69 protein-coding genes and 2 tRNA genes (1 of these 71 running past the window's edge) are annotated in these 56,056 nt (G+C 31.7%); 34 read left to right on the top strand and 37 right to left on the bottom strand.

Annotation, left to right across the window (positions count from 1 at the left end; all coding sequences use genetic code 11):
* The first annotated feature begins 343 nt into the window (after positions 1-343).
* Positions 344-748, top strand: a complete 405-nt coding sequence (locus tag C5F50_RS12970) for a hypothetical protein (protein ID WP_179371701.1) — start codon at positions 344-346, stop codon at positions 746-748.
* Here C5F50_RS12970 and C5F50_RS12965 read toward each other — a convergent pair.
* The 3 genes from C5F50_RS12965 to C5F50_RS12955 form a co-directional block, all read right to left on the bottom strand.
* Positions 738-899, bottom strand: a complete 162-nt coding sequence (locus C5F50_RS12965) for an AbrB/MazE/SpoVT family DNA-binding domain-containing protein (protein WP_048114515.1) — start codon at positions 897-899, stop codon at positions 738-740. The genes C5F50_RS12970 and C5F50_RS12965 overlap by 11 nt on opposite strands.
* 135 nt (positions 900-1,034) lie before the next feature.
* Complete coding sequence (locus C5F50_RS12960) at positions 1,035-1,637, bottom strand: winged helix DNA-binding protein (RefSeq protein ID WP_179371700.1); 603 nt, start codon at positions 1,635-1,637, stop codon at positions 1,035-1,037.
* 127 nt (positions 1,638-1,764) lie between these two features.
* The gene (locus C5F50_RS12955) at positions 1,765-2,127 is read right to left on the bottom strand and encodes a hypothetical protein (protein WP_179371699.1); all 363 of its coding nucleotides are present in this window, start codon (positions 2,125-2,127) and stop codon (positions 1,765-1,767) included.
* Between the two features lie 64 nt (positions 2,128-2,191).
* Here C5F50_RS12955 and C5F50_RS12950 point away from each other — a divergent pair, with 64 nt between their 5' ends.
* Together C5F50_RS12950 and C5F50_RS12945 are read left to right on the top strand one after the other, a co-directional pair.
* Complete coding sequence (locus C5F50_RS12950; protein WP_179371698.1) at positions 2,192-2,944, top strand: phosphoglycerol geranylgeranyltransferase; 753 nt, start codon at positions 2,192-2,194, stop codon at positions 2,942-2,944.
* A 13-nt stretch (positions 2,945-2,957) separates the two neighbouring features.
* Complete coding sequence (locus C5F50_RS12945; RefSeq protein ID WP_179371697.1) at positions 2,958-6,335, top strand: DNA polymerase II large subunit; 3,378 nt, start codon at positions 2,958-2,960, stop codon at positions 6,333-6,335.
* A 3-nt stretch (positions 6,336-6,338) separates the two neighbouring features.
* Here the strand turns inward: C5F50_RS12945 and C5F50_RS12940 are convergent, their stop codons facing one another.
* Positions 6,339-7,661, bottom strand: a complete 1,323-nt coding sequence (locus C5F50_RS12940; protein ID WP_179371696.1) for a serine hydroxymethyltransferase — start codon at positions 7,659-7,661, stop codon at positions 6,339-6,341.
* Between the two features lie 104 nt (positions 7,662-7,765).
* Between C5F50_RS12940 and thsB the strand changes: the two genes are divergently transcribed.
* Together thsB and C5F50_RS12930 are read left to right on the top strand one after the other, a co-directional pair.
* A complete protein-coding gene (gene thsB, locus C5F50_RS12935; RefSeq protein WP_179371695.1) occupies positions 7,766-9,478 on the top strand; it encodes a thermosome subunit beta in 1,713 nt (570 codons plus the stop codon).
* 55 nt (positions 9,479-9,533) lie between these two features.
* Positions 9,534-9,812: a hypothetical protein gene (locus C5F50_RS12930; RefSeq protein WP_179371694.1), complete on the top strand. Its 279-nt coding sequence runs from the start codon at positions 9,534-9,536 to the stop codon at positions 9,810-9,812.
* Here the strand turns inward: C5F50_RS12930 and glnA are convergent.
* Positions 9,809-11,269 (bottom strand): type I glutamate--ammonia ligase, encoded by a 1,461-nt coding sequence (gene glnA, locus C5F50_RS12925; RefSeq protein WP_179371693.1) that lies wholly within the window; start codon positions 11,267-11,269, stop codon positions 9,809-9,811. The two genes, C5F50_RS12930 and glnA, sit on opposite strands and share 4 nt — an antisense overlap.
* 54 nt (positions 11,270-11,323) lie before the next feature.
* On the opposite strand from glnA, the gene C5F50_RS12920 reads away from it, so the two are divergent.
* Both C5F50_RS12920 and C5F50_RS12915 read left to right on the top strand, forming a co-directional pair.
* Entirely contained in the window at positions 11,324-11,881 is a 558-nt protein-coding gene (locus C5F50_RS12920; RefSeq protein WP_179371692.1) for a DNA replication complex GINS family protein, read from the top strand.
* Positions 11,882-11,914: 33 nt separating this feature from the next.
* Positions 11,915-12,199, top strand: coding sequence for a hypothetical protein (locus C5F50_RS12915; RefSeq protein ID WP_179371691.1), 285 nt, complete (start codon positions 11,915-11,917; stop codon positions 12,197-12,199).
* A 2-nt stretch (positions 12,200-12,201) separates the two neighbouring features.
* Here the strand turns inward: C5F50_RS12915 and C5F50_RS12910 are convergent, their stop codons facing one another.
* A complete protein-coding gene (locus tag C5F50_RS12910) occupies positions 12,202-12,423 on the bottom strand; it encodes an AN1-type zinc finger domain-containing protein (protein ID WP_179371690.1) in 222 nt (73 codons plus the stop codon).
* A 108-nt stretch (positions 12,424-12,531) separates the two neighbouring features.
* Between C5F50_RS12910 and C5F50_RS12905 the strand changes: the two genes are divergently transcribed.
* Both C5F50_RS12905 and C5F50_RS12900 read left to right on the top strand, forming a co-directional pair.
* On the top strand, positions 12,532-13,272 hold the full coding sequence (locus C5F50_RS12905; protein ID WP_179371689.1) for an SDR family oxidoreductase: 741 nt from the start codon (positions 12,532-12,534) through the stop codon (positions 13,270-13,272).
* Position 13,273: 1 nt separating this feature from the next.
* Entirely contained in the window at positions 13,274-14,422 is a 1,149-nt protein-coding gene (locus C5F50_RS12900) for an NAD(P)/FAD-dependent oxidoreductase (protein WP_179371688.1), read from the top strand.
* Here the strand turns inward: C5F50_RS12900 and C5F50_RS12895 are convergent.
* A complete protein-coding gene (locus C5F50_RS12895) occupies positions 14,417-14,632 on the bottom strand; it encodes a hypothetical protein (RefSeq protein WP_179371687.1) in 216 nt (71 codons plus the stop codon). The two genes, C5F50_RS12900 and C5F50_RS12895, sit on opposite strands and share 6 nt — an antisense overlap.
* 56 nt (positions 14,633-14,688) lie before the next feature.
* On the opposite strand from C5F50_RS12895, the gene C5F50_RS12890 reads away from it, so the two are divergent.
* Positions 14,689-14,762, top strand: a tRNA-Pro gene (locus C5F50_RS12890).
* On the opposite strand, the gene C5F50_RS12885 is transcribed toward C5F50_RS12890, so the two are convergent.
* The 3 genes from C5F50_RS12885 to thpR are packed head-to-tail and all read right to left on the bottom strand — an operon-like array spanning position 14,763 to position 17,369.
* Positions 14,763-15,524: a serine/threonine protein kinase gene (locus C5F50_RS12885; protein ID WP_179371686.1), complete on the bottom strand. Its 762-nt coding sequence runs from the start codon at positions 15,522-15,524 to the stop codon at positions 14,763-14,765.
* Positions 15,499-16,830, bottom strand: coding sequence for a CCA tRNA nucleotidyltransferase (gene cca / locus C5F50_RS12880; protein WP_179371685.1), 1,332 nt, complete (start codon positions 16,828-16,830; stop codon positions 15,499-15,501). The genes C5F50_RS12885 and cca overlap by 26 nt, the downstream gene beginning before the upstream one ends.
* Positions 16,827-17,369 (bottom strand): RNA 2',3'-cyclic phosphodiesterase, encoded by a 543-nt coding sequence (gene thpR, locus C5F50_RS12875; protein ID WP_179371684.1) that lies wholly within the window; start codon positions 17,367-17,369, stop codon positions 16,827-16,829. The genes cca and thpR overlap by 4 nt, the downstream gene beginning before the upstream one ends.
* A 71-nt stretch (positions 17,370-17,440) precedes the next feature.
* On the opposite strand from thpR, the gene C5F50_RS12870 reads away from it, so the two are divergent.
* From C5F50_RS12870 to C5F50_RS12860, 3 genes are all read left to right on the top strand, one after another.
* The gene (locus C5F50_RS12870; RefSeq protein WP_179371683.1) at positions 17,441-17,989 is read left to right on the top strand and encodes an AAA family ATPase; all 549 of its coding nucleotides are present in this window, start codon (positions 17,441-17,443) and stop codon (positions 17,987-17,989) included.
* A complete protein-coding gene (locus tag C5F50_RS12865; RefSeq protein ID WP_179371682.1) occupies positions 17,986-18,384 on the top strand; it encodes an RNA-binding domain-containing protein in 399 nt (132 codons plus the stop codon). Before C5F50_RS12870 ends, C5F50_RS12865 begins: the two co-directional genes overlap by 4 nt.
* 84 nt (positions 18,385-18,468) lie before the next feature.
* Positions 18,469-19,215, top strand: a complete 747-nt coding sequence (locus tag C5F50_RS12860; RefSeq protein ID WP_179371681.1) for a hypothetical protein — start codon at positions 18,469-18,471, stop codon at positions 19,213-19,215.
* A 1-nt stretch (position 19,216) separates the two neighbouring features.
* On the opposite strand, the gene C5F50_RS12855 is transcribed toward C5F50_RS12860, so the two are convergent.
* The 5 genes from C5F50_RS12855 to C5F50_RS12835 are packed head-to-tail and all read right to left on the bottom strand — an operon-like array spanning position 19,217 to position 24,447.
* The gene (locus C5F50_RS12855; protein WP_179371680.1) at positions 19,217-19,939 is read right to left on the bottom strand and encodes an SIR2 family NAD-dependent protein deacylase; all 723 of its coding nucleotides are present in this window, start codon (positions 19,937-19,939) and stop codon (positions 19,217-19,219) included.
* A 1-nt stretch (position 19,940) separates the two neighbouring features.
* Entirely contained in the window at positions 19,941-20,840 is a 900-nt protein-coding gene (gene rnz / locus C5F50_RS12850; protein ID WP_179371679.1) for a ribonuclease Z, read from the bottom strand.
* On the bottom strand, positions 20,837-21,784 hold the full coding sequence (locus C5F50_RS12845; protein WP_179371678.1) for a TRM11 family SAM-dependent methyltransferase: 948 nt from the start codon (positions 21,782-21,784) through the stop codon (positions 20,837-20,839). Before C5F50_RS12845 ends, rnz begins: the two co-directional genes overlap by 4 nt.
* A complete protein-coding gene (locus C5F50_RS12840; protein WP_425340047.1) occupies positions 21,784-22,662 on the bottom strand; it encodes a ribose-phosphate diphosphokinase in 879 nt (292 codons plus the stop codon). The genes C5F50_RS12845 and C5F50_RS12840 overlap by 1 nt, the downstream gene beginning before the upstream one ends.
* A gap of 39 nt (positions 22,663-22,701) precedes the next feature.
* Entirely contained in the window at positions 22,702-24,447 is a 1,746-nt protein-coding gene (locus C5F50_RS12835; protein WP_179371676.1) for a mechanosensitive ion channel family protein, read from the bottom strand.
* Positions 24,448-24,599: 152 nt separating this feature from the next.
* Here C5F50_RS12835 and C5F50_RS12830 point away from each other — a divergent pair, with 152 nt between their 5' ends.
* Positions 24,600-25,964: a KamA family radical SAM protein gene (locus C5F50_RS12830; protein ID WP_179371675.1), complete on the top strand. Its 1,365-nt coding sequence runs from the start codon at positions 24,600-24,602 to the stop codon at positions 25,962-25,964.
* Between the two features lie 57 nt (positions 25,965-26,021).
* Entirely contained in the window at positions 26,022-26,660 is a 639-nt protein-coding gene (locus C5F50_RS12825; protein ID WP_179371674.1) for a hypothetical protein, read from the top strand.
* Between the two features lie 18 nt (positions 26,661-26,678).
* Here the strand turns inward: C5F50_RS12825 and C5F50_RS12820 are convergent, their stop codons facing one another.
* The 4 genes from C5F50_RS12820 to C5F50_RS12805 are packed head-to-tail and all read right to left on the bottom strand — an operon-like array spanning position 26,679 to position 30,758.
* Complete coding sequence (locus tag C5F50_RS12820) at positions 26,679-27,887, bottom strand: cation:proton antiporter (RefSeq protein ID WP_246282077.1); 1,209 nt, start codon at positions 27,885-27,887, stop codon at positions 26,679-26,681.
* Between the two features lie 44 nt (positions 27,888-27,931).
* Positions 27,932-29,236 (bottom strand): APC family permease, encoded by a 1,305-nt coding sequence (locus tag C5F50_RS12815; RefSeq protein WP_179371673.1) that lies wholly within the window; start codon positions 29,234-29,236, stop codon positions 27,932-27,934.
* An 11-nt stretch (positions 29,237-29,247) separates the two neighbouring features.
* The gene (locus C5F50_RS12810; protein WP_179371672.1) at positions 29,248-29,931 is read right to left on the bottom strand and encodes a VIT1/CCC1 transporter family protein; all 684 of its coding nucleotides are present in this window, start codon (positions 29,929-29,931) and stop codon (positions 29,248-29,250) included.
* Positions 29,928-30,758 (bottom strand): CBS domain-containing protein, encoded by an 831-nt coding sequence (locus C5F50_RS12805; protein ID WP_179371671.1) that lies wholly within the window; start codon positions 30,756-30,758, stop codon positions 29,928-29,930. The genes C5F50_RS12810 and C5F50_RS12805 overlap by 4 nt, the downstream gene beginning before the upstream one ends.
* A gap of 123 nt (positions 30,759-30,881) precedes the next feature.
* On the opposite strand from C5F50_RS12805, the gene C5F50_RS12800 reads away from it, so the two are divergent.
* Positions 30,882-31,304 carry a universal stress protein gene (locus tag C5F50_RS12800; protein ID WP_179371670.1) on the top strand — a complete coding sequence of 141 codons (423 nt, stop codon included), beginning with the start codon at positions 30,882-30,884 and terminating at the stop codon, positions 31,302-31,304.
* Positions 31,305-31,405: 101 nt separating this feature from the next.
* A complete protein-coding gene (locus C5F50_RS12795; RefSeq protein ID WP_179371669.1) occupies positions 31,406-32,557 on the top strand; it encodes a J domain-containing protein in 1,152 nt (383 codons plus the stop codon).
* Positions 32,558-32,605: 48 nt separating this feature from the next.
* Here C5F50_RS12795 and C5F50_RS12790 read toward each other — a convergent pair whose 3' ends face one another.
* Positions 32,606-34,375 carry a HAMP domain-containing protein gene (locus tag C5F50_RS12790; protein ID WP_179371668.1) on the bottom strand — a complete coding sequence of 590 codons (1,770 nt, stop codon included), beginning with the start codon at positions 34,373-34,375 and terminating at the stop codon, positions 32,606-32,608.
* A gap of 148 nt (positions 34,376-34,523) precedes the next feature.
* Here C5F50_RS12790 and C5F50_RS12785 point away from each other — a divergent pair, with 148 nt between their 5' ends.
* A complete protein-coding gene (locus C5F50_RS12785; RefSeq protein WP_179371667.1) occupies positions 34,524-35,516 on the top strand; it encodes a cupredoxin domain-containing protein in 993 nt (330 codons plus the stop codon).
* A 35-nt stretch (positions 35,517-35,551) separates the two neighbouring features.
* Here C5F50_RS12785 and C5F50_RS12780 read toward each other — a convergent pair whose 3' ends face one another.
* Positions 35,552-35,851: an ATP-binding protein gene (locus C5F50_RS12780; RefSeq protein WP_007402606.1), complete on the bottom strand. Its 300-nt coding sequence runs from the start codon at positions 35,849-35,851 to the stop codon at positions 35,552-35,554.
* A 107-nt stretch (positions 35,852-35,958) separates the two neighbouring features.
* On the bottom strand, positions 35,959-36,573 hold the full coding sequence (locus C5F50_RS12775; RefSeq protein WP_179371666.1) for a hypothetical protein: 615 nt from the start codon (positions 36,571-36,573) through the stop codon (positions 35,959-35,961).
* A 26-nt stretch (positions 36,574-36,599) separates the two neighbouring features.
* On the opposite strand from C5F50_RS12775, the gene C5F50_RS12770 reads away from it, so the two are divergent.
* The gene (locus C5F50_RS12770; RefSeq protein ID WP_179371665.1) at positions 36,600-37,751 is read left to right on the top strand and encodes an aminotransferase class V-fold PLP-dependent enzyme; all 1,152 of its coding nucleotides are present in this window, start codon (positions 36,600-36,602) and stop codon (positions 37,749-37,751) included.
* Here the strand turns inward: C5F50_RS12770 and C5F50_RS12765 are convergent.
* A complete protein-coding gene (locus tag C5F50_RS12765; protein WP_179371664.1) occupies positions 37,746-38,003 on the bottom strand; it encodes an Lrp/AsnC ligand binding domain-containing protein in 258 nt (85 codons plus the stop codon). The two genes, C5F50_RS12770 and C5F50_RS12765, sit on opposite strands and share 6 nt — an antisense overlap.
* 75 nt (positions 38,004-38,078) lie before the next feature.
* Between C5F50_RS12765 and C5F50_RS12760 the strand changes: the two genes are divergently transcribed.
* Complete coding sequence (locus tag C5F50_RS12760; protein WP_179373036.1) at positions 38,079-38,720, top strand: cyclase family protein; 642 nt, start codon at positions 38,079-38,081, stop codon at positions 38,718-38,720.
* Between the two features lie 52 nt (positions 38,721-38,772).
* A complete protein-coding gene (locus tag C5F50_RS12755) occupies positions 38,773-39,267 on the top strand; it encodes a dual specificity protein phosphatase 23 (protein ID WP_179371663.1) in 495 nt (164 codons plus the stop codon).
* A 2-nt stretch (positions 39,268-39,269) separates the two neighbouring features.
* Here C5F50_RS12755 and C5F50_RS12750 read toward each other — a convergent pair whose 3' ends face one another.
* The 3 genes from C5F50_RS12750 to C5F50_RS12740 are packed head-to-tail and all read right to left on the bottom strand — an operon-like array spanning position 39,270 to position 40,147.
* Positions 39,270-39,416, bottom strand: a complete 147-nt coding sequence (locus tag C5F50_RS12750; RefSeq protein ID WP_179371662.1) for a hypothetical protein — start codon at positions 39,414-39,416, stop codon at positions 39,270-39,272.
* A gap of 10 nt (positions 39,417-39,426) precedes the next feature.
* A complete protein-coding gene (locus C5F50_RS12745; RefSeq protein WP_008298315.1) occupies positions 39,427-39,579 on the bottom strand; it encodes a hypothetical protein in 153 nt (50 codons plus the stop codon).
* A gap of 31 nt (positions 39,580-39,610) precedes the next feature.
* On the bottom strand, positions 39,611-40,147 hold the full coding sequence (locus tag C5F50_RS12740; protein ID WP_179371661.1) for a hypothetical protein: 537 nt from the start codon (positions 40,145-40,147) through the stop codon (positions 39,611-39,613).
* Between the two features lie 51 nt (positions 40,148-40,198).
* Between C5F50_RS12740 and C5F50_RS12735 the strand changes: the two genes are divergently transcribed.
* Genes C5F50_RS12735 through cobJ form a run of 6 tightly spaced genes read left to right on the top strand, consistent with a single transcriptional unit; the run spans position 40,199 to position 45,361 of the window.
* Positions 40,199-40,477, top strand: coding sequence for an RpoL/Rpb11 RNA polymerase subunit family protein (locus C5F50_RS12735; protein WP_179371660.1), 279 nt, complete (start codon positions 40,199-40,201; stop codon positions 40,475-40,477).
* A gap of 1 nt (position 40,478) precedes the next feature.
* Positions 40,479-40,796, top strand: coding sequence for a transcription factor S (locus C5F50_RS12730; RefSeq protein WP_179371659.1), 318 nt, complete (start codon positions 40,479-40,481; stop codon positions 40,794-40,796).
* A 34-nt stretch (positions 40,797-40,830) separates the two neighbouring features.
* Entirely contained in the window at positions 40,831-41,577 is a 747-nt protein-coding gene (gene pcn, locus C5F50_RS12725; protein ID WP_048114622.1) for a proliferating cell nuclear antigen (pcna), read from the top strand.
* A 35-nt stretch (positions 41,578-41,612) separates the two neighbouring features.
* Positions 41,613-43,016 carry an aspartate kinase gene (locus tag C5F50_RS12720; RefSeq protein ID WP_179371658.1) on the top strand — a complete coding sequence of 468 codons (1,404 nt, stop codon included), beginning with the start codon at positions 41,613-41,615 and terminating at the stop codon, positions 43,014-43,016.
* 38 nt (positions 43,017-43,054) lie between these two features.
* Positions 43,055-44,518: a DUF7482 domain-containing protein gene (locus C5F50_RS12715; protein WP_179371657.1), complete on the top strand. Its 1,464-nt coding sequence runs from the start codon at positions 43,055-43,057 to the stop codon at positions 44,516-44,518.
* Between the two features lie 48 nt (positions 44,519-44,566).
* On the top strand, positions 44,567-45,361 hold the full coding sequence (gene cobJ / locus C5F50_RS12710; protein WP_179371656.1) for a precorrin-3B C(17)-methyltransferase: 795 nt from the start codon (positions 44,567-44,569) through the stop codon (positions 45,359-45,361).
* Here cobJ and C5F50_RS12705 read toward each other — a convergent pair.
* Positions 45,358-46,404, bottom strand: a complete 1,047-nt coding sequence (locus tag C5F50_RS12705) for a tyrosine--tRNA ligase (RefSeq protein WP_179371655.1) — start codon at positions 46,402-46,404, stop codon at positions 45,358-45,360. The genes cobJ and C5F50_RS12705 overlap by 4 nt on opposite strands.
* A gap of 94 nt (positions 46,405-46,498) precedes the next feature.
* Between C5F50_RS12705 and C5F50_RS12700 the strand changes: the two genes are divergently transcribed.
* Positions 46,499-46,708, top strand: coding sequence for a hypothetical protein (locus tag C5F50_RS12700; RefSeq protein WP_179371654.1), 210 nt, complete (start codon positions 46,499-46,501; stop codon positions 46,706-46,708).
* A gap of 11 nt (positions 46,709-46,719) precedes the next feature.
* On the opposite strand, the gene C5F50_RS12695 is transcribed toward C5F50_RS12700, so the two are convergent.
* Both C5F50_RS12695 and C5F50_RS12690 read right to left on the bottom strand, forming a co-directional pair.
* Complete coding sequence (locus C5F50_RS12695) at positions 46,720-46,908, bottom strand: C2H2-type zinc finger protein (protein WP_179373035.1); 189 nt, start codon at positions 46,906-46,908, stop codon at positions 46,720-46,722.
* A 57-nt stretch (positions 46,909-46,965) separates the two neighbouring features.
* Positions 46,966-47,538, bottom strand: a complete 573-nt coding sequence (locus C5F50_RS12690) for a hypothetical protein (protein WP_179371653.1) — start codon at positions 47,536-47,538, stop codon at positions 46,966-46,968.
* An 82-nt stretch (positions 47,539-47,620) separates the two neighbouring features.
* Between C5F50_RS12690 and C5F50_RS12685 the strand changes: the two genes are divergently transcribed.
* Together C5F50_RS12685 and C5F50_RS12680 are read left to right on the top strand one after the other, a co-directional pair.
* The gene (locus tag C5F50_RS12685) at positions 47,621-48,703 is read left to right on the top strand and encodes a DegT/DnrJ/EryC1/StrS family aminotransferase (protein WP_179371652.1); all 1,083 of its coding nucleotides are present in this window, start codon (positions 47,621-47,623) and stop codon (positions 48,701-48,703) included.
* Complete coding sequence (locus C5F50_RS12680) at positions 48,700-49,176, top strand: tetrahydromethanopterin S-methyltransferase subunit A (RefSeq protein ID WP_179371651.1); 477 nt, start codon at positions 48,700-48,702, stop codon at positions 49,174-49,176. Before C5F50_RS12685 ends, C5F50_RS12680 begins: the two co-directional genes overlap by 4 nt.
* Here the strand turns inward: C5F50_RS12680 and C5F50_RS12675 are convergent.
* From C5F50_RS12675 to C5F50_RS12665, 3 genes are read right to left on the bottom strand one after another with little or no spacing between them, the layout of a single operon-like run.
* Positions 49,173-49,508 carry a dUTPase gene (locus tag C5F50_RS12675; protein WP_179371650.1) on the bottom strand — a complete coding sequence of 112 codons (336 nt, stop codon included), beginning with the start codon at positions 49,506-49,508 and terminating at the stop codon, positions 49,173-49,175. The genes C5F50_RS12680 and C5F50_RS12675 overlap by 4 nt on opposite strands.
* A 51-nt stretch (positions 49,509-49,559) precedes the next feature.
* Entirely contained in the window at positions 49,560-50,453 is an 894-nt protein-coding gene (locus tag C5F50_RS12670; protein WP_179371649.1) for a PfkB family carbohydrate kinase, read from the bottom strand.
* Between the two features lie 11 nt (positions 50,454-50,464).
* Positions 50,465-50,917 (bottom strand): hypothetical protein, encoded by a 453-nt coding sequence (locus C5F50_RS12665; protein ID WP_179371648.1) that lies wholly within the window; start codon positions 50,915-50,917, stop codon positions 50,465-50,467.
* A 131-nt stretch (positions 50,918-51,048) separates the two neighbouring features.
* Here C5F50_RS12665 and C5F50_RS12660 point away from each other — a divergent pair, with 131 nt between their 5' ends.
* Together C5F50_RS12660 and C5F50_RS12655 are read left to right on the top strand one after the other, a co-directional pair.
* Positions 51,049-51,534: a hypothetical protein gene (locus tag C5F50_RS12660; RefSeq protein WP_179371647.1), complete on the top strand. Its 486-nt coding sequence runs from the start codon at positions 51,049-51,051 to the stop codon at positions 51,532-51,534.
* A 207-nt stretch (positions 51,535-51,741) separates the two neighbouring features.
* Positions 51,742-51,918 (top strand): hypothetical protein, encoded by a 177-nt coding sequence (locus C5F50_RS12655; protein ID WP_179370585.1) that lies wholly within the window; start codon positions 51,742-51,744, stop codon positions 51,916-51,918.
* Here the strand turns inward: C5F50_RS12655 and C5F50_RS12650 are convergent.
* A complete protein-coding gene (locus C5F50_RS12650; protein ID WP_179371646.1) occupies positions 51,905-52,801 on the bottom strand; it encodes a hypothetical protein in 897 nt (298 codons plus the stop codon). The genes C5F50_RS12655 and C5F50_RS12650 overlap by 14 nt on opposite strands.
* Positions 52,802-53,278, bottom strand: coding sequence for a peptidylprolyl isomerase (locus C5F50_RS12645; RefSeq protein WP_179371645.1), 477 nt, complete (start codon positions 53,276-53,278; stop codon positions 52,802-52,804).
* A 245-nt stretch (positions 53,279-53,523) separates the two neighbouring features.
* On the opposite strand from C5F50_RS12645, the gene C5F50_RS12640 reads away from it, so the two are divergent.
* Both C5F50_RS12640 and C5F50_RS12635 read left to right on the top strand, forming a co-directional pair.
* Positions 53,524-53,754 (top strand): hypothetical protein, encoded by a 231-nt coding sequence (locus C5F50_RS12640; protein WP_179371644.1) that lies wholly within the window; start codon positions 53,524-53,526, stop codon positions 53,752-53,754.
* A gap of 85 nt (positions 53,755-53,839) precedes the next feature.
* Positions 53,840-54,310 (top strand): hypothetical protein, encoded by a 471-nt coding sequence (locus C5F50_RS12635; RefSeq protein WP_179371643.1) that lies wholly within the window; start codon positions 53,840-53,842, stop codon positions 54,308-54,310.
* 616 nt (positions 54,311-54,926) lie between these two features.
* On the opposite strand, the gene C5F50_RS12630 is transcribed toward C5F50_RS12635, so the two are convergent.
* The 3 genes from C5F50_RS12630 to bluB all read right to left on the bottom strand — a co-directional run.
* Positions 54,927-55,451 carry an NADPH-dependent FMN reductase gene (locus C5F50_RS12630; protein ID WP_179371642.1) on the bottom strand — a complete coding sequence of 175 codons (525 nt, stop codon included), beginning with the start codon at positions 55,449-55,451 and terminating at the stop codon, positions 54,927-54,929.
* 53 nt (positions 55,452-55,504) lie between these two features.
* Positions 55,505-55,597 (bottom strand) — tRNA-Arg (locus tag C5F50_RS12625).
* A gap of 24 nt (positions 55,598-55,621) precedes the next feature.
* Positions 55,622-56,056, bottom strand: partial view of a 5,6-dimethylbenzimidazole synthase gene (bluB, locus tag C5F50_RS12620; protein ID WP_179371641.1) — the 3' portion only. The gene runs 276 nt beyond the window's last position; only the last 435 of its 711 coding nucleotides appear in the window; its start codon lies beyond the right edge, outside the window; its stop codon occupies positions 55,622-55,624.

Here is a 56,056-nt window from a genome sequence, read left to right as displayed (position 1 = left end):
ATAGAGTGGAAATATTGGTGTGTGGGTTAATCCTAAATAAAATAAAATTAACATTTTTGTTATTGAGATGTTAAGAAAATCCCTAAAATCCCCATTTTACCCCCTTTATTTCCACTCCAGGCGTTAAAGATGGATGTTAACACTGTGAATATCATCAAAACACCCCTTTATTTCCACTCCAGGCATGAAAATGGTCTAAAAATTGGTTGTTTTAATAGAATCAATGTTAATAACAAAATCTGGGCTAGGCGTGACCTAGGCAGTCAACGTTAACAAACTAATTAGTTAACAAAGATTCTGGGATCCATTGAACTGTTAACTACTGATCCATTAGATCTCTAAGATGACAAACAAACGTATTCGTATAGGTATGGAAGATGCAGATGGAGCCAAATATGATATTAAATTAGAAGGAAATGTAACTAGAGAAAAGATCCTCAAAATATTTGAAATGATGGATTTAATGAATATTGAAGAAGAGCAAACCGAAACCACAAATATGGATTCAGTAGGCTCAAAAATCTGGTTTATTGTAGATAAATTCTTCCCAATGGGCAAATTTACCTCTACAAACATTCTTGAAAAATATGAAGATGAATTTAACGAGCCAATTAAACTTAGTATTATTTCCACTTATTTGTCTAGATTCTCTTCAAAAGGTAGGGTGAATAGGTTAAGAACAGGTCGAGAATGGACATATCAAACAATTAAGATTGGACAAAAACAAGAATTATCATCTAAGAAATAGTGACTTTTCTTACCAATAACCTATCTTTCCCAAGAATTACTTTAACATATTCTCCTTTTTGGATATCCATATACTTTCTAAATTGTTTAGGAATGGAAATTGTTCCTGCAGAAGTAATTTTTACTAAAACTTCATTTTCTTGGACTGACATAATTTGATTATAATTTAATAATATATATAATTTATTAAAATCTATAATTAATAAATTATCATAAAATAGGCCTAATTTGGTGTATTTTGTTCTGAATTATTACAAAACAAAAAACAAAAATCTTTTTAAGTTATTTTATGCAATAGAAGGACTTGTTTGAACTTCTTCAACCTTTGCTAATCCTTTTTCAGTAATTGAATAAGTGTATGGTTTTGATTCAGTATTTCTTTCAACATAACCACCCTCAAATAATTTCTTCATTAATCTTGAAGTATGCTCTCTACTTCTCTTTAATGTGATTTGAATATCACGTGATGTCATAGCTTTGTTTGTGATTAGTTGCAACACATAATTAGTTGGATTAACATGCTCAATATTTAGAATATTAGGCACGGAAATAGGTTTCTCTTGTTTTATTTCTGGAGTAATTACCTGCTCAGTTGGTTTCTCTTCAACTTCATTCTTGGTTAATTTCTCTAAGAATTGTTTTAATTCCAAGTTTGGATCTTCTGATTTTTGTTCAATTCCCTGTATTTCTAATGCATCTAGGCGTATTTTCATATCAATTAATTGTCTTTCATAATACTCTAAGCGCTCTGATTGTGACGCATCAAACATTTCATTTTTAGTTTTAACAAAAGGACGAATTTTGTAGTATAGATACAATCCCCCTAAACCAACAACAAATGCTAAAATCACACCTAAAACCACTTCAGGTTCAGGAATCTCTACTAACATCACAACTTTAACGCCTGTATCGTGATTTATCGTGATTGAACAATATTATTTCACACTTTAGATTAACTATCTCACACACTTTATCACAAAGAACTCAAACGAACATAAACGGTTATAATCACACATATCACATATTACATGCCTGTCGAATGACCCTATCTATCACATTAATCACTTCATCTTCTCTTTCTGGAAATATATCACTCTCATTTATCACACTAATCTGCTCTGAGAGTTTAGATATCACGTCAATATCATCAGGCAAAAGTATGCCTAAACCTCGTAAAAGTATGATTGAATAGAATAACCCAATCAATTTGTCTCTAGATTGACCAACTTGCCTGTAATACGCACCTTTACTTATAGAAAAATTGGATTCAAGAAGATCCTTTTGATTTAAAATAATTTCAATTTGTCTCTCTGTAAACAGTGATTTTTTGATAATTTTACGTATAATATTGTTAAAATTAGATCCTTCCAACTCCGTCATAGCTATACAAATCTGTATATCACATTCCAATTAAACTTTAAAGAGTCATCTACAAATCCATTTTATGACTGAAAATAAAGTTGAAGAATTCCTAAAATCAGAATTAAAAAAGAAAAACGCATTGCTGTTCGTATTAATTGATTCAGAAGTATCAAATTTAGAAGCATCATCCAAACTTGCAAAAGATGTTGAAAAGATGGGTGCATCAGCAATCCTAGTTGGTGGTTCCTCAGCTACTGATCAAATTGAGATGGCTCAAGTAGTTAAAGGAATAAAACAAGGAATTAAGATTCCAATTATCTTATTTCCAGGTAATGTCACAGGTGTTGTACCTGATGCTGATGCAATTCTATTTAGCTCTTTAATGAACTCAGAAAATCCTTACTTTATCACACAAGCACAAGCTTTAGGTGCTCCAAGTGTTCTTAAATTTGGTTTAGAACCTCTCCCAACTGCTTATTTAGTAATAGGAGAAGGAACATCTGCCTGGTTTGTAGGTGCAGCTAGAGGAATTCCATTTGAAAAACCAAAGATTGCAGCTGCGTATGCATTAGCTGCGCAATTTCTTGGTATGAGATTTGTATACTTGGAAGCTGGTTCTGGAGCAAAATCCAACGTAACTCCTGAAATGATTCAAACTGTTAGACATGCATTTAATGGATTTTTAATTGTAGGAGGAGGCATTAAAGATGTTAAAACTGCAGAAAGTTTGGTTAAAGCAGGAGCTGATGCTTTAGTGATTGGAACATTCCTTGAAAAAGGAGGAAGTATCAAAAAACTCCAAGAAATAGCAAAAGCAATTCAAAGAAGCAAGTAATAGAGTACATATTATGTCTGAAAACGACGCAATTTCTCGTATTAGCGGAATTAAAATGCCAAGCTATTATCTTGACTACTACACAAATCTTTCAACTGATACATATTCAATTTTTGAGCATGCTGCAAAGGCAAAATCAAGCTTGGTGGATTCTTCAGGCATTATAGAGCCGAAAATTGCATTTGATCTGGCTGATCGAGTTGCAAAGATGCACGAAATAGATATTGCAGATCCTTTAAGAGAACTTTTAAAAATTAATGGAAAAGAACTATCTGCACTAATCCTTTCAAAAGAAATTGCTTTAGGAAAATATTCTCTTCCAGATGCATCCTTAGAAGAAAAACTTGATCTGGCGGTTCGTGTAGGTCTTGCAATAGTAACTGAAGGAGTTACTATTGCACCATTACAAGGAATTAGCGAAGTAAAAATCAAGAAAAACAAAGATGGCACAGAATATCTTTCAGTTTCAATTGCAGGACCAATGCGTTCAGCAGGAGGAACAGAATCTGCTGTAACAATATTGATTGCAGATCATGTTAGAAAAGCGGCTGGGCTATCCAAATATCAGGCTAATTCATTTGATGATGAAACAGGTAGATTTGTTGAAGAACTACGAATCTATGAAAGAGAAGCTAGCAGTTTCCAATTCCATATATTAGATGAAGATATTGAACATGTAATTTCAAATCTTCCCGTAGAATTAGATGGTGTGGATACAGATCCCTATGAGGTTGTAAATCACAAATCTATGACTCGAATCAAAACTGACAGAGTTAGAGGTGGAGCACTACGAGTTTTAAATGATGGATTAATTGGAAGATCGAAAAAACTTCTCAAAAGAATTGAATTATATAATTTAGATGGTTGGGAATGGCTCAATGATCTCAAAGGAGCAGTCCAAACTGGTGATAATCAAGAAGATGCAGCTGCTAAGAGAATGCGTGAGGTAATTACAGGCAGATCAGTATTATCAATGCCTAACAAACTAGGTGGATTTCGATTAAGATATGGCAGAGCATGCAATACCGGATTTGCAGCAGTTGGAATTCATCCTGTAATTGCTGAAATTCTTGATCATACAGTAGTTGTGGGAACACAAATCAAAATTGACATTCCTGGAAAAGGAGCCACAGTTGCTTTTGTTGATTCTATTGATACACCAACTGTTCGTCTGAACAATGGAAATGTTGTAAGAATTAGAGATGTAAAACATGCATTAGAAATAAAAAATGAAATCGAAAAAATACTACATCTAGGAGATATTCTAATTTCATTTGGAGATTTTCTTGAAAACAATGCCCAACTAATTCCATCTGCATATGTTGAGGAATTCTGGATTGAGGAACTAAAACAAAAAATCCAAAATACTGAATCTAAAACTTACTATCTAGAACAGTTCTTAAGTAAAACTCCTTCAGTTGATGAAGCAATAAAAATTTCACTTGATTTTAAAATTCCACTTCATCCTCATTATCTATACTTTTGGGATAAAATTTCATCCGAAGATCTAGCTATGCTCTTAGAGCCAATAAAAGTTAATGATACATTAATCGAATACCCAATTAAAATTAAAAAAATTCTTGAAAATCTTGGTACTCCTCATAAAATTGATAATCAAAAAATAATTTTAGAAAGTCAAGAAGCAAAAATATTCTTTAATTTATTATTTGGAAAAAAACCAACAATTAATGATTTTTCAGTTCCTATAATAATATCAAAGTCTTCAGGCATTCAAATCAAAAATAAATTTTCAACTTCAGTTGGTGTTAGAATAGGAAGACCTGAAAAAGCAGCTGCAAGACAAATGAAACCTCCAACACATGTTTTATTTCCAGTTAGTGATAAAGGAGGACCTACCAGAGATCTTCTAAAGGCATCTAGAAATGAACACTTTTTTGCAAATATCTTTAACAGAATTTGCAACAAATGCAATGAGCCTTCAATTGGAATAAAATGTTCTAACTGTGGTATAAAAACAACAATTACCTATAGATGCACCAATTGCAGGGACATTCTCAATGAACCATTTTGTGAAAAATGTAAGCGTAAAGCTCTTGCACATTCTCACAAAGAATTTCCACTAAAAACAAGATTGCTTTTAGCTCAAGAAAAAATGGGTCTTCGTGCAAAAGAGCCATTCAAAGGCGTAAAAGAACTAATTAATCAAGATAAAATTGCTGAACCTCTAGAAAAAGGACTAACACGACAAAACTTTGGATTAACAACTTTCAAAGATGGAACTGTTAGATTTGACGCAACAAATTCTCCTCTAACTCAATTCAAACCATCTTGGATTGGAACTTCAATTGAGGAACTAAAACAACTTGGTTATTATCATGATATTGACGGTAACCCTCTTGAAAACTCGGATCAAATCATTGAACTTCGTATGCAAGATGTGATAATTCCTTATGAAAGTGGAAAATATCTTATTGCAACTTGTAAATACATTGATGTGCTTTTAGAGAAATTTTATGGCACATCTGCATTTTATAATGTAAATAATTTCAAAGAATTGATTGGTCATCTAATTATTGGTTTAGCACCCCACACTTCTGTTGGAATTGTAGGACGAATAATTGGATATACTGAAACCCATGTTTGTTTTGCAACTCCAAATTGGCATTCAGCAAAAAGAAGAGATGCTGATGGTGATGCCGATTCTATAATGCTTCTAATGGACAGTTTACTTAATTTTTCAAGGCAATTTCTTTCTGATAGAATAGGAGGATTAATGGATGCGCCATTACTTGTTCAGCCTCTAGTTTTACCACATGAGTCTCAGCCACAGGCACACAATCTTGAAGTTACAAAATTATTTCCTTTAGAATTCTTTGAATCAACTTTTCATCAAATTAAAGCATCAGACATTACATCTGTAGATATTATCAAATCACGACTTGAAACTGAAAGGCAATTTTATGATTATTTCTTTACACATTCAACTTCATCACTAACTACATCAAAATCTCGTAGTGCATATTCTACACTTGGTTCTATGCTTGACAAGTTTGATATGCAAGTTAAAAATGCCGATTTAATTGATGCTGTAAATACTTCCGAAATTGTTTCAAATGTAATTTCGACACATCTAGTTCCAGATATTATGGGAAATCTTAGAGCATATGCTAGACAAAACTTTAGGTGTACTGGATGTGGTAAATCATATCGTAGAATGCCGCTTATTCAGACATGTGTTTGTGGTCATAAACTGATTGCTACAATTACTAGAGGATCTGTAGAAAAATATCTAAAACTTGCAAAAAGATTAGTTGAAAAATACGATGTAAGTGAATATCAACGAGGAAGAATACATGCACTATCAGATGAAATTGAATTAGTATTTGGTAAAAACAAAGGAGATCAATCTCTGCTTACTGATTATGCCTAAAGATTATCTGAGTTTAACGTATTCGTAAGCACCTAATTTATTGTCAAAACAAAATTTAACTTTTTGAAAATTCTTTCTAAAAGATTTAACTTTTAAAAGTATTTTCTTTGGATCCTTTTTCTCAATGACAATATTTTTGATTAAAGATGCAATCTCTTCCATTTCATTCTTCTTCATTCCAAGTCTGGTGATTTCAGAAACTCCTAGTCTAATTCCACTTGGATGGAAATAATTTCTTCCTGCCTTGATATCACCTGGAATTAGTTGTCTGTTTACAATGATGTTAGCTTTTTCTAAATCAGATTCTACTTTACCACCATCAGAATAATCTAAAACATTTACGGCAATCTGATGAGATTTTGTAAATCCTTTACTTTCTCCCAAGACTTTGAATCCCATAGCATGTAGAGCATCTGCTAACAATTTTGCATTTTTAATTACCTCGGTAGCATAATCTTTTCCAAACTCTAAAGCTTCTGCAAAAGCAACTGCCTTTCCAGCCATATGATGAATGTGATGACTACTTGTAAGACCAGGAAATGTTGCTTTTTTAATTACCTCTTCATGTTCCTCTGAACCTAAAACCAATCCTCCTTGGGGTCCAAACAATGTCTTGTGAGTACTCATAGTCATAGTATCTGCTCCTTCGCGCAAAGGATCTTGGAATTTACCCCCTGCAATTAATCCTGCAACATGTGCTGCATCATAATTAATATGAATATTGTAACTCTTTAGAAAATCCGATAATTCTTTGACAGGATGAGGAAACAAGAATAATGAACCACCAAACATTGCCATTTTTGGAAGACGATTAACTTTTTGTAAATCCTTTACCTTTTGCTTAGTCTTATCGACATCAATTGTCATTTCTTCTGCATCAAATGGATAGAATTCGATTTCCAATCCATGGACTAAACCTGCAGTTCCTGAATGCTCCTTTTTACCATGGGAGATATGTCCACCAGCAGGAATAGAAGGTGCCAACATTATGTCGCCAGGATTAGTAAAAGCAGAATAAATTGCTAGATTTGCAACAACTCCTGAAATTGGTCTTACATCAGCAAATTTTGCTTTAAATAATTTTTTAGCTAATTTCATACATTCAAACTCAACATCATCAATGTACACACAACCTGCATAGACTCTCTCCCCAGGCCATCCTTCAGCATACCTATTTCCAAAATCAGAAATTATTGCTTCACGAACAGCAGGGCTTGGAATATTTTCACTTGCAATCAATGGAATTGAATTTTCAAACCACTTGTGATGTTCCTTTAATTTTGTAAAAATTTTATCATAAGATTGTCTATTCTGAGATTTTGCCATATTTTGCAACTTTATTTTCCCAATTTAAAAACACCGATAACAATCAATTTTTTTTACATCTTGATCTGGAAGGTATAAAAGGGGAATCGGAAGTTTTTGCATCTATGGGCATGCAAGCTACTTCAAAGGGAAATATGCCGGTAGTATTGTTAAAAGAAGGCGGTTCAGAAACCAAAGGCCGGGAAGCGCAAAAGAATAACATTGCTGCATCTAAAATTATCGCCGAAATTGTTCATACCAGCTTAGGTCCCAGAGGGATGGATAAAATGTTAGTTGATTCTCTAGGTGATGTTACTATTACAAATGATGGGGCAACCATCCTTAAAGAAATTGATGTTCAACATCCAGCTGCAAAAATGCTTGTTGAAATTTCCAAAACCACAGATAATGAGGTTGGAGATGGTACAACATCTGCTGTTGTCTTAGCAGGTGCATTACTAGAGCATGCAGAATCTCTAATAGATCAAGATGTACATCCAACAATAATTGTTGATGGTTATAGAAAAGCAGCAAAGAAAGCAAAAGAATATCTTGAAAGTATAGCAGACAAAATTTCTGCAAACGACAAAACCATTTTAACTAAAATTGCAAAAACATCAATGCAAACTAAACTCGTTAGAAAAGATGCTGATCAACTTGCAGATATTATTGTAAAATCAGTACTTGCAGTAGCAGAAAAGAATGGAGAAAACTATGATGTTGATATTGATGATATTAAAGTAGAAAAGAAAGCGGGTGGATCTGTAAAAGATTCGATGATCATCCAAGGCATTGTACTTGACAAAGAAATAGTTCATGGAGGCATGCCAAGAAAGATAACTGATGCTAAAATTGCATTAATCAACACTGCATTAGAGATTAGTAAAACTGAAACTGATGCTAAAATCAATATTTCAAATCCTCAACAACTAAAATCATTTTTAGATGAAGAAAACAGGATGCTAAAAACAATGGTTGACAAAGTAATTGGTTCTGGAGCAAACGTAGTGTTGTGCCAAAAAGGACTTGATGATATGGCTCAACATTATTTTGCAAAAGCAGGAATTATTGCAGTTAGAAGAATAAAAGAAAGTGATCTTACAAAACTTGCAAAAGCAACTGGTGCAAGGATAGTTACAAACCTTGATGATCTCTTCGAAAAAGATCTAGGAAGTGCAGAAATTGTTGAAGAAAGAAAAATTGAAGAAGATAAATGGGTATTCATCGAAGGATGTAAACATCCAAAATCTGTTACATTACTTCTGCGTGGAGGTTCACAAAGAGTAGTAGATGAAGTTGAACGTTCTGTTCATGATGCCCTTATGGTTGTTAAAGATGTAATTCTAAAACCTGAAATTGTTGCAGGTGGTGGTGCCCCTGAAACATTTGCTGCAACAAAACTCAGAAGTTGGGCAAAATCCCTAGAAGGAAGAGAACAATTAGCTGCTGAAAAATTTGCTGATGCTTTAGAATCAATTCCATTAGCACTTTCTGAAAATGCTGGAATGGATCCAATTGACACACTTACACTTCTTCGTTCAAAACAACAGAAAGGTGAGAAATGGACTGGAATTGATGTAATGAAAGGAAAAGTAGGTAATATGAAATCAAGCGATATCATTGAACCACTTGTAGTAAAACTTCAGATAGTCTCAGCAGCTGCCGAAGCTGCATGCATGATTCTCAGAATTGATGATGTAATTGCCACTCAAAAATCTGCAGGAGGTCCACCTGGTGGAGAAGGAGGAATGCCACCTGGAATGGGTGGAATGCCACCTGGAATGGGTGGAATGCCACCTGGAATGGGTGGAATGCCTGACATGGGCGGAATGATGTAAATTATTTTTAAAAATTTTTCAAAAGTTTATTTGATTACCGTATTTACGAACAATATTGAATAAAACATCATCCAAAATTCTTGCAGGTTTTAAGTACATTTACCTTGTTGCATTCTTTGCATTACTTGCTGGATTTTTTCATCCATTAATTACTAACACAAGTTTTGATAGTGTAGTTATTGGAGTTTTGATATTATTTGTAGGTCTTGCTGGTGGAGTTTTACTCTATAAAGCTGCTACATCTGAAAAGAAACGAGAAATATTTCTTGGAGGAGGATTTATCTTAATGGCAATTTCACTATACTACATTATTGCACTTACTGGAAGAATCTAAACATCAAAGTATAGATAAAATTCATGTGGATGTGGCCTAATTGCTATTTCACGCTGGTCACGTCTTTCTAATTCTATGATTTTATCAATTACATCATTTGTAAAAATCGAATTGAGGAATTTTCTGTCGCTTTCTAATTCATCTAATGCTTCTCCAAGACTTTTTGGAAGAACACCTATTCCTCTTCTAGATCTATCAGATTTAGTCATCTTGAAAATATCGTCACGTACTTCATCTCCAGGATCCATTTTCTTTTTTAATCCATCCATTCCAGCCGCAGTTACAGCAGCAAATACAAGATATGGATTTGATGAAGGATCAGGAGCTCTAAACTCTAGTCTTTTTAGATGTGCATAATTTTTTCCTGTTAGATGTTTAGGAACTCTTACAATAGCAGAACGGTTTCCTGAACTCCATGCAACATATGCTGGAGCCTCATAACCTGGTACTAATCTATGATATGAGTTAGTAGTAGGATTACAAATTGCAGATAATGCTTTTGCATGATTAATGATTCCACCACAAAAATATCTTCCAGTTTGACTTAGTTCAATCTCATCATCTAGATCAAAAAATGCATTTTCTTTTCCTTTCCATAAACTAACATTAACATGCATTCCAGATCCTGAATCCATAGCAATTGGTTTTGGCATCATTGTTGCAACTTTTCCATATTTTTGTGCGACATTTCTAATTACATACTTGTATGACTGGGCAGCATCTGCAGCATTTGTCATGTAATCATATTTTATATCAATTTCACATTGCCCTGCAGTTGCAACTTCATGATGATGGTTATCACATAAGATCCCAAAATTATTTTTAAGAATATTCACACATTCATTTCTATATGGTGTAAGAGTGTCTGATGGTGTACTCGGATAGTATCCTTCTTGTAATCCCATTGGGTATCCATCTCCTTCTTGACTCCATGGAGCTTCTTTTGATTCAATTGAATATGATTGACCTTTATATGGTGTTAGAACATCCCAATGAACTTTATCAAAAACAAAAAATTCTACCTCTGGACCCCACGTACTAAAATCAAATCCCTGAGATCTGATATACTCTTCAGCTTTTTGAGAAATTCCTCTAGGATCTCGTGATAATCTTCCTCTATTTTCTCCCCAGTAAATATCACAAAGAAGTCTAGCAGTTTTGTTTTCAGTCATCCAAGGAATTATTGCAAACGTATTTGGATCTGGTTTTAAAAGCAGATCTGAATCATTAATACTGGCAAAACCAACTATAGATGAACCATCTAATTTAGGTAATCCATCTTTCATCTGTTCAGGAGTAAAAGTATCAGCTGAAATTGTAGTATGATGGAAATGACCTGTTAAACCTGTAAATTGTAAATCGATAAATTGGATACCTTCATGCTGAATTCTGGAGAAAACTTCGTCTGGTGAATATGTTACTTGTATTGCTTTACCATGACTTACTTTATACGGCAATTTTGTACTTCAATCAAACACAAATACATCCAGCATTTAAGGATTAGGTAAGAAATGTCTGAAACAAATCAAATAGATATCAATTCATTACATCATACAGTTTTACGAGAAATTGAAAATGATTCCTTGTTAGAAATTGAACCAAACTTTTATCAAAATCTTGCTGATTTTATAGGAAATTTACAAAAACAAGAATTTGATGGTGTAGAAAGTAAAATTAAAGATACAATAATAGAAATGGCAACTGAATTATCATCGTTATTGATAAATATCAGATTGGATAAAATTTTGAACTCTTCTGAAATAGAAAACGGATATCTTTTAGATGAAGAAAAATTCATTTTAGATTCAAAAGAGGAACAAAAAGAAAGAATAGAAATGATTATTTCAGCAACCATTCATGGAAAATCAAAATTTCTTGAATCATTAGCTCAAAATCACAAGACGAAGAAAATTGTTATTAGATTTCTTAATGAAGTAGATGAGATTGTTGGTGCTGACCTTGAAAAATACGGACCCTTCAAACCTGAAGATATAGCAACAATTCCCTATGAGAATGCACAAGCCTTAATTTCTAAAAATATTGCCACCAAAGTACGTTGGGAAGATTAGGTAGAAATTATACCTATTTTCTTTTGATGTTAAATGTCTCATACAGGTGTAGATGTAATTGATTTTTTGTTTTACACAATTTATCCTGTAATTGGAATTTTTGCAGTAGAAGCTATTAGTAGATTAATCAAAGCTCCAAAATGGGTAAAATTATGGGTACAAGCAACTATATCTGTTGGTTTTGGAGTATATTATTGGTTTATTTTGCCTGCCCCACAGAATTTTCCGTTAACTGCAATGGTGATGTTTGCTCTTGCTATTGCACTTATTTATCAAGGAAGACGTGCAAAAATATCTCCTGACAAAAGCCCTTATTGATTTTAGAATCTTCCAAAAATCCGTTTGAAAATACTTGGTTTGTTAGGTCCACCATCTCGTATAACTTTTTTCTCCCCAAATCTTCTTGCTCTAATCTGATTGAGTTTTACACATCTGTGTTCTTCTGGAAGTCTATGTTCTGAACAAAATGGATCCTTGCAATAATTACATTGAAAAGGCATATCAGTCAAATCCCCACAATATGCACAATTTTCAGATTTCATAATTTCATTACAGTTTTTCTTTTAATAAAGGTGCTACGCCTTGCTTAAAATTTACATTTTCTTAACGTCTAAACATTTTTACAATGATAATCTGTCTAGGAGATTTAGATGATTAAAGATAAGATTGCAATAATTACTGGAGCAAGTAGTGGTATTGGTTTTGCTACTGCATTAGCATTATCAAAAGCTGGTGCTAAAGTTGCTATAGGAGCTAGAAGAGTTGACAGATTGGATGAACTTGCAAAAAAAATTTCTGTTGATGGTGGAGAAGTATTTTTTCAAAAATTAGACGTAACTCAAAGATCTGAATGTGAAAATTTTGCCAATGCAGTTTTAGACAAGTGGGGTTCTATTGATATTCTTGTAAATAACGCAGGTTTGATGCCTTTGAGCTTCTTCAAAAGTCTAAAGGTTGATGAATGGGATAGAATGATTGATGTGAATATTAAAGGCGTATTATATTCTACAGCCGCAGTAATTTCTCATATGAAAGATAAAAAATCTGGTCATATTGTAAATCTCTCGTCCGTAGCTGGAAGAATTGTTTTTCCAGCAGGAAGTGTTTACTGTGCAACAAAACACGCAGTTGCAGCATTTAGTGAGGGATTAAGACAAGAATTTAGTGTACGATCTAACATTCGAGTTACTAGTATAGAGCCTGGAGTTGTTGCAACAGAACTTAATGATACAATTACTGATGAATCATTGCAAGGATTTATTGAAAATGCAAAGAAGATGGAAGCATTACAGGCAGAAGACATTGCAAATGCAATTTTGTATGCAGTTGAATCTCCATCTCATGTAAATGTTAATGAAATCTTGATAAGACCTACAACACAAGAACGCTAAGTTGACTGATATCCCACATGTTGTGATTTTAGGAGGAGGTTTTGGTGGACTATCAACTGCAAATGAATTAAGAAATTCTCTATCTTCATCACAAGTAAAAATTACTGTAATTGATAAAAAAGACTGGTTTATGGTAGGATTTGCAAAATTATGGATAATTAATGGAACACGAACTTTTGAAAATTCCATTGGTTCATTAAATGAATTATCAAAAAAAGAAATCAGTTTCATTAAAGATGAAATTTTAAAAATTGATTTACAAAATAAAAATGTAAAAACAATATCTCACAACATTCAATATGATTATCTGATAATTTCTATGGGTGCTGTTTTGGCTCCAGAAAAAATTCCTGGATTAGTTGAAAATGGATTAAATCTATATGATCATAATGATCTTTCAGAAATTCATGACAAACTAGAAAATATAAAATCTGGAAAAATTGCAATATCTATTATGGGAATGCCTTACAAGTGTCCACCTGCTCCATTTGAGGCTAGTTTGCTAATAGATTCTATGCTTAGAAAACGTGGAATGCGTGATTCTATAGAAATTGATTTTTACAGTCCTGCTTCTATAACGTTGCCTGCTGCTGGCCCTGAAGTTAGCAAACAAATTCTTGAACTTGTAAATTCTGAAAAAATTATTTTTCATAACTCAAGTAAAATACAGTCTGTTGAATCAAAGAAACTAATTTTTGAAAACAGTGAAGCTGATTTTGATTTACTCTTAGCTATTCCTCCACATATAGCTCCAAAAGTAATTTATGATTCTGGTTTAGCTAAAGAACCAGGATTCATTTCAATAGATAGAGATTGTAAAACATCTTTTGAAAATGTATTTGCAATAGGTGATGTTACTAGTTTAACAGTTACAGAAGCAATGGCAGTCCCAAAAGCCGGAGTTTTTGCAGAGGGAGAAGGTATTACAGTTGCCAATAACATAATTTCAAAAATTCAATCTAAAAAAGAATCTGAACTTTTTGACGGAAAGGGTGGTTGTTTTATAGAATCTGGCAGAGACACTGCTTCCATTATAGAAGTGGATATGTTTTCAAATTCAAAACCTTCAACAAATCTTACAGAATCAACTGCGGATAATCTTTCTAAAAAAATAGAATTTGAAAGAGAAAGACTGGCAAAATGGTTATGATTCATCTTTATCATCTTTAGCTTTAGAAAGATGTTCCAAAATTGCTTTTACTTCAATACCTAAATCTTGAGTATTTTTTGATAGATTCAGCCTTTCTGGAATATTATTTTTAAAATCTTCATCTTGTAATTCAATATTTCTTTTTTGAACACAATCAAGATGGTCTTGATCAGTTGCTGAAATTTTGTGACAAATATTACAAATCTTCATGTATTTGATAAATCAATACGACGATTTAATAATTTCATTTTGTGCCTCTGAAACAAGGGATTGTAGTCTAGCTTGGTATGATACTAGTCTGGGGGACTAGTGGTCGCAGGTTCAAATCCTGCCAATCCCATTATAATTTTAGAATTTTTAGTAATTCATCAAAACTTTTTCTTGTTTTTTCTTGTTTGTATTGTTTTAATGCCTCAATAATTTTTTCTTTCGATGAATTTTTATAAATTTTTTGAACTTTTTTTGCAATACCTGATCCAATAAAAAATGCTTGAGTGATGGATGTAACATTTGATGGTCTTCGCTTAGTACTAGAGCTTTCAAAATCGATTAAAGTAGATTTTGTCTTTCCTACTATGACATGTTTAGAAATATTACTTAATTCGCCATGATCAAAACCCAATTGATCTAACCTATAACAATCTTCTAAAATTTTTCTGACTGTAGATTTTATTTTTTTTGCACTTCCAATACCTTTTAACAAATAAACCCATTCACTAATTTTAATTCCTTCTAGATATTCCATCACCAAAAAATTTTTACTAGCAACTAACATCTTTGGTCCAACATTTACAGAATTCACTAATTTTAGTAAAATTGCTTCATTTTTCATTTCATTTCTTTGCGAATCGGTTCTTCTAATTTTTAATGCAACTAATTTGTTATTTTTTTTTGCAAGAACCACAACACCAACGTATCCTTTACCTAAAATTGCTAGGTTACCAATTGTTGTAGGACCTGTAAATGAAACTGATCTAATTTTTAATTTTTCTAACTCAGTGATTCTTGATTTTATTTGACTACTAGTAGCTTTTGGATATCCAAGAATTTTTGAGTATGGCTCATCAGAAAGTTTCTTAATTGAAATAAACAAGTGTGCCATCTGTTGAAATCAACTCGCTTGCAACCTCTTTAATTGATTTGCTTAAATTTTTCTTTCCTACTGAAATTTTGTAACCTTGTTTAAAATCACTTTGAAGACCTTTGGGTATGCCTGTTTGAAGATTCTTTTTCAAAAACTCTGACATAAACTTGACTGCATCTGTATGCTTTCTATTTTCCACTGAAATTATTTTTCCATTATTTCCTATCCACATTAATTCTGTATTTCCAAGATTTTTAGAAATAAAACTTTTAGAACTGTCTTCTCTAAAAAAATCTGGTCCATTCTTTGAATATATTTGGTTAATCTTTGATGATTCCAAGAAGAAAAATAGATAAACTTCATTTTTTTGATCTGTGTAAGATTTACTTCTCAATACATTAAATCCGCCTAGTTCTAATTGTGTAGACAATGATGAAGTAGCTCTTTTAATCTGCCCCCATATTATATCTGGACTTCTAATTTTGAAATTAAATTTTATAACTAACAAATTTTCCCAATACTTTTTTGAAATTTTTAATTTTTTATTCTTAAAGAAATCTATAACACCTTTATCTTTAAAGGCTCTACAAATTAGAACAAATTTTCCAATATTTTCATTAGATATTGCAGCAGCTAAGTTTCTGTTGTTGTCAATAGGATCAATTATCACAATTGATGTTTCAAATTTCTTTGAAGTTTTTCCAATTACTTGATTTTCTTTAATTTCTGATATTGATTTTATAATATTCTCGAAACTTCCAAAATGCAAAACTAAAACCTCTGATACATATCCACTAAATCCTTGTTTTGCAATTTCCGCACCGTAAATTCCATTTGATTTTAGAAACGTCTTGAGAACTCTCACATCATTTTTCATTTTTGATGTTAATGACTTTTGCATAAATTTAGTATGAAATGTTGATCTATCTGCAGCACTTTTCCATTCTCCAATTTTTACATCATAAAATGGTACTACATTGATCTTAGTATTCTTAATTTTAGCCTCAACATATGGGTGCTCAGAATACCTGACATAAGGAGAATATTTTTTTAACGAATCAAAACCTATCTTTTTTGAAATTCTTTCAAATTTTTCTTCCATTGTAGATTTTTTGAATCTTACAAAAATATCTATATCTGCATCTTTTGGTAACCAGGTGCCTTTTGCATATGATCCTCCAAATTCTAATCCTATAACTTCTGGATATTTTGCAATTTCTTTTTCTACTAACTTGAATGCTTGACCAGCAATTTTATTTTTTGATTTCTCAATTGTTTTTGATGGAATTACATTTTTAGACACTTTACTAATAATTTGTTTCATTTTTTTGCTTTAATCTCCGCTAAATCAAAATAGATTGGTCCACTAGATGTAAGTTCACTTTTTTTCAATTTGAAACTAATTATTTCTTGAATGCCAAAATCTGTCATTTTTTGACTATCCAATTCTTTTGTTATATCTCCTACCTTCTTTTTAATCCTAAATATTGTAATGTGAGGTTTGAATGGTTTGTCAGGAGAAAATCCCAAAGGTTCCAAGACTTTTTCTACTTTTTTTGCTAGATGAATTAACATATTGCCCCCGTCCTCATCAGTACCTATCCAAATTACTCTTGGAAATTTAGGTTTAGGGAATGCACCTATTCCTTTCAAATTAATCCTAAAACTTGAAAATTCAATCGTATTAAGAGCATCAATGATTTTTTGAGAGATATCATCTGAAATCTCTCCTAAAAACTGTAACGTAAAATGTAAATTTTCTGAATCAACAGGTTTTGCGTCGATGTTAATTTTATTTTGAATTTTTTTAATTGAATGAATAACATCATTATTTGAAATTTCTACTGCCACAAAAGTTCGCATATAACATTCTTTGATGTATCTTTATAATAATTTCCGGTAACTTCATAGACGAGTCTCTTTTTTATCATATATTGACAAAACTAATTGTTTGCCTAACAGGCATGCCTGGTGCTGGAAAATCCACCATTGCTGAAGGTTTGGAATCAAAAGGATACAAAATTATCAATATGGGAAATGCTGTTAGGGACGAAGCAAAAAAAAGAAATTTAGAATTAACAAGATCAAATCTTGGGAAATTAATGCTTGAACTAAGAGAGCAAAATGGTCCAGGTGCTATAGCAGAATTGGTAAAACCACAAATAGAATCTTCTACAGCTAACGTGATTCTAGTAGATGGAGTAAGATCAAATGATGAAATACAAGTACTAAGAAAATATGGTGCCGTAAAACTATTAGCAATTCATGCTTCTACAGATACAAGATTTGATTTTCTACAAAAAAGAGGCAGATCAGATGATCCACAAACAAAAGAACACTTTGAAGAAAGAGACAATCGTGAATTAGGAGTTGGAATTAGCAATTCAATAGCTTTGTCTGATTATGCAATATCAAATATTGGCTTGACAAAAGATGAATTAATCAAAAACGCCTATGAAATTATTCAAAGTTGGATAGAATGAAAATTCCAAACATTAATTGCACAATTCAAATGACAAGTACTTTACATCCTTCTGAAGATTCTGAAAAAGTTAAAAAAGCAATTTCAAATATCTTTCCATACTCTACAGTCAAAACTGATCTTTTTTCAATCACAGCACAATCAAAAGAATTAAGATCATTTGAAAAAATTCATGAAACAATTCATTCGAAAAAGTCTCAAAACATTTATCGTCGTTATCTTGAAAAAAATTTAGATAATGATACAACCTGGTTTTATCTTAACAAACAGGCAGCTTTTGTTAAACAAATAGCAATTTGTGAAGAAGCAGAAGAATCCCCTTTGGGACCAATTAAAGTAATTCTTACTTCATCAAATATTGATGGAGTAATTGATTGGATTGTTTTAGGAAATTAGTGAAACTTAGTTAAGAAAATTCACTCTGTTTTGACTATTTTTTTTAGTATGAATCTAAAATCATTTTTTTTGAATTATAATAAAATGTTCATAAAATTAGGAATAATTGCAGGTATTTTGATATTAGGAGGCATGGTATTTTCTAATGAGATCGATATCTTATTTCCTTCAACTTCTGCAAGCGTAATTGATTCTTTAAAAAACGATATATCAAATTTTGGCTCTAGAACTTCAGCTTCAGTTGAAGAAAGAATTGATGGTTCAATTGATAAAATAATAGATAAAACAGGAGATACTATCTCTAATGAAATAAGTCAAACTGGAAATAAAATTTCCAACGAAGTTTCTGAAGTAAAAGAATCTTCTCAAAAAGTCATTAACGAAGAAATTTCTAATCTTAACCCTATTGAATCTATTAAGAATATCTTTGTAGCTGATTCAACTTCACAAAATTCAAAATCAATTGATTCATCATCTGCTCCATCAAAATCTACGAATCCTGCTATAATACAAACTAATTCTCCAATAACATATGAGACCCTTTCTTTATCCACAAACCAACAATCTGATAACAATATTCTTCTCCAATACTCTGATTCTAGTGGGAAAACAAATAGTATTAATGTTGTAATTAGAACTGCAGAAAAAGAAATTTTTTCTGGTACATATTTTACTTCAATGTTTGAAACTATTGTAAATGATGCAACTGGAATTCCTTATTATGTAGATATGATTATTGATCATCAAGATTATGGTATAGTTTCTTCATCAGTGTTCAATCCAGGTGATTCCTCTGATTCAAATATTAATGGTGTCTTTTCACAAAAATAATTTAATTTTTTTTAAACAATGATACAAATTCAGGTAGAGAAATGGCCCCTGTATTTCTTATGACTAAATCCATTTCAGATGACATTTCAGTATTTTCAGGATTAATTTCAATCAGTATTGCATTATTTTGTTTTGCATAGATAGGTAATGTATTTGCAGGTGATACAACTAGAGATGTTCCCACAATCACCATTAAATCACATTGACTTGCAAGGATCATAGCTTTTTGCCAAACATCTTGTGGCAAAGATTCTCCAAACCATACTACATCAGGTCGTAAAATATTTCCACATTTACACAAGGGTAGAATTTCTGAAATCTCTGACGTCATTTCTTCTTTATAATTACAAACTGAACATTTGATCTTAATGATACTTCCATGTAACTCTAATACTTCTGTACTTCCTACTTTTTGATGGAGTCCATCAATATTTTGTGTTAAAACTGCTACTTTGACATATTTTTCTAGTTCAGCAATTGCCTTATGGCCTAGATTTGGCTTTGAAGCAAAAATATTTGCCCTTCTTTCATTATACCACTCCCAAACCAATTTTGGATTATCATAGAATGCATCAATTGTTGCTAATTTCATGGCATCATGCTTTCTCCATAATCCATCTTTTCCTCTAAATGTTGGAATACCGCTTTCTTGAGAAATTCCTGCTCCTGTTACAAATACGATTTTTTTAATACTATCAATCTGGTCTTTGGTTAATTTAAACATCTTATTTAATTTCTATTTCTAAAAGATCTCTTGCAGCAATTACTGAATCATGAATTTTTCCTGCTTCTTCTAAATGTCCAACTTCGTCTTTGTATCTTGCTGAAAAATGTGTTAAAACTAAATTTTTTACTTTTGCATCTTTTGCTATTGTTGCAGCTTGCTTTGCAGTAGAATGGCAAGTATCTTGTGCTCTTTGTTTTTCTTCATCTAGAAATGTGGAATCAAATACCAGATAATCACAATCCTCAAAAAATTTTTCTAACTCTTTGGTAGGCATTGTATCTCCTGAAATACCAATCTTTTTTCCAGGACGTTTTTCTCCTAATACCTGATCTGGTTTTATTATTTTTCCATTAATTTCTATTTTATTTCCATTTTGCAATTTATTCCACAACTCCCCTTCTGGAATTCCTAATTTTTTAGCTTCATCAATATTGAATCTTCCTGGCTTATCCTTTTCTTCAAATAGATATGAAAATGCAGTAACTGAATGATTTGCTTTACAAGCATGAATTGAATATTTTTTATCTTCAAAAACTTTCCCTTCTTTAATAATAGTAATTAAAACAGGAAATGATAATCCAAAATTTAATACTTTGATGTTAGCAGCAATAAATTCTTCAATTCCATTTGGTCCAAAAATTTCCAAAGTTTCTGTTCTATTTTGCATAGACATTGTTTGCAGCAATCCCAAAATCCCTACACAATGATCTCCATGTAGATGCGTTACAAACAATTTCATTTTTTTATTCCACCCTAAACCTGATTTCATATAGGAAATTTGTGTTGCTTCTCCTGCATCAAACATTAGAATTTCACCTTCTCTTTCTAAACAAATACAGGACAATCCTCTTTTCTCAGTAGGTTGGGCTGCTGATGTACCTAAAAACACGAGTTTCATTTTATCAAAATTGTCCTTGTCAAGCTTTTATGCCTATAGATTTCATATTTTTTTAGTCCCTTTAATCTCAATTTACTATCCAATTCTTTTTTGTACATGATTGCAATTCTTTTACGTTTAGGCAAAATTGAGAAAAATCTCCTCAGGATCTCCTCTGGTTTTTCTGACGCCCTTGAAGATCTTCCATATGGTAAATCAGTAACAATACCGTCAAATTCTTCAGAAATCTTTGATAATTCTTGAAAATCTGAGTTGAATACTTTTGATTTATAGCCATTTGTCACAAGATTTTCTTTTGAAATTGCACACATCTTTTCATCAAAATCTAATCCAATTGCATGAATTCCCATTGATTTGGCTTCTAAAAGAGTTGTACCTGTACCACAGAATGGATCACAAATAGTTTTTCCTTCTCTCATTCCTATTAAATTTATCATGACTCTTGTTAATTTCCAATCTAATTCATGAGGATATTTTGTAATCTTTTTAGGTCTACTCTCTTTTTTGACTCTTTTTGAAAATCCAAAAAAGTTTTCTTTATCTGTAAAAATTAGATATACCGTAATGTCGGGATCTTCCAATTTTACTTTTGCATGAGAAAACTTTGATACCATATCTCCCATAGAACTCTCCAATTCGGGAATATTGAATTGATTGGATGACAAATTGATTATTCTACAAACAAAGGTTTTAGCATTTTTTAACACCCCCAAATTTTCTTCATCTAAAAATAATCCTGACATCTTTCTTAATATCTGACCAGAAATTTTTACAAATGACGCACGCTTTGAAATTTTTTCCCAGTTTGTTTTTGATTGGATAATTACTAGATTTGAAATTATTTTAACTTTAGAAAATCTATCATACATTTTTGATAATGCAATTATTTCATCAGTAGCAAGTTCTAGATAATCTTTAGATAAAATAAAAAAACTTTCTGGCATTATGCTATTGCCTTTGCAATTGTATTTGAAACATCTACTATTGATGTTTTACCTGGAATTGTATTTGCACTAACAATTTTTGTGACTCCTGCTTTTCTAATTTTATTTTCTGCATCATTCATTAAAAGTGCATGTGTACATGCAACATACACTCTTTTGCATTTTTGTTTTTTGAGAAATTGTGTAGCTTTAACAATACTTCCACCAGTACTTATCATATCATCAACTAGAATTAGATCTCTTCCTGCAACTTCTACATTTTTAGTTTGAATCTGTACCTTACCTGTTTTTCTATCTCTCTTTTTTTCTAAAGCGATAAACTCTGAACCGAATTCCCTTGCGAATTCCCTTGCCCTTTCTTTTCCACCCTGATCAGGGGATACAATCAGAGGATTTTTTAGCCTCAATTTCTTAAAATACTGTACAAGATCTGAAATTGCAGTTACATTTTTTGTCTTTATAGTAAAGTGCTTAAATCCAATCATACTGTGAATATCAACTACGATAACTTTTGATGCACCTGCACCTTTGAATAATTTCCCTAGAACTTTCATCGTTACAATTTCGCCAGGCAAAAACTCTCTATCTTGTCTTGCATATCCCATGTATGGAATTACAGCAATTACTTGTGATGAAATTTCTTTAGCTTTTGAAATCAATGATAATACTTGTATCAAATTGGTATCAACTGGCGGATAAATTGACTGTACCACAACTGATTTTTTCTTTGATAGATTTCCATTTAACGTAATTTTACTTTCCCCATCAGCAAAAACTCTAATCTCCGATTTTACTAGATTTGCCTTTATCTTCTTAGATAATTTTCTTGCTAAATCCTCAGATGTTTTTCCTGAAATTATTGATATATTACTCAACAAGAAAATGTGATTTAATGGGATTCTTAAGTTTTGAGAAGATTAATCCTCTCCGCCTCCACGACCTATATCTCCTATACCAAATTCATCAACAACTTTGTTTCTTTTGTCATCAAGCTTTCTGATTTCCTCATCCTCCCGCTTTTCATCTCCTTGATACACTGTTCTAATTGGCCATGGAATTCTGATATCATATTTTTTAAATTCTTCATACATAATTACCCTAATGTCCGTTTTAGTTTTGAATTGTGCACCATAATCTCTAACATAAACCCATAATGAAAAATCAAGTGATGAATCATTAAATTTGTTAAATCTAACAACAGGTTGATTTATTTCAACATGAATATCTTTGTCACATCCACAACTAGGCTTATTGTTATCCAAATAAGGACATCTTTGCTGCCTGACTAGATGTCTTCCTCTTTCATCTATAACCTCTTTCATAGCCCGCTTTCCAATCTTAACTAAAATTGCAGCGACTTGCTTTGGATTATTGAGATAAGAAACTCCTACTTCAACAATTGCTGGTACCATTTTGATTTCTTTTGAATAATTAATAATTTGAGAATTAACAAGCTGCCTTGTTGGAATTACTGCATATGATTCATTTAATGCATCACGAATGAAAGTTACTCTAGGAGTGATTTTATGCACATATCCATTATATCCAGTATCTAATTGAACACGCTCACCTTCTGCAAAAATCTTGTCCTTTCTAATCAATATGTATGCAAAATAATTTTGCATGGTTTCTTGTAGTGCTAATCCTATACCTATGGCAAATCCTCCTGTAGCAGTTGCAAGTATTATCAAATCTATTCCCCACCAACTAATTACTCCAAGTATTACTGCAACAAAAATTCCAAGTGGTAAAATCTGAGAAATTGATTTTGGAAGATCTTTTCTTTTTCTTTTTGCATAACCTGGTGGTTTTGATCCAGAAACTACTGGATCAAATCCGCTAAATCTTTTTTCTTCTCTCCATGTATCTATAGGGAAAATTTCCTCAACGTCTTGTCCAGGTTTTAGCTTTTTTCCAGATTCATTATTTCCAGAAATACAATCATCATAATATTTTTGATACTTGACTCTCTCAGATTTTTTCCATTCTTCAAATGGATCTTTAACTAATTGTTCATAGCTACCAATAGGTAGTCCTTTTGTTGTTCTAAATTCTTCAAGGAATTTTTTACCTTCCTCTGTCTTGAGATTTTTTTCAAATTCTTCACCTGTTAGTTCTTCTGGTGTGTGTTTTGGAGGAACCCACCTGTAGAATTTATGAAAAAGATCATTATCATCATCTAAAAATCCACGTAACTCTTTCCATGCCTCAAAATCTTCTTTCTCCAAATTAGATTTTTCTTTTTTACGAAGTACTATTGGAATTATATGAGCAATAGAGTATCCAATAACAAGAATATTTATTGTATTGAGAATCTTTGCAAATGTTTCACTAGGATTTAGTTTTTCCTTTGCATAATCTAAAACATCATTTTCAAACAGAGCAAATGATTGTATGTAGAAATTTACTGAGGTAATTAATATAATAGCAAAAAATGGTAAAACCACCACCCTGATAAATCTTGAAAGATGTGGTCGTACATAATTCAATTTTTGCTTCTTTACCCATTTTGAAAATGTACGATAAATTACTACGATTCCAATAATTCCTACAATTAATACAATAAATGCTGCCTGAAGAGATTCAGACGAAGCTAGAAGCTGAGAAATACCTTGAAATTGGTCTACTTGACCTGTTACTGCATCAATTATTTCTTCAGCCATTTAGATCACTTTTTCTCTTTTTTTCTATCATACATAGGTAACCTGAACTCTCATTCCTGTTAGAATCTTTAATAAAACTATTATAAAATTTAAAATTTTCACGCATAAAAAAACCTGTAACCTTTAACAATGGTATTTGTACTAGTAACAAAGTGACCTATCAAGAAACCATTTGGGATAATTCACCATCACTAAAATCTTACACATTATCTAATTTTCGAACCATTCCACAAATTCAGAATCTTGGAGAAGAAACTCAATTTGAAATGGAAGTTGTTGGAAATGTTTTACCATTTAAAGCAAACAACTATGTTGTTGAGCAATTAATTGATTGGAATAACATTCCTAATGATCCGATGTTTGTACTAACTTTTCCTCAAAAAGGAATGTTAAAACCTGAACATTATGAAAAAATGGCAACAGCATTAAAAAACAATTTAGATAAAAAAGAAATTACATCTATTGCAAATGAAATTCGTTTACAACTAAATCCACATCCTGCAGGTCAAATGGAACTAAATGTTCCAACATTGAAAGATGGAACAAAATTATATGGAATGCAACACAAATACAAAGAAACCTGTCTTTTCTTTCCAAGTCAAAGTCAAACATGTCATGCATATTGCAGCTTTTGTTTTAGATGGCCACAATTTGTAGGAATGGATGAAATGAAATTTGCAATGCAAGAAGGAGAACAACTAGTTCAGTATGTTAAAGAACATCCAGAGATTAGTGACGTGTTATTTACCGGCGGGGATCCAATGATTATGAAAGCAAAAATTTTCTCAAAATATATTGATACTTTACTTGATGCAAAACTTCCAAATCTGAAAACAATTAGAATTGGAACAAAAGCTCTATCATATTGGCCTTACAAATTTTTAACAGATTCTGATTCTCAAGAAATGCTAGATGTTTTTAGAAAAATTGTTGATAGCGGATTACATCTTGCAATCATGGGTCACTTTAATCATCTGAATGAATTATCAACAGATGCAGTAAAAAATGCAATAAAAGCAGTTAGATCTACTGGTGCAATAATTAGAACACAATCTCCACTTTTAGCACACATAAACGATGATGCTGAAATGTGGGCAAAAATGTGGACCAAACAAGTTCAATTGGGATGTATTCCATATTACATGTTCGTTGTAAGAGATACTGGCGCTCAGCATTACTTTGGTGTTCCTTTAGTAAAGGCATATCAAATTTTCAAAAAAGCATATTCTTCAGTTAGTGGATTAGCAAGAACTGTTAGAGGACCTAGTATGTCTGCAACTCCAGGAAAAGTACATGTTATTGGAACTGCAGATTTACATGATCAAAAAGTAATTGTTTTGAGATTTTTACAAGGTAGAAATCCTAACTGGGTACAAGTTCCATTTTTTGCTAAATACGATGAAAATGCAATTTGGTTAGATGATTTAAAACCTGCACTAACTGAAAAATTCTTCTTTGATGAAGAGATGAAAAATTTCAAAAAATCAAACCCCCTTGATGACTATCCTGAATCTTAGAATTTATTTCTGAAAATTAGTAGAAGGTTTTTAAAATCAGATTAAGTTTTTTTAGTATTGAAAATAAAACTCTTGTTATTATTTTTGTTAATTATTCCAGGTTTAGCAGGAATTGCATATGGCCATACAGTTGACTCTGTTGGTGAATATAGAGTAGAAATAGGTTGGATGAATGAACCGGTAGTTTCTGGAGAAACTAATGCAATTGAATTTTATGTTAGTCCACTTGAACCTGCATTAGAACTTAAAGATCAAGTTTTTAAAAATGGAATTACAGGATTAAAAAAAACAATTAAAATAAAATTAAACTACCAAGATGAGAGTATAACACTACCTTTGTCTCCTGATCATAACATTCCAGGAAAATATTATGCATTTATCAATCCAACCATTTCTGGATTTTATCAAGCAAATATTTTAGGAACAATTGAAGATACTCCAATTAGTTTGTCAATGCATCCACCAAAAGTTGAAGAACGTGCTTACATTGAATTTCCTGAACCATCAGATCTTACATTAACTCAAATTATTGATGGGCATACTACATTAATTGGTGATATACATGATTTGAAAGAATCAGTTAATTCTCTTCAAGAATTAAGACAACAAATGAATGTAGGGTACATTGGTATTGGAGTTGGTATAGTTGGTATTGGAATTGCTATAACTGCACTTGTAAAATCTAAAAAGAACTAAGTAGAATTTGAAATTTCATCATGTTTTTTTAAATGAATGCCTTAGTAATATTGGTCCAATAATAATTGTGCCTAATATTACAAAAATTAATGTTGAAAAAATGCTTTCTGAAATAATTCCATAAGCTAATCCCAACCCTGCCGTGATAACTGCAATCTCGCCTCTAACAACCATTCCGTATCCTATTCGTAAACCTTTGTTTTTATCTTTGAGTAGTATGATAGCTGGAATTCCAGCACCCAAAATTTTACCAAGAACTGCAATAATCAATATTACAACAAATAAGACTAGATCTACACTCAGAATATTTGCAATATCGATATGTGCACCTATTATTGCAAAGAAGAATGGTGCAAAAATAATTTGTAATTCCCCAACAAATTCTTTAACTTGCCTTGCTAACTTTGAACCTGCAAGTCCCATTCCTGCTGCAAATCCTCCTACTATCGGATTAAGACCAATACTTGCAGCAATGGCTGCTATACCAAATGCTGAACCTAATGCAGTTGCTTGTTTTGTACCTCGTGATTCAAGGGAGGTAGGTCTCATAGCTGCTACAGCATGAACCATCTTAGGAAGTAAAAATACAGAACCTAATAAAATAACAATCCATAAAATCAATGATTCTGATATCTCAAACAATACTAACTCCAGAGATGGTAATGCATGTGCAATTACTATTGAAATTATAGATGATAAAATTGCCAATCCTAATACATCATCAAGAACTGCAGCATTAACCAAAATATTTCCTTCCTGAGTTTTCTCCTTACCTAATTCATCTAGAATAGTTACAGCTGCTGCAATACTTGTTGCACTTAGAGTTGCAGCAATAATCATTGCAACCATCCACTCAATTCCAAGTAAAACAGAAATTCCATATCCAAGTGCTAGTGGAACAATTACTCCTGTTACACCAACTATCATAGCTTTGATTCCTGCATTCTTTAAACTAGAAAAAGGAAAATGAAGACCAGCTGAAAATAAAATTATAATTCCAGCAATTTGCCAAAATGATAAAATCAATTCATTTAATTCTACAATTGGTCTATCAAAGAATTGAATCCATCCTCCCAACGCAAATGGACTAAAGATTATTCCACCAATTACAAAACCAATAATTTCAGAAATTCCAAAATGTTTACAAATTCTACCTAATAACATTGAAGGAATAACTAAAATCAATATACCAATCAATGTGGGAATTGCATCAAATTCTAGAACCATTGACCATTAAGATTGAATTGAATTATTAAAACTAATTTTAAAAATCAAATTTGAGATATATTACTGGATTTAGTTGTGGAATTTTTAGAAATCTTGTAGAAAACTGCACCAATTCCAATAATTACCAATCCTACAAGCACAACCTCTATTTCAAATTGAAATCCCATATAGATTGAAATCCCTAATCCAAATAGCGGAAGAATTGGGAATTTACCAATATTTATAGGAATTCTGAATTTTCGTTCCATATCAGGTTCTGTATAACGTAAAACAATAACTGCCAAATTTACTGCAGCAAAAGTTATCACAATTGCAAAAACTGTAATGTTTGCAACAATTACAATATCCCCAATTAATGTAAAAGCCAATGAAATTATCAGAATCATAAAAACTGCAATCCAAGGAGTTTTTGTTTTAAAATGAATTTTTCCTAATATTGATGGAAATACTTTTTCTCTTGCCATTCCATAAAACATTCTAGAGCCTGCAACAAGTGTAATCAAAACAGTATTTGTTATGGCAAAAAGAGCAATTGATGAAAGTAAAATATGTGCTTCTGAACCTAATCCCCTTTCAGCTACTAGTGCTATTGGAGCAGCTGAAGTTGCAAGTTCTTCCCAATTTACAACTCGTACTACAGCTAATGAAACTAGAATGTATATTATCCCAGATATTAAAACTGATAAAATTATTGCTCTAGGAATTGTTTTTCTAGGTTTTCTCACTTCTTCAGCAATATTTGCCATATCTTCAAATCCAATAAATGCAAAAAATATCAAGACAAACGCAATAGCAATTCCAGTAAATCCAGATGGACTTTCAAGATAATTTACAGGTTCTGGACTACTAAATGTAAAGCCAATAATAATTATCAGTATTAATCCTGAAGCTTCAATTATCGTAAAAATAGTATTAGTCCACGATGACTCTCTAATTCCTACAAAATTTACAATTGAAAGAATAATTAACAAACCCATAGCAGAAGTAATAATCGGAATATCTACAAATTCAGCAAAATACCCACCAAACCCTAATGCCACTGTTGCAGCAGTAATTATTGATGTGATTGCAGTTAACCATCCTATTATAAATGCAAAAAAATTATTTTTAAATGCATTTTTAATGAAAACATATTCTGCAGCAGCTTTTGGAAATACTGATGATAATTCAGCATAACTTAATCCTGCAAACAATGCAACTATTGATCCTAATGCAAATGCAATCCATACAGAATCTCCTGCAATACCTACAGCTTCTCCAATTAAGACATAGATGCCTGCACCCAGAATCAAACCCACACCATACATGGTAAGATGAAAGAGTCCCATGTGCCGCTTTAATTCAGACATTTATCGCTAACCTAAGAAACCAGAAAATTTAATCCATGTCCTACCATATATGCAACACTTGCTGCAATACCGCCAATGATTAATGTTATAATTCCTGAACGCATCATTGATTTTTTAACAATTTTTCCTTTAATCATTCCTACTAGAAAAAATGCAGCGAGAACCGATACTGTAGAATAAGTAAAAGCTTCTGAATTTGGATCAATTCCAATCATCATAAAGATCATGAATGGAATTAATGGAATTAGTCCAATGATATTAAAACCAACAAAAGTACTAACAGAACTATCAAATGGATTCCTTTCATCCTCGATTAGCCCTAACTCTTCTTTCATCATGGTATCTATCCAAACTTTTCTTCTAGATGTGATAATTCGTACAACATCTTCTAATAATTCATCTTTGAATCCCTTTTCTCTATAAATCTCTCTTATCTCGTTTCTTTCTTGTTCTGCTAGATTATCAATCTCCCATTCTTCTTGTCTCCTCTTCATTTGAACAAATTCATTTCTTGCCTTTGATGCTTGATAATTTGCAGTGGCCATTGAAAATCCATCTGCAAATAAATTTGCAAATCCTAAAATTAAAATAATTCCTGGAGATAATGATGCTCCAACTACTCCTGCAACTATAGCAAAAGTTGTTACAGCACCATCAATTGAGCCATAAACAAAATCATCGAAATACCATTTCATATTGATGCAAGAGCTCTTGTTACATCAGTCTTACTAAAAATTCCTGAAATACTATCATTGCCATCAAGAACAACTAAACCACTAACATTATTTTCCAAGAGAATTTCACATGCTACGCCTAAATCTTCATTAAATTTTACAGTGATTAATCCTTTAGTCATTACATCTCTTGCCAAAGAAATATTTCCAAATCCCTCTTCAGATAGAAATCCCCGTCTAATGTTCTGTGAAAGATTAAATCCAGAATAATCCTCTTCACTACCAAGTTCTATTGAAATTCTAAATAAATCTCTAAACGATATAATTCCAACTGCTTCTTCATTTTGATTTTTCACAATAATTCTTGAGATCTTTTTTTCTAACATTTTCCTTACAACTTTATACAACGGAGCAGCAGTATGAGTAAATTCATAATCATGAGTCATAAAGTCTACAACTTTCTTTTTACCTGAAAAGTTTTGAGCAACAAATGATATTAAATCGCTTTTTGTAATAATTCCTCTAACCTCCCCATTTTCTCCAACTGCTAATGAGCTAATTCCTTTTTCAACCATAATTTTCGCTGAATCTTTGTGATTTAATTCCTGATCTACAAACTCTATTGGTTTCATAATTTTAGTAATAGGTATGTCATCAAGTCCCTGCATTGAAGTTTCTGAAAATAAAAACAATCCTATGTCTTTCTCTGTGATTATTCCAACATGTTTTCCATCATCAATAACAATTAACCTGCTAATTTTTGTATTCAATAGCATTCTAATTGCATCTGAAATTGTTGAATTTTTTAGAATTGAAATCGGTTTGTTTGCTATTTGTGATATTGACAATTCTTTTTTTGATAGGTTTTTTGTATAAAAACTAAAGTATAATTTTCAATTTTGATTATATTTTACAATTTCAACATTGAAAATAATGACTCTTTTTATATTGGAAGGTTCTGAATTTGAAACATGGCTAAATTCAATAAAATTCTGGTACCTCTTGATGGTTCTGCAAACTCAATTAGAGGATTAGATAGAGCAATTGAAATTGCAAAAGGTGGTAATGCTGAAATCACTGGATTCTATGTATTTCATTTACCAATAACAGCAGGAATAAAATATACACAAAAAATGAAAGATGAAGCACAGAAAAAAGCTGTCAAAGCAATTGGTCCTGCAATGAATAGAGCTCAAAAGGCTGGTGCCACGTTCAAATACAAAACTGGCGGTGGTCATACCGGATCTGAAATTGTCAAATTTGCACAAAACGGAAAATTTGACATGATAGTTATTGGCGCAAGAGGCGTAGGTGGAGCTAAGGAAACATTCCTTGGAAGTACCTCAAATTATGTCATGCACAAAACAAAGATTCCTGTATTAGTAGTAAAATAGTTCATTTCAAACTTTTTTCATTTTTTCAGATCCTTGATATTCTGTATGTAATAACCTACAAGTATAAGGAATATGAAAATTTAATTTTGATGGTGTAAAATATGGTGGAAAGTAATTATGATATTTTAGGAATAGTGGAAGGCTCTACAGAGAAGGAAATTAGAGATGCCTTTAGACGATTAGCTCTTCAATATCATTCAGATCGTGGAGGAGAAAACGATCAATTTATCAAAATTAAACAAGCATATGAAGATCTCAAAATTGGTAAAAAATATCCTGATACAGATATTGAAAAAATAAAAAATTCAAGAGTGTATTCTGGTGATTCTGAAGCTGATATTAGAAGAAAAAATCAGATCTTAGGTCAAGAATTATCAAAAGAAATGAAAACTGCTGAAGAATGGGCCGCAGCTTTGAACAGATCAAATACTACTGGAACAAGACTGTTTGGATCAAAAACTCTTGGAGAAATTGAACTTGAACGAAAAGCAAATGGTGCATTATCAATTAAAGGAAATTTCATGGCTGGAAATCTAACTTACAATGGTTCAGTAATCATGCAAGGAAGTATTACAAGTCCATCATGGACGCAGGAATTTAAAACAAACATTCATCTCACTTCAGGAGATTTCAAATTTATTGATCCTATAGAAAATAAATACAGAATTGATAATGGTGCTACAATTATTGTAGATAATGGAAACATTATAGTTGGAAATATTTTTGGTAGAAAGTTCAGAGTAGAAGATCCGGACGGAAAAGTTGGGATATTTCAAATTCAAGAGCATAGAACACACATTTCAGCTCCTAAAGGAAAAGTTATTGCTGAAAATCTTGTAAATACAGTATCTGTTGAGGCCGATTCTGTTATTGTTCTTAATGTAGAAGATGATGTAAAAATCTCTGCGCGTGAAATTTTGATCTATGGGGGAAAATTCACATATGATTCTATAATTGAATTGAAACAAGGTGGTTTAATTCGATTTTTTGAAAACTTTTCAATTCAAGGATTAAGTGGTGATGCAATAATCAAACTTGAAAATGGCAAAAAAATTAGATTGTTTGATCTAAAAACCAAAAAAATTAGAGATTTAGCTGATGAGTTTGTGCTCAATAAGGAAAATTATGGAAAAGATGATACATTAGTAGGACATGGATTTACAATTACTTATGATATGCTAGATAATCTCTCAAAAAAACCATCTAAAAAACAAAGTAGTTGGAAATCAAAATTTAGTTTTTCAAAAAATTAACTAATTCACATTTTTCTAAATCACAAAAGGAAATTCTATTAATTAGGATTATTTCTTTCCAAACCCATCTAATCCTTTTCTTTTAACTTCAAAAACATTGTAATCATATTTCTGCTTTAGTTCAATGACACATAATTCAATAAAATCATATTCATCAAACTTCTTTGAAATTTTATACATATTCTCACCAATTACCAAGCTATTTTTCGGACAAAGTGAATTAATCTTAAAACATCGATTTACTGTTGGACCAAAAATATCACTAATATTAGAAGTAGTACTCTCAGCTACTTTAACAGAACCAAATGTTAAACTGATCTTGTAATCTAATTGAGGCATATTCTCTGCTTTGAGTTGCTCTTGTAATTTACCATGAGACTCTATCATAGATAAGGAACATTCTAAGATGTTTTTCAATACTTTTTCATCTTTGATATCGACATTTGCAAATCTAAACATTAGAGCATCTCCAATATTTTTTACTACTTGACCATTGTATTCCTGAATAATTTTTGCCATAAAGTTTAGAAATATTTCATACAATTTGGTGACATCCTGATCAGATAATTTAGATGATATTCTAGTTGAATCTGACATGTCAATCACTCCAACACAATCATTTTGTTCATGCTGAGAAAATTTCAACAACATGTTGCCCTCAAGCTGTTTGATGACTTCTTCTTTCTGTTTAATTTCAATTAATGACTCTTGTAGCTTTTGTGCCATTGAATTAAATGCATGAGATAACTCCCCAATTTCATCTCCTGTCTCAATTTTGGTTCTTACATCAAAGTCTCCACTTGAAATTTTATTGGCAGCATTTTTCAATTTAATTAGTGGTCTTGAAAGGGATTTTGATATTACAAAAGCAACAATTCCCATTACTATCGTAATTACTATTCCTGTTTGAAGAATTCTCTCTTGTAGAATTATTATTGGTTTTTCTACTTCTGATTCGTCAATTTCTACTAGCAAAACAATCCCTAAATCATCTGCACAATAAGATGATCCTAAAATTGGGATTCCTCTGTAATCTTTGTAGAATCCTACATACTCTTCTCCTTCATTGAAGCATTTTTGAACTCCCAAAGTATCTACTTTTTGTGAAAATACTGCATCTTCAAAAAATCTAGACTCGGATAACATCAAAAACTGATCGCTTACAATGTATACTTCTCCTGTTTCTCCTAAACCGCTTCTATTAATCAAAACATTATCAATAGAAGCTGTTCTCATTCTTGAAATTATTACCCCTATAGGTTCGTCGCCTTTTTTACTATCATCAGCAAAAACTGGTGAAACTACAACCATTTTCTTACCAGATTCAACTGGTTCAAATTCAGTAAAAGATTCTATTAATCCTCTTTTAAAAAATGGGTTTTCAGTAAAATCTTCATCAATCTTTCCTCCTAGAGAAAAGAAAACTTTTCCATTGGCGCCAATTATTTTTACATCTTCAAATCCTATGGAAAACCCAATTAGTTCTTGAAATGCTTGAACTTGAATTAAGAAATCTCTACGATTATTTTCTTTTAATTCTTGAAATTCGTTTTCAGATGATTGATTCATTTCTGAAATTAAAAGTTGAATCATTGGATCACTTGCAAGAATATTATTTTGCTCAATTCTTGATTCAAAAAGAAGCCTAAGTGTATCTCCACGTACTGTTGATTCTCCAAGTAGTTGATCTGCGGCTCTTTGTTTTAGAATTTGATCAGCATAATTGAAACTAAGAAATCCTGTAATTGAAAGAGTGACAACTGATACAATTAGTACCAGTAAGATTAGTTTTTTACCAAGATTAAATGAAATCGACATTTTACTCTATGTTAATTTTATATGAATATCAAGGCTTCTAAGATTCTTGTGTATGCTGTACCTAAGAATTTTTTTTTAACTTGATAATCACTTCTCATTGATGGAAATTACATCAAGTATTTAATTAATGAATTAACGATTCTAAAATGTGAAATTTTTAATTTTCTCAGCAATTTTAGCAATTTTAGCCTCAGCCTCTATTGCATATGCAGATGAATACATAATTGATATTCCACTGGGAGCGTATAATCCTGAATTAAATACTCCTGCTGAAGTATGGTATGATCCACCACAACTATACGCTACAGTTGGTGATACAATTACCTGGTATAATGATGACAAAGAAGGTCATACAGTTACCAGTGGAGAGGGTTCAGGAAGATTTGGATGGATGAGTGATAATTTTGGAACTCCTAACGGAATTTTTGATAGTGGCAGATTCATGCCAGGAGAATCATGGTCTTACAAATTTGAAGAATCTGGCACTTTTTCATATTATTGTACCATTCACCCTTGGATGGAAGGCGTTCTAATTATTGAAAAAGCAATTCCAGACTATCCTCATGATGCAACTGGTGCAAAAATAGAATTTCCACTATTACAATACACTCCAGATTTAGCCTTAGAAGTTAACCTATCATGGGATCCACCTGTGATTAAAACTCATGAAAAAATACAATTTGTATATCAATTCTATGATCCTCAAACAAATTCTAATCTTGCAGAAATGAAATACAATTTTGTTATATTTCAAAATGGAAAAGAGATTTTCCGAGATGAAGGACTAAGTCAAATTGGTGGTGATTATAGAAATTTTGTCTTTAGCGATTCAGGTTCAATCATAATAAGGATAGAAGGAATTCACACACCTTCTATCTTCGCTGAAGAAAGTGTCACTGTATTTGGAAATATAGAAAGTAAAGAACAAAGATCAGTTGATTTTACTACTGCAGTTTATGACAATCCAGAAAGAACATCTCATGAAACCTATCACATAAAACCTGCTCAAAGACTTACAACTTATTACGAATTAATGCTGTTCATTATTCTTGTTCCTGGTGTTTTGTTTATTGGAGCAATGATTTGGTTAAAGAAAAAACCAAATATTTCACACGAAAAGCCTGGTGCTGTTAAAATCTAAAATAATAAAAAGAAATTAAAAATTGATGAATTAATCTAATCGATTAATTCAGTCCAACCTTTGACGAAGACTGAGTTCTTGTAGAGTGGAACTGGTTGTCCAACAGTAAAGTCCATTGGTCTCATCCAAAAGATTGCTTTTGTTGGGCATACACCTATGCATGCACCATCAGAAATACATCTTTCTGGGTAGAAAACAAATGCTTTACCTCTCTTCCAGCCTTCAACTGGTTTTACTCTAAGGACATCTGGACCTAATGTTGTACAGATTTCTACACATAGTGCACATCCGATACACATTTGTTCGCTGATGTCTGGAATAATTCCTACTGGCATAACAGAATTCAATCTTGAATTGTTCTTAATATAACTTGCCTAAAAATTTCGTCTTATAACGGCGTTTCAAATCTTATAACGGCGTTTAAAACATGATCGCATTACTGCTAAATATTCTCGTGTTCTATTTTGAATGCTTTGCGATCAATTCCCTCTAAAGTAGTAAAAATCAGATCGTTTTGATTTTTTTTAATAAAATAGACACCTGTTTTTTCCGATTTTATGATCTGTTTTCCCCCTGGTGATATTACCCATCCAACATTTTCTTTCTTTCTTGCCATTCCAGTGACAATAACTGATGAACCTATTTGATTTGCAAGAGATGATAGCAACATAATACATGAATTGACAAATCTTGCAGATTCAAGATCATCAAACATATTGTAAACCCCATTAAATGAATCAATCACAACTAAAAATTTCTCTTTTGAAACTTTGGAGATAATTTCAGTTAATTTTTCTTCCCAATTTTCCTTTTCTGGATGAAAAATCATTACATTATTTTTTTTTGGGATCATGCCAGATTCAACATATCCTGTATAAAGCAAATCCATATCTACAAAGACTATTTGATTTTCAATAGAATTCATTAATCTATAAAGAAATTCTATCTTGTGAAAAGGCTCAGAGCATAAAACTAAACTTGGTATGTTCAGCTCAAATTCATTTTTAATATGTGCCAAATTATTATCTAAAATCAACTCAGGACTTTTATCCAACACCACATTAGCATTTTACAGATATAATAATGAATTTAACATCAAAAGATATTTCTGATGATTTTCCAGATTCAAACAAAATCTATCTAAACAATGCATCAGTATCTTTGATGCCTACTCAAAGTATAGACGCCATGAAAGAATTTTTAATCTCATACAATTCAATTGGTCCTGATTCAAAGAATTCAGAACCATTTGTAACTGAAAAACTACAAAATGTAAGAAAAATAATTGCAAAAATCATATCATGCCAGCCTGACGAAGTGGTTCTTACTCAAAGTACAACTGATGGAATAAATTTCGTCGCAAATGGTCTTTCTTTTGATGATAAATCTAACATTATCATTCGTGGAATGGGACATGAACACCATGCAAACTATTACCCTTGGATTCAACTCAAAGAAAAGACCTCGATAAAAAATCTCCCTATAGATAAAAATGGTTTTTTCAAATTAGATGATTTAGAATCTTTCATTGATAATAACACAAAACTAGTTGCATTGAGTCATGCATTATACAATACCGGCTCAATATTGCCTGTAGACGAGATTGGGAAAATTCTTAATAATAAAATTCCATTTTTTATTGATAGTGCACAAACAGTAGGGTGTATTGGGGAAATGGATGTATCTAAGATTAAATGTAATTTTATGTCTTTTAATGGTTCAAAATGGCTTTGTGGTCCTATGGGTACTGGATTGTTTTATTGTGATAGAAAATCAAGTGAGTTACTAAAACCTATGACAATTGGTGGTGAATCTGCAATAATTTATGATGAAACTAATCTTGCTTTCAAAGAACTACCAGACAAATTTCAAACTGGGTTTAGAAATTATGTTGGAATAGTTGGTTTGGAATCATCTATAAAATATTTGATGAATTTTGGTATGAAAAATATTCGTGAAAAAAATCTATACTTGTCAAATCTTCTCAGAGAAGAATTATCAAAAATTCCAAGTATTATTTTATATGGGCCTGATGATCCAAATCAAAGAACCAGCATTGTATCTTTTAATCTTAAAGGACATGACCCCCAAGAAATAGTAGATAAACTTGAAAAACAAAATATCGTTTTAGCAGTGAGGGAAATTATGGAGCAAAAAATTATTCGAGCATCTCCTCACTTTTTTAACACTGAATCTGAAATGCTTCAGGTAATTGATAAAATAAAGAAACTATAGGTTTTCTTGTTCTTCTATGACCATCATAGTCAATGTTGATTGAACTTTACTGATTTTTCTGACTTTGTTGGTGATAATTGCGCGTAGTTTCTCTGCATCATCAGATGACAATTTTAAGACAATATCATATACTCCATAGACTCCCTGAACCTCATATTTGATATCCTCATCAGAAAGAATCTGTTTTACTTCGGCGATAATTGACTCGTCTGATCCTAAATCAGAATTTAATAGAACATATGCAGTAGGCACAGGATGATTTTCATCAAACAGTATTTAACTTTTCATAGTTCAAAAACTGATTAATTACTAATGGATTCTATTGGTATGAAACCAATAGATCTTACACTTACAATATCAAAATCTATTCCAAGTTTTCCAGGATCCCCAAAACCTCAATTCATTTTATGGTCTGATATCAAAGATGATGGATATAATCTTGAATTATTATTCCTAAGTTCTCATACTGGAACCCATCTTGATGCGCCATATCATTTTGTTAAAAACGGCATCAAAATTCATCAAATTCCACTTGATAGACTAATTGGAAGAGCTATTCTAATTAAACTCAAAAAAACTAAAAACTCTCCAATAACAAAGGGAGATATTATTTTATTTGAAAAAAAGAATGGAATTATTCCAAATCATTCATCAGTCTTCCTTTTTACTGAATGGCAAAAAAATCTAAAAAAAGACAATTATTTTACTCAAAATCCTGGATTAGACAAATCAGCTGCAAACTATCTTGTATCAAAAAAGATCAATCTAGTTGGAATAGATTCTCCAAGCATAGATCTCGGAAAAGATGAATCATTCACTGCTCACCATCTTTTCTCAAAAAACAATATTTTGATTGTAGAAAATTTAATAAATTTCAATAAAATTTCTTCTAAGGAATTTAATTTTACAATTCTACCATTAAAACTCAAAGATGCAACAGGCTCACCTGTAAGAGCAATAGCTTCATAATTTTCTTCACTATTTCGCAATGCTAAAAATATAGCAAATTCCAATAATTAGTATGAGCAAACCTGGAAATTTATGGAGAAAAGTTCATGGAAGAATTACAAAAAAACCTACAAACTTTTCTTGGTTAATTGAAAACAAATTAGCTGGTTCAGGAATTCCCACAAGTTTTGATGAATTCAATTGGCTTTTAGATCAAGGAGTAAAATCAATTGTTACTATGACTGAGAATGCATTACCTGATAATTGGGTAGAAAATATTGGTTATCTGCATATTCCGACTCCTGATTTTACTGCTCCTGATATGGACAAAATAAATTCAGCAGTAGATTTCATTCATGAACAAATTCAAAATAATCAATCTGTGATGGTTCACTGTGCAGCTGGAATGGGAAGAGCAGGAACAATCCTTGCATGTTATTTTGTAAAATATAAAAAATATACAGCAAAAGATGCAATTAAAAAAATTCGAGATGAAAGACCGGGCTCTATTCAATCTGAAGTACAAGAACTAGCTATAGGTTTTTATGAAAAACATGTGAGAAATTAGTTTTAAACAAATTCAGAAACTAATTTTCCATCTACAACTTTAATTTTCAAAGTTTTATTTTCTTGGAAAATCATAGTTATTCCACCATCTGAATCAGGATCTTCAACTTTAACAAGTTCTAACATTTTGATTGTATCAAATTTTTCCATTCATATTCACCTATTCTGGAATTGATACGGTCTCAATTTTTCCATCAACTGCTTTGATAAACAAAAACCGGTTGTCTTTAAAGATAAAGGTAATTCCTTCTTCTTTATCAGGTTCTTCAACTTCAAGAACTGGTTGTCCTAACAGACCATCATATTTTGCCATTATTGATTCCCTTAAAAAGTTCCTTATATCCCTAATTGATTGTTATTTCAATTTCACTAGAATTATTCTTGATACTTCCAGTTTCTGTATAGTCATGCTTTTGCCAGGATGCAAATGCTTCAGCACCAATCTTGTGTTTACCTTTTCCCAAGTCTGATGCTTTGAAAACAAATTTCTCATCAAAGTCGAAAAGCTCCTGTCTTACCTCTTCTTCAGTTAGTCTGATAAATGGTTCAAAATTTTTAGCTACCTGAACCCAAATTCTCCTATCTTTCATTGGGTTAACAAGTTTAGGATTTCTGGTCCAAAAGATTGATGCCTTTCTATAGGTATCGATGGTCCTACCTAATTCCTTCTTTCTGAATCCACCTGTTATCAATTTAATACCATATTTCATTTTGAATGAAACATCATTGTTATTGTAAGCTTTAGTCCAATTTGCTTCATTGAACGCATTTCTAAGGTCTCCTTCAACTGAAAATTGGACATTAATCTCTACATTTTCATCAGATGAGTACTCATCCTTGGAATTTACTAGTTTTATCTCTGAAATCTTACTTTCTGCCATTCTTACCGCTCATAATGATTTATATCCGCAATAAGTGCTTTTTCTGAATACATGAACGCACAAGTGATCAGTTCTGAACCAAAGGAAATCAGCCTTTCAATCACTGAGACTGATATAGGAATTTTATATATTATTCAACATGAACTCCTAAAAGGATCAAATATTGATTTTGCAGGGGTTATAGTAAAGCATCCTCTTACCAATGAATGCTGGATGAGAATTAACTCCAGTACAAAACCTCTAGGAGAAATTAAAAAAGCAACAAATTCCGCAATAAAAATGGCAGAAGAATTCAAACAACTATTTAATTCTAAAATCAAGGTAAATTAGATTGAAATTTTGCCCCGAATGTGAGGTCAAATTAAAGAAGGGGACTTCTGGTCTTGAATGCTCAAAATGTGGCTATGTGGAAGGACAAAAAGTAACACAGACAAAAAAAATTGTTGATGAAGAAGAACCAGATTTTTCACTTTTAGCTTTTGAAGGGAATGAAGGAGAAGACACACATCCAACAATCAAATTAGACTGTGAAAAATGTGGTCATGATGAGGCAGTTTGGTGGATGTTTCAAACTAGAAGTGCAGATGAACCCACAACTAGATTTTATCGTTGTCAGAAATGTAAATACACCTGGCGTGATTACACATAACGTTTAACTGGAACTTTAAGTCAAGAAAATTGATTTGACTTTTGGAGCAAAAACAAGTGGTTCAGATGATCTAAAGGCAATTATCTCTGCAATATCTACACTTGTTGAAGAAGCTACTTTTGTTGCAACAGCAGAAGGAATTACCTTTAGAGGAATGGATCCATCACATGTTGCTCTAATTGATATATCGTGGCCTAATTCTGCATTTGAAAAATATGAATGTGATAGCGATATTAAATTTGGAGTTAGAATAGATGAGTTTTCAAAACTTATCAAAAGAGCAGATAAAAAAGATAGCATAGAGATTAGTATCTCTGAACAGAATATGTTACTTGTTACAGTTGGAAAAAATAAAAAATACAAAATGCGTTTAATTGAAAGTTCTGCAACAGATACCCCGTTACCAAAAATTCCCTATGATTCTAAAATCGTATTATCTTCTTCAAAGTTTGACAAGATTCTCGGTGATGTACAGGTAGTATCTGATTATCTAACAATTCATACATCTGATTCAAAAGGTGACTTTTCAGGCAAGGGTGATTCTGGAGAGGTAGTAATTGATTTAGACAAAGAAGATGAAGAGATTGAAGAAATTTCTTCAAAAGAAGATAGTGTTGGTACTTACAGCCTTGAATATCTTAATCCTGTAGTAAAGGCAGTAGGTACTACTGCAGGCTTTATCACATGTGAGTTTTCAAGCGCAAAACCTCTTAGAATTGAATTTAAAGTAGCAAATATTGGCAGAATTCACTTCTACTTGGCTCCGCGCGTGGAAAGTTAAAGCATTTAAAGATTAACTAATTCAGGTACTTTGAATTGAGACTCGTAATAAAATATGGTGGAACATCAATTTCTGCTTCCAAAGATATCCAAGCCATAGCTAAACACATTGACTCGTTATCAAAGAAACATCAAATTGTAGTTGTTTGTTCTGCAACAAGTGGAACCACCGATGATCTAATAGAAATATCAGAATCAATTAAAAAAGAAAATAAATCAAAAGCTGAACAACTTGCATCAAAGATTACTAATAGACATAAACAATTAGCAAAACAAACAATCAAAAAATCTGATTTACAAAAAAAATTGCTAAGGAAACTAGATGAAGATTTTGCAGAATTACTTGCTTTAATTGATGGAATGGTATTGCTTGGTGAAGTTACATCGAGATCAATGGATTATCTAATTTCATTTGGTGAAAGGTTATCAATAAAGTTAGTTTCATCAGCAATTAATGATTCAGGAAAAAAATCAATTCCTCTTACTGGAAAAGAAATTGGAATAATTACTGATTCTAATTTTGGTGAATCTAAACCATTAATGGATACAACTAGACTTAGAGTATCAAAGACTGTAGACGATTTATTTTCAAAGAAAACAATTCCTGTAGTAGGAGGATTTGCAGGTGCAGATCAACACGGACATGTAACTACATTTGGTAGAGGAGGTTCTGATTATTCTGCAACAACTATTGGTTCTTGTGTCAAGGCAGATGAAATTTGGTTGATGAGTGATGTAGATGGACTAATGACTGCAGATCCAAAAATTGTAAAAAATGCAAAATTACTCAAGGAAGTATCATACATTGAAGCAATAGAAATGGCTATGTTTGGCGCAAAGCAAATTCATCCACGAACATTTGAGCCCTTACTATCAAAAAAAATTCCAATGAAGATTAGAAATTCCTTTAATGTAAAAAATGAAGGAACTTTGGTAACTGTATCTCCATCAGCTTCTGCAAAAAATACTGTAAAATGTGTAAGTAATGTTCAAAATAATGGCCTAATTGATATTCGAGGAGGCAGTATGGTTGGAACCCCAGGAACTGCAGCTAAAATATTTGAAACTTTGGCAAAATCTGGAATTAATGTAATGATGATCTCACAAAATCCTTCAGAATCAAGTATTACAATTGTGGTAAAAAACACTGATCTTGATAAAGCAGTTAGTGCATTAGAGATGGAATTATTAGGAAAAATTATCAAAAAATTAGAAATTACTACTAATGTGGCCATTATTGCATTGATTGGTTCTGGCATGAGAGGAACAATAGGAGTTGCATCAAGGGTATTTGGGGCAATAGAGAAAAATAAAATCAATGTGTCAATGATAACACAAGGATCATCAGAGCTTAACCTTGCATTTGTGGTAAAAAACTCTGATACAAATTCAGCTGTACGAGCACTACATGACGCATTTGAACTAGATAAAATCAATTGAGACAAAATCATTTAAGGGTATAAACTAAATCAGATTTATTGAAAAAACTAATTGCCATTATACTAATTGGAATTTTTATAATTGGTCTTATTTCAGTCTCTTTAATATCTGATCAATTTGCAGATGCAGGTTCAAGAAAAAAAATTCATTTCACTCAAACTATAACATCTTCTCAAGATCCTGGACGAGGACATGAAAATCATCAATTAGCACTAATTCTTTCTCCAAATGAAGGAACCTTGTATGATGGTTCTATGACATTTACCTCAAGTGTACCTGTTCAGATAGTTGTATTACATGAAATTAATTCACAAGATGCAAAGGGACAACCAACCTGGACTGTTGATGGAAAAACAGTCTATGGATTATCTTTAATTGATTTACAGGAAAAATCTGGATCTTTTGAGTTTACAGGAGCTGCACTTGCATTACATTCTTCAACCTCAAAAGAATTTACTTCAACAGTAAGTGTAGATGGTTGGATACGAGGACAACCTACTGAAGTGATGATGCAAAAAATTGAATCAGAAAAAGAAGAACCAACATCACTACTTTCTAGAACTAATGTACCAGTTACTATTCCAATGCATAAAGGAATCTACAATGGAAATCAAGTTCTGTACATCATTACTGATGGCAGTGATGAAGAATATGCAAAAACAATCTCAGAAAAACAAGGATGGAATATTGAACTTGCTCCAGCTATCTCGAACATTCCAGAAGATACTCTACAAAAAATATTCATTTTTAAAAATGGAGTAAAGGGTGATGGGATCTATGGATTTCAAGACGAAGTATTTTCTAGTACACCTTCACAAGAATCTCAATACAGTGCATTAAATTCTGTAATTGAAGTTACATGGAAAAAAGGTCAAAAAGAAATAGTATTTGAATCTGCAACTGATATTATTGATGCTCAAGAAAAAGGCAGAATCGAGTTTAATGAAACAGGAATTGTACTTAATACTCCTCAAATTACTTGGCCTGATGGACAGATGAAGATACGTTCTGACAAAGAAATTACTGATGATATGCCATATGGCGGAGGACAAATAATTGAAATTAACAAACAAGAATTGACTGTAACTTTTGTTGCCCATAGAGGCTGGGGACCTGATGGAAGAACGATTTACTATATTGTAACTGATGCTACTCCATTAGGACCTGCAGAGACAATGGGTGTGGTTTCATCTCCAACTTCTGCTAATCTTATTGCACATTCTGGAGCAGTTGACCTTTTCCAATTTAAAAATGGAGTAAAAGGATCTGGTCCATTAGGATTCCAAGCAGGAATCGCTGGTGCTTCTCTTGATGATGAAAATTATAGTCCAATGTGGCGAATTTATCTAGTCGAATGGAATGATCCAGAATCCGCAAAAATTTTGGAAACAAAGTCTGATATTGACTCATTTCGTGCTGATGGTTTGTTATCTGTTAGTATTGCCAGACCACTAAACAGTGATCACATAGTAAATTGTCCATTCATAGATCCATTTCAATAGAATTCCCACTAAAGGGATAAATTACTTGGCAAAAAAATTATTGTAAAATTGACTGGTAAACTCTACATTGTTGGTGTTGGCCCTGGACATCATGATCATATGACATTTAGAGCCAAAGAAGTAATTGAAGAAAGTGATACTATTGTTGGCTATGAAACATATGTAAATTTAGTTCAGGATCTAATTGAAGGTAAAACAGTTTACCGTTATGCAATGACACAAGAAGTTGAAAGAGCCCATCAATGCATTGATCTTGCAAAATCTGGAAAAATTGTCTCACTAGTATCGAGTGGAGATCCCGGAATTTATGGAATGGCAGGTTTAATTTACGAAACCCTTGCAGAGTCTAATTGGAATCCTAAAGATGGTCTCCAAGTAGAAATTGTACCAGGCGTATCTGCGCTAAATTCATGCGCTTCAATTATTGGCTCACCATTAATGACTGATTTTGCAGTAGTTAGCATGAGTGATTTACTCGTTCCATGGGAAATAATTGAAAAAAGAGTTGAGGCAGCAGCTCAAGGTGATTTTGTAATTGTCATTTACAATCCTGCAAGCAAGAAAAGAATTCATCAATTACAAGATACAAGAAAAGTTCTTCTAAAATACAGAAAATCTACAACTCCTGTAGCAATAATCAAGGGAGCATTTAGAGAATCTGAAACAATTGTTATGACTGATTTGGAAAACCTACCTAACCATTCTGATAAATTAGGGATGATTAGTACTGTAATTATTGGAAATTCATCAACATACACTTACAAAGATTTGATGATAAATCCAAGAGGATACAAATCAAAATACAATTTAGAAGAACAAACTAATCCGGATCTCAAAGTCTAATAGCTTTTCTTTATTGCATCATTAACTTCTTCACTCAGATTTAGCTTTTCTCTTATGGGAGAAATCACTTTAACTAAATAATTCCCAACTGTTTGTTTCAAATCACTTGGATGTAGTTTCTTTTGAACAAAATCAGTTTCCAGTTGGTTATAATCAGAATATGATACGTTTCCACCAAATTTTTCAGGCCTCTCAACTTTCATCTCATCAAAATCGTGAAAAATTACAGTTCTTACAATCTCTAATAATGGATTATTTTGAATATTTGCTTCTTCACACCATGCCTTGCTAATCTTTTTCTTTATTTCGTCATCAGTATTATGAATAAAAATACCTGAGTTTGGATCAGATTTACTCATTTTACCCAATATTTGAGAATCACTCATGTCTGCAGGTTTTGAAAGTCCAGGTAACAGCTTGTGGTGTACTGCCACAGGAACCTTCCATTTCATTTTAGGAAAAATCTCTCTAACTAACATATGGATTTTTCTTTGATCCATTCCTGCATGAGCAATATCTACATCTAATGAGTGAATGTCTACTGCTTGCATTGCAGGATAGAGTAATTTAGCCAAGTCAATTTTTTTATCATCCTCAGAACGTCCCATTATTGTAAGAGTTCTCATGGTTCTAGCAATTGACATATGTTTTGTAAATCTAACAAGTTCAGACCAATATTCAGCTTTTTCTTCATACAATTTTGATCCTAAGATAATTTGTGCATCTGGACAAACTAACTTGAATGCGTCTTGGTAATATTTTGAAACTTTTGATATTGTTTCCCAATCACCGCCTAGCTTATCATTAATCAACGTGTGCCAATCTGCAAGAAATACTGTACACTTGACACCAGCTTTTACAAAATCATTAATTTTGAAACCTGTACTGATTAAACTACCAAGATGTAAGAAACCAGAAATTTCAAGGCCAATGTAATGTTTAGGTGATGAATTTGATTTGAATAACTCAATTAATTCATCGTGAGTCACTACTTCTTCAGTTGGTGGTCGTTCAATCAGATCTACTTTTTCTGTAATATCCAAATCAAAACAACTTTTATGATCTAAACGTATAAAGTTATTCAAAAAATCTAGATGAATTTGGAAACTTTGAATATGGGATATCACTATTCTCTTTATGACTCTTCAAGACGGATTGAATTTAATAGAAAATTACAAGAAAGCACTCCAAAAATTTCTAGATACATTACCTGAACAATCAGTTCAATTAGGCTCAGAAATGATCAAAACCCTTACAATGAATTCTAAAAATGAAATTGCAAACTTGGATGCAATTGAAAAAGCCCTCAAAAAACCAACAAAATATGAATCTGGTTTATCAGAATAATTTTCTAAATCTTACTTGCAATTCTTTTTGTGTTTTCTCAAATCCTCTTGAGTATCAAATTCAGTTCCACATACTCTACACTTTTCTTTTTTCTTATTATGAGCCTTTTCTTGATGTTTCTTTAATCTTTCAGAATCAGAAAGAACTGTCCCACATTTTTTACATTTTAATTCATTACTACTAGAACCAAATAATCCCATACTGAAAATACTCATACATACTAGAAATAGTTTTTACGTAAAATAATCCTAAATTATCTATTCTACTGATTCATCTAGGTTTTTTCTGGGTTTTGTGCTAAGATAAAATGCATGTGTACTAATGATAAAGGCTGCAAGAAATACCTTAGTTGCAAAAATCAAATTCCATGGTCTATCCAGATCTGGATAAGCAATTGATAATCTATCGATATCTGGAACTACTCCATCAATAATCCCTGCTGTTATTTGTGCATTTAATACTGTAAAATTGTATATCACTTCATAGAGTGTAATGATTGAAAATCCTAGTAACATTAACTGAAGTAATGCCATCTTTGTTCCAATAATTTTATTTCCTGCAGTTCTCCTCCAGCCAATTCTTGAAACACAGTACCACCCAATAATTGTGGAAAAAAATATCCATGTAGATACTCGTGCAAAATTTTCAAATGGAATTGTTGTATTATGAATTGCCTCTCCCATCACATAAGTTCCATTTTCAATCCATTCTATCATTGTAACATATACTCCAAAAACTAGAGATGATAACATAATGAATCCACAGATATAGAAAATATACAGATACACTTTGTAGCCTGAATCTGTTTTTTCAAGATGACGTGGTTTCATAATGCCGTTTGCCAAATTTTGAAATATAAAAATTCATGTTTAATCGATGAGATTTATAGACTAGTTATAAACAGCATTACTGTTGAAGATTGCAATTAACATCCCTATTATAGGCAAAGAAGAGATATCTGCAGTTACCAATATTCTAAAAAATGGCGCTTTAACCTCATCTGCTAGTCAAGGTGGAAAACATGTACAAGAGTTTGAAAGAGCTGCTGCTTCTTTTGTAAAATCAAAATATGCTATTGCAGTAAATTCAGGTACTGCTGCTCTCCAGGCTGCTCTATATGCATTAGATATTAAAAAAGGAGATGAAATTTTAGTTCCATCATTTACTTTTGTTGCAACTGCAAATGCTGTTGTTTCAATTGGAGCTAAACCAGTTTTTGTTGATATTCTCAAAGAAAATTATACTATTGATCCTGATGATTTAGAAAAAAAGATTAACAAAAAAACTTGTGCTATTATCCCTGTTCATCTTTATGGAAATGCAGCACATGTTGAAAGACTTTCTGAAATTTCTAAAAAACATAATATTCCTATCATTGAGGATTCTGCACAATCATTAGGAACAACCTACAAAGGAAAACATACAGGTACTTTCTTTGAAATGGGTTGCTATAGCATGTATCCTGCAAAGGTAATGACTGCTGGTGAAGGTGGATTTATTGTAACTAATAATAAAAAACTCCGAGATAAATTATTGATGATTAGAAATCATGGCATGGTTCACGGATATGATACTAGAATGTTTGGTCTAAATTTACGATTACCTGAAATAAATGCTGCAATTGCAACTGTTCAAATGAAAAAACTTCCAAACTTTTTAAAATCTAGAAAAAAAAATGCAGAGCTATTATCTAAATTAATCTCTGATCTTGATGTTATACTTCCAAAACAAAGAAAAAATGAAAATGTAAATTGGTATCTCTATACAATTGCAACACAAGAACGTGATAAAATTTTAAAAAAACTCAATGAAAAAGGAATTGGTGCTGCATCTTACTATCCAATACCAGTTCACAAAACACCATTTTACAAACTAAAAACTAAACTTCCTACTACTGATTGGGCAGCTTCTCATGTAATTTCTTTGCCAGTTCATCCAGGTGTAACTAAAAAAAATATTGAATTTATTGCAAAAACCCTGCATGAAATACTATGAATGTATTAGCAGAGGCCATTGGAGAAATCTGTAAGGCTGTTTTACCTATACCTGAAGAGTATTTCAAGGGAAATCCAAATTCGTCAATAGCAATTTGTACTCTTTCAAGTATGGATTTACTCAAAAAATTCTCCAATTCTGAAATTCTCAATGACATTTCTATAGTAGGACGACTGTTATCTGAAAATAAAGGAATTGATTCTGTTATTGAATATGTACACAATAATCAAAAAATTAACACAATCGTAGTTTGTGGAAAAGAAGTTTGTGGTCATAAAGCTGGACACTCGTTATTTCAATTACATAAAAATGGCATTGATAAAAACAGTAGGATAATTAATTCGTCTAGTCCTGATCCATATCTTACAGTTTCTGAATTTAAGATAAAATATTTTCAAAATAATGTAAATCTTGTAAATTTGATTAATGAAATTGATTATGAAAGAATTCTATCTAAAATCAACTTTTCCTAATATCCGTTTTTCTGTCTTTCTCTGTTGATTTCATTTTTCTTTTTGTATTCTTCTACAATATCGTCTGGTGTAAGATTAAGTTCAAGTGATGCTTGAACAACAAAATGCCATATGTCAATTAATTCTTCTCTTGCTTCAGCTTCATTAAATTTTGTTGGCGTTTTCCACCATTTCCAATTTGTAGTCCTTTGCAATTCTACTGCTTCATGCATTATTGCAGTACACAATGCAGAAACTCTTCCTTCTGAATCTTTTGGATATCTATCTAAATTCATCATTTTGGATAGACCTTCCTGAAGTTTGAATATTGCATCTAATCTATCTTCAGACATTTCTTGTGTCAAGGATAAATTAATTTGAGAAATAATTGAACTTAAGTCTTTTTAGAAACGGATCATTTTTTCATAAATTTTAACCCGTTTTACAATATCCCCATTTTTGATCTTGAGCAATCCATCTAAACCATACTTTTCAACTGCAAAAGATCCTAATACATTTCCATAAACCACCGCTTTTTTTATTTCAGACATATTGATTGATTTTTTGTTTGCAAGATAACCTATCATGGCTCCTGCAAAAGAGTCTCCTGCACCTGTAGGATCTACTACATCTTCTAACGAAAAACCCGCTGTAGGAAAAATTACATCATCATAAAACATTAGAGAACCGTGCTCACCTTTTTTGATAATTACATATCTTGCTCCCCATTTCATCATTTTTTTTGCACATTTTATCAAGTTGAATTCTTTTGTAAGGAGTTTGGCCTCCTCATCATTTATCACAACTGCATCAACAGCTTTTATCATCTTAATTACTGCATCGCGTTTGGTAGAAATCCAGAAATCTATTGTATCACACATAGAAAATTTTACATTATCAAATTCTTTGATTAATGATGTATTTTGTTCAGGATCATTATTTGCAAGATATACAAATTGAGATTTTCTGTAATCTTCTGGTACAGTTGGTTTAAAATCAGCTAATACATTTAATTCAGTTTTTAAAGTCGATCGAGTACTTAGTGTATCATCATAACTCCCATCATAACGAAATGTTTTACCATCTTTGATAGTCAATCCTTGTAAATCCAAATGTTTTGATAAAATTTTATGATGTTCTTTTGGAAAATCTTTGCCAACTACTGCAATTAATCCTGTATTTACAAAATTACTTGCTGAGATTGCAGCAAAAGTTGCTGCTCCCCCTAAAACATTCTTTAATGTTTTTTTTGGAGTTCTAATTGTATCTAATGCTGTAGAACCAAAAACAGTAAGCATTTACAAAGAAATTAATTTTGATGTATAAATTCTCTTGCCTGTTCTTCTGTTGGATAGTAAACAAATGGAACATCAATAGATGTTATCAGTAAATCATATTTTGTTATACCAGTGATTTTAACTGATTGAGATTCTGCATTATCATTAGAATCTGTATGAAATGTACCTTTTACATAACTGCTATCTAATGGATGCAATGTGAAAGGTTCTAACTTTCCTTTACCAATCATTTCATTATTTGAAATCACAAAGAATTCTGTCTCACCTGCAGTCATAATTAATAATGATGGATTCTCAAAACGTAATTCTATATTATAGTTTGAACTCTTGTCATTTTCATATAATAATTCACTCTGAACAACACTTACTCCTATTTGTGATGCTGAAGCATACTGTGAATATCCAAAAATACTCATGCCTAATACAAAGAGAACAATTAGACCGCCTTTTTTAGATGATTTCATGACTAGTAATAGTAAAATTACATTTTAACTCAAAAGGGAAAAAATTCCAATAAATTGTGTAAAAGTTTTGATCTAATCTTTAAGCTCCTTAGAGCTACCAGAATAAATCAAAATTAAGCGATTATTTTTTGTTGGCTAGAATTAAAGTGAAGCTAGGGGAGAACGAAATTGAAGTTGATTCTAGAGATTTCTATGTTGATAATCAGACATTAGGTGAAATAATTGATAGTATTTCAAATCATTTGCCAGAAAACCAAGCAAAAATTGTTTATGAAACAGAGTCTGTTCAAAAACCATCTCAAACTGAACAAGTGACTCAATACGGTTTAGAATATTTAGATAATGCTGAAGTAAACGAACCAGAATTTGATGAGCCAAAATACATCACATCTGATGAAATTAAAGCAAAATTACGAATTTTAGAAACAAGCCGATTTTTTGATTCGCCAAGAACAGTAACTGAAACTGTTCAACAGCTTAGAGAATATGGTTGGTCTGCAAGTCCATTGGATGTCTCAAAGGCTTTGGCTAAGATGGCATCAAATAAAGAAATCATGAAAAATTCCTATGAAAATAGAACTCACTATTTTGTTGAAGAAGCATTAGTTGCTAACTAAAAAAATTACATTTTTCACAATTAGAAAAAGCCTCACCATCCAAGTGATCAAAATGTGTATTGCATTGATTACATGTATGATGCATATCAAAATATCCGTCCTTTTCAAGTTCCCCTATTCTATTAGATTCAAGATCTGTACTCTTACAATTTATGCAATGACAGCCACATTCAATTTTCATGATTTCTATCCGATATTCATGTATAGATGCAATACCTATACAAATCATTGGAAAAGAAAAGAGAAATTCCTATAGAAATTGATGATCATTTCAAGCTTTTTGGAAAAGAGCCATGGGAAGTAGATTATGGTGAAAAATGCCCTGTTTGTGAAGTTAGAATTGATGAATATGGTTTTTGCTCATGTGGCTCTAGTGGAGATTAACTTTTCTAATTAATGGAACAATAACAATTACCAAAAATCCAATTACCAATGGTGCTATTATTGGAAATTCAGGAACTACCGTAGTCCCAATAATTGTAACTTCACCAGTAGTTTCAGGTCTTATGTTAAGCCATACATGAGTTCCATTATTGATGTATGCATTAAAGTAAATTTTTTCATCATCAAGAAATACCGCATATGGTCCCCATAACAACTCTAATGGAATTATTGTTGTAACAAATCTATTTTTTTCAGAAACATCAAATGTAATACTTTTTGTTGGTTGATCAAATGTAAATTCATCAATATTTGAATGACTTCTCATTTCAACTAGAAATTCTTTATCTTCCCATTTTATGTTTTGATAAATTTTTGGTTCATCAATTGAATATTCTAAAATCATTTCACACCCATGACAATTAATTCCTTTTTTTTCATCTAAATACACTAGTCTTTCATTCGAAAATAACAAATCAACTTCATTTGGTAAAATAAAACTAGTTGTTTCAAGATATCTAAAATCCCATGTCCATACCTTATCTATTTGAGATAATACATCATCAAGGTCATACTCTACAATAGAATTGATTTTAGATGGTAAAATCATCAACCCATCATTATCTCCAATTACTACGAACTGCATTTCTTCATTATTCTCATTTGTAACTGAAATATTTGAAACAGTTCCATCTATGAATTCAATTTGTTTAGGTACATTTGATGATTTAACAATATGCTTAACATGAACATCTCCTACTGAATTTATTTTCACTTCTACAGATTTTTGTATGGCTTTCTCACCAAATGAAATTTGAGCATAAGCTACAGGAATAATTGATATTATCAATAAAACTACTAAAAATCCCCAAATCTTGCTATTCATTTATTCCACTGTTACATGAAGCATTTGTGCTTTTTCCAAAGGACAATCATTACCGTCTCTTTGAAGATTTACAATTTTATCTGCAACATCCATACCATCTATTACTTCTCCAAATACAGTATATTGTCTATCTAAGAATACACTATCTGTAATGACTATGAAAAATTGAGAACCTGCACTATCAGGATCTTGTGATCTAGCCATAGAAACTATGCCTCGCAAATGAGATCTTGAATTAAATTCAGCCTTGATGTTGTATCCAGGTCCTCCCATTCCCCATGAACCTTTGTTATCTGTTTTTGTATTCGGATCTCCTCCTTGAATCATGAATCCAGGAATAACTCTGTGGAAAAGAGTACCAACATAGAATCCATCTTTAGCCAATTTTTCAAAATTTCTAACTGTTTCAGGTGCTAATTCAGGTAGAAGTTTAAATGTGATATTTCCAAGATTGGTTTCAATATTTACTGTACTCAATAGAACTATTTTATTGTCTTATCATAAGAGTCTTTTGTGAAATTTAATTTAAAAATTCTATTTGTTATTTTAACTATGTTGAAAAATTCATAACTATCAGTACGTTTTTCGTTGATGAATTTTTTATTGAGGACTTGAAAAAATTATTATTTTTTCAAAAATTAAAAACCTGAATTTGTTATATGTTACTTTTTAGAATTCCAAAAGTTATAGTCTTATATAGAACAATTAAAGTTTAGAATCTGTTGAATCGTACAAACCAAAGCACGATAATTAAAGAAGCAATTAATTCTTATCTTGACAAAGGGGTAACGGACAAACAGGATATCTACACCAAAGTGGTTGATGAACTTGGTGTTCCAAGACCAACTGTAAGAAGAGTTGCAAGAGATCTGAGAACTGAACTATTGCAAAAAATCCAAATCTTACAATCTGATATGCCTAAAGTAGCAACAACCTCTGAAGAAGACGAATAAATTCGGCTCCTTTTTCTTTTTAATTATTATACCATTTTGTGGTATTCAGCATTACTGTTATAAATAATGAATTTTTTAAATTATCATGGGATATCTGGGCAACCATTTGGCTACTATCATAACCGGTATTTTTGCTGCGGTTCTAACCGGACTATGGCCATACTTTGTTGACTTTGCACCAATTCTAAACTTTGTATTCATCATGGCAGTTCCCATTACATGGTTTTTGACATTCACTTGTTGGATTTCACAAAAAAGTAATGACTATATGCACAAACATGCATCATCTCATGCTCAAACCGAAAAAAAAAGCTTGAGTAATACACAAACCATTCAAACAACAACCAGTGGTAATCAAATTGGTCTTTCAGAAATAAAACAAGTTCAATCTGAATTATCTGCAGAACTTAACAATCTCAAAGAATCTGTAAAACTAAAAGATGGTGAAATTGAAAGATTGAACCAAGAAATTTCTAATTTACAAACACTTGTTCAAATTGAATCATTAAAAACAGAATTAGCCAATCTGAAAATGTTAGCCTCTAAAAGGAAATAAAACAATCAGATCTAATTCTTGCAATGACAACACTCTACATCATGATTTTCCTTACAACTAGGACAACTAACTGCTCCTCCGTAATGACATTTACAAGAACATAATTCAGTAGGTTCTTTTTTCAAACTCAATAAATAATATGAAATAATGTTACTATTTGACTCTTACAATTTCAAGCCAAATGAAATAATTTTTTTAATCATAATCTGTAGTCATTATACAAATCTAAAGCCTATTTTTACAAATTTTGTTATATTAGATTGTTAATTCTTGGAATTTCTAAAAAATTAAACTTGTGGAATCAACTAAAAATTACTAAAATATTATTAATAATTCTACAATTAAAAAACTTCCTATTCATATCAATATCACAAAAATAGTCTTCTAAAGGAAATTAGTTAAAGTAAAACTCTTTCTTCATTTCTTATTATTTCCATAATTCAGATTTTTGATAATCTTTAATTTGTAATCTAAAACAATCTTAGAAATTTATTCTGAAAAAACTCTAAATTATTATGATCATATATGCCAATTCAGAATTCTAATACAAAATTAAAATAATTCTCACTGATAATTCTTTTTTTGAAAATCTTAAAATCATCTCTAAAATCTAATCTTAACGAAATTTAGAGGCCATCTCTAAAGTTTCATCTACCATTTCTTTTAGTCTATTTTGTGCATCAGTATCTGATACAGTGTTTTCCTTAACAGATTCTGTGGTCAAAAACACGGCCTTTGGATTTGTTATTACTCTAAAATATGATAATAACTGAGTGATTAACGTCTGTACATTAACAAAACCAATATTTCCAGAAGCCAAAATTGCTATTCCTGCAACCTTTCCAGCAGTTTTTTTATAATTGATGTACTCAAACAAATTTTTTAATGATGAACTAAAAAATGAATTATAAATTGGTGAGCCAATCAGCCATACATCTGCATCCATTATGTCATTTGCCGCAGTCTTTGTAGATTCATTATATTTCTCATCAGGTCCTCTATAGCATTCGATTTGATCTTCTGATAGATTAATTAATTTTGTATCTTGATTTTTTGATTTTGCATAATCGTAAACATATTTCATAATAATTTGGGTATTGGCATTTTTTCTTGGACTGCCAGAAATCACTACAACTTTCATGTATCAAGCAATTTGTTTTTGTATTTAAGTCTCAAAAAATTTTTAAAATTAAACGGGCTTGGAGGGCTTCGATCCCTCGACCTGTAACTTAGGAGGCTACTGCGCTATCCATGTTGCGCGTCAAAATGACTCTGCGCTACAAGCCCAGCAAAAAAAATACTCTTAATTATTTAAGCGTAATCAAGATTTTCTTTGATCATTTTCTGAATGTTCATCCAATCTTTGTTTTCTTTATCATTCCACTTTTCAAAATATACAACATCTTTTAATTCAAGTCTTGGTAACCAACCTGCAGTTTCAAGATCTGGTTTTTCTGCAAAATCATCAACATATCCTAAACACAAGTATGCAACAGGAATTACATGCTCAGGTAATTCTAGAACCTTTTTTAGAGTTTCATTTGATAGAATGCTTACCCATCCAAGACCTACACCTTCCGTTCTTGCTGATAACCATAAATTTTGGATCGCACAACACACACTGTAAAGACCTGCTTCAGGAATACTTGATCTACCAATTACAAATGGACCAAATTTTGTAGGATCATATGTTACACACAAATTTACTGGAGATTCTGAAATTCCTTCTAACTTGAATGAAAGATA

Origin of the sequence: Nitrosopumilus ureiphilus (assembly GCF_013407185.1) — an archaeon.
Lineage (GTDB): Archaea > Thermoproteota > Nitrososphaeria > Nitrososphaerales > Nitrosopumilaceae > Nitrosopumilus > Nitrosopumilus ureiphilus.
Note: the sequence above shows the minus strand (reverse complement) of the source record. Positions and strands in the feature narration are given on the sequence as shown.

What these genes read in the sequence shown, in the direction of transcription:
- C5F50_RS12670 (WP_179371649.1), bottom strand. Translation starts at nt 50,453, where the DNA reads ATGCTTACTGTTTTTGGTTCTACAGCATTAGATACAATTAGAACTCCA.
- thpR (WP_179371684.1), bottom strand. Translation starts at nt 17,369, where the DNA reads ATGCGAACTTTTGTGGCAGTAGAAATTTCAAATAATGATGTTATTCAT.
- C5F50_RS12690 (WP_179371653.1), bottom strand. Translation starts at nt 47,538, where the DNA reads ATGAAACCACGTCATCTTGAAAAAACAGATTCAGGCTACAAAGTGTAT.
- cca (WP_179371685.1), bottom strand. Translation starts at nt 16,830, where the DNA reads ATGAAACAAATTATTAGTAAAGTGTCTAAAAATGTAATTCCATCAAAA.
- C5F50_RS12845 (WP_179371678.1), bottom strand. Translation starts at nt 21,784, where the DNA reads ATGCCAGAAAGTTTTTTTATTTTATCTAAAGATTATCTAGAACTTGCT.
- C5F50_RS12815 (WP_179371673.1), bottom strand. Translation starts at nt 29,236, where the DNA reads ATGTCTGAATTAAAGCGGCACATGGGACTCTTTCATCTTACCATGTAT.
- C5F50_RS12820 (WP_246282077.1), bottom strand. Translation starts at nt 27,887, where the DNA reads ATGGTTCTAGAATTTGATGCAATTCCCACATTGATTGGTATATTGATT.
- C5F50_RS12745 (WP_008298315.1), bottom strand. Translation starts at nt 39,579, where the DNA reads ATGGCAAAATATGATGGTCTGTTAGGACAACCAGTTCTTGAAGTTGAA.
- C5F50_RS12950 (WP_179371698.1), top strand. Translation starts at nt 2,192, where the DNA reads ATGACTGAAAATAAAGTTGAAGAATTCCTAAAATCAGAATTAAAAAAG.
- C5F50_RS12810 (WP_179371672.1), bottom strand. Translation starts at nt 29,931, where the DNA reads ATGAAATGGTATTTCGATGATTTTGTTTATGGCTCAATTGATGGTGCT.
- C5F50_RS12940 (WP_179371696.1), bottom strand. Translation starts at nt 7,661, where the DNA reads ATGGCAAAATCTCAGAATAGACAATCTTATGATAAAATTTTTACAAAA.
- C5F50_RS12735 (WP_179371660.1), top strand. Translation starts at nt 40,199, where the DNA reads ATGAACGCACAAGTGATCAGTTCTGAACCAAAGGAAATCAGCCTTTCA.
- C5F50_RS12740 (WP_179371661.1), bottom strand. Translation starts at nt 40,147, where the DNA reads ATGGCAGAAAGTAAGATTTCAGAGATAAAACTAGTAAATTCCAAGGAT.
- C5F50_RS12905 (WP_179371689.1), top strand. Translation starts at nt 12,532, where the DNA reads ATGATTAAAGATAAGATTGCAATAATTACTGGAGCAAGTAGTGGTATT.
- C5F50_RS12895 (WP_179371687.1), bottom strand. Translation starts at nt 14,632, where the DNA reads ATGAAGATTTGTAATATTTGTCACAAAATTTCAGCAACTGATCAAGAC.
- C5F50_RS12770 (WP_179371665.1), top strand. Translation starts at nt 36,600, where the DNA reads ATGAATTTAACATCAAAAGATATTTCTGATGATTTTCCAGATTCAAAC.
- C5F50_RS12920 (WP_179371692.1), top strand. Translation starts at nt 11,324, where the DNA reads ATGTCTGAAACAAATCAAATAGATATCAATTCATTACATCATACAGTT.
- C5F50_RS12945 (WP_179371697.1), top strand. Translation starts at nt 2,958, where the DNA reads ATGTCTGAAAACGACGCAATTTCTCGTATTAGCGGAATTAAAATGCCA.
- C5F50_RS12790 (WP_179371668.1), bottom strand. Translation starts at nt 34,375, where the DNA reads ATGTCGATTTCATTTAATCTTGGTAAAAAACTAATCTTACTGGTACTA.
- thsB (WP_179371695.1), top strand. Translation starts at nt 7,766, where the DNA reads ATGGGCATGCAAGCTACTTCAAAGGGAAATATGCCGGTAGTATTGTTA.
- C5F50_RS12655 (WP_179370585.1), top strand. Translation starts at nt 51,742, where the DNA reads ATGCAATACCTATACAAATCATTGGAAAAGAAAAGAGAAATTCCTATA.
- C5F50_RS12635 (WP_179371643.1), top strand. Translation starts at nt 53,840, where the DNA reads ATGGGATATCTGGGCAACCATTTGGCTACTATCATAACCGGTATTTTT.
- C5F50_RS12750 (WP_179371662.1), bottom strand. Translation starts at nt 39,416, where the DNA reads ATGGAAAAATTTGATACAATCAAAATGTTAGAACTTGTTAAAGTTGAA.
- C5F50_RS12665 (WP_179371648.1), bottom strand. Translation starts at nt 50,917, where the DNA reads ATGAAATCATCTAAAAAAGGCGGTCTAATTGTTCTCTTTGTATTAGGC.
- C5F50_RS12700 (WP_179371654.1), top strand. Translation starts at nt 46,499, where the DNA reads ATGACTCTTCAAGACGGATTGAATTTAATAGAAAATTACAAGAAAGCA.
- C5F50_RS12865 (WP_179371682.1), top strand. Translation starts at nt 17,986, where the DNA reads ATGAAAATTCCAAACATTAATTGCACAATTCAAATGACAAGTACTTTA.
- C5F50_RS12910 (WP_179371690.1), bottom strand. Translation starts at nt 12,423, where the DNA reads ATGAAATCTGAAAATTGTGCATATTGTGGGGATTTGACTGATATGCCT.
- C5F50_RS12680 (WP_179371651.1), top strand. Translation starts at nt 48,700, where the DNA reads ATGAATGTATTAGCAGAGGCCATTGGAGAAATCTGTAAGGCTGTTTTA.
- C5F50_RS12970 (WP_179371701.1), top strand. Translation starts at nt 344, where the DNA reads ATGACAAACAAACGTATTCGTATAGGTATGGAAGATGCAGATGGAGCC.
- C5F50_RS12650 (WP_179371646.1), bottom strand. Translation starts at nt 52,801, where the DNA reads ATGAATAGCAAGATTTGGGGATTTTTAGTAGTTTTATTGATAATATCA.
- C5F50_RS12755 (WP_179371663.1), top strand. Translation starts at nt 38,773, where the DNA reads ATGAGCAAACCTGGAAATTTATGGAGAAAAGTTCATGGAAGAATTACA.
- C5F50_RS12835 (WP_179371676.1), bottom strand. Translation starts at nt 24,447, where the DNA reads ATGGCTGAAGAAATAATTGATGCAGTAACAGGTCAAGTAGACCAATTT.
- C5F50_RS12885 (WP_179371686.1), bottom strand. Translation starts at nt 15,524, where the DNA reads ATGGCACACTTGTTTATTTCAATTAAGAAACTTTCTGATGAGCCATAC.
- C5F50_RS12960 (WP_179371700.1), bottom strand. Translation starts at nt 1,637, where the DNA reads ATGTTAGTAGAGATTCCTGAACCTGAAGTGGTTTTAGGTGTGATTTTA.
- C5F50_RS12695 (WP_179373035.1), bottom strand. Translation starts at nt 46,908, where the DNA reads ATGGGATTATTTGGTTCTAGTAGTAATGAATTAAAATGTAAAAAATGT.
- C5F50_RS12955 (WP_179371699.1), bottom strand. Translation starts at nt 2,127, where the DNA reads ATGACGGAGTTGGAAGGATCTAATTTTAACAATATTATACGTAAAATT.
- C5F50_RS12800 (WP_179371670.1), top strand. Translation starts at nt 30,882, where the DNA reads ATGGCTAAATTCAATAAAATTCTGGTACCTCTTGATGGTTCTGCAAAC.
- C5F50_RS12855 (WP_179371680.1), bottom strand. Translation starts at nt 19,939, where the DNA reads ATGTTTAAATTAACCAAAGACCAGATTGATAGTATTAAAAAAATCGTA.
- C5F50_RS12675 (WP_179371650.1), bottom strand. Translation starts at nt 49,508, where the DNA reads ATGTCTGAAGATAGATTAGATGCAATATTCAAACTTCAGGAAGGTCTA.
- C5F50_RS12630 (WP_179371642.1), bottom strand. Translation starts at nt 55,451, where the DNA reads ATGAAAGTTGTAGTGATTTCTGGCAGTCCAAGAAAAAATGCCAATACC.
- C5F50_RS12860 (WP_179371681.1), top strand. Translation starts at nt 18,469, where the DNA reads ATGTTCATAAAATTAGGAATAATTGCAGGTATTTTGATATTAGGAGGC.
- C5F50_RS12780 (WP_007402606.1), bottom strand. Translation starts at nt 35,851, where the DNA reads ATGCCAGTAGGAATTATTCCAGACATCAGCGAACAAATGTGTATCGGA.
- rnz (WP_179371679.1), bottom strand. Translation starts at nt 20,840, where the DNA reads ATGAAACTCGTGTTTTTAGGTACATCAGCAGCCCAACCTACTGAGAAA.
- C5F50_RS12965 (WP_048114515.1), bottom strand. Translation starts at nt 899, where the DNA reads ATGTCAGTCCAAGAAAATGAAGTTTTAGTAAAAATTACTTCTGCAGGA.
- C5F50_RS12795 (WP_179371669.1), top strand. Translation starts at nt 31,406, where the DNA reads ATGGTGGAAAGTAATTATGATATTTTAGGAATAGTGGAAGGCTCTACA.
- C5F50_RS12760 (WP_179373036.1), top strand. Translation starts at nt 38,079, where the DNA reads ATGAAACCAATAGATCTTACACTTACAATATCAAAATCTATTCCAAGT.
- C5F50_RS12915 (WP_179371691.1), top strand. Translation starts at nt 11,915, where the DNA reads ATGTCTCATACAGGTGTAGATGTAATTGATTTTTTGTTTTACACAATT.